A 56614-nucleotide genomic window follows, 5' to 3' on the forward strand; every position below is an offset into this window, starting at 1 on the left:
AACGCTCAATTGTTCCCGGTCCTGTATGCTTAAATATTGTACAAATCTTTGAACTTATTCTCCAGATAAGTTAGCAAAGGCGCCTCCGTCGGCGGCTTTCCGCAAGCCCGCGCGATCACCTCTCGCGGCTCGTAGAGCCCGCCGTGCTGCTGCACCTTCTCGCGCAGCCATGTGGTGGCCGTGCTTGTATCCCCCCTCGCCAAAGCCTCATCAAGGTCAGGTACCGCTTTCCGCAGTGCCTCATGAAGGCATCCCGCATAGACATTACCGAGGCTATAGGTAGGGAAATACCCCAATAGTCCGACGGACCAATGGACATCCTGCAAGACCCCGTTTGAGGGGCGGTCGATCGGGTAGCCGAAATCGGCCTCGAACCGATCGTTCCATGCGGCCTCCAACCCGTCGACCTGCAGATCGCCCGACATCAGCGCCCGTTCAAGGTCGAACCGCAGCAGGACGTGAAGGTTATATTGCAGCTCGTCAGCCTCGGTCCGGATGAAGCCATCCGAGACGCGATTGACGATTCTGTAAAATGTCTCGGCGTCCGGCACGCCAAAGTCGCCGTAGACAGCCGTCATCTCGCCGTAGAGCCATCCGGTGAAGGCGCGGCTGCGGCCGATTTGGTTCTCATAGATTCGGCTTTGGCTTTCATGCACCCCCATCGACACCCCGCGCCCCAGCGGGGTCAGCAGGTAGGCGCTGTCGATTCCCTGTTCATAGGCGGCGTGGCCAACCTCATGCACGGTGGAGTAAAAGCAGTTGAACGGGTCGAGCGCATTGGTCCTTGTAGTGATCCGGACGTCCAAACCCGAGCCCGAGGAGAAAGGATGCAACGCCTTGTCGATGCGCCCGGTGGCCAGATCATAGCCAAAGCGCCGCGCCAGTTTGGCGGTCAGGGTCATCTGCGCCGCTTCGTCGAAAACCCCTTCGAGCACCGGCGGCGCTTCGGCCTCCCGCACGGCGGCGCGCAACTCAGATAATTTCGGGCGCAGCGCGCCGAACATGGCTTCGAGGTCCGCCGCCGTGGTGCCGGGCTCATAGTCTTCTAGCATCGCGTCGTAAATACCGATATCGCGCCCCTGGGCCAGCGCAGCCCCCTCTTCCCGTTTGAGAGCAATCACTTCTTTCAGGGTCGGGGCGAAGGCCGCGAAATCGTCGGCGGCGCGGGCCTCGGCCCATGTGCCTTGGGCGACGGAGGTGACACGGGCGATCCGCGCCGCCAGATCGGCGGGGACACGGGTCGCACGGTCAAAATCGCGTTTGATGTGGCGCAGATTGGCCTGACCCACCGCGTCCAGTCCCGCCGTTTCGATACGGCCCAGCCAATCGGCGATACGCGGGTCGATCCGGCGGGCGTGCAGCACGCTTTCCATCGCCGCCATCTCCTCGCCCCGCTGGGGCGCGGCGCCGCGGGGCATGACCGTTTCTTGGTCCCAGCCGAGCCGCCCCGCGACCTGCGCCAGGGCTTCGGTCTCGCGCTGAAAGGCCATCAAATCGTCATATGCAGTCATGTCTCAGCCTCTCAGCGATGTAGCGACGGGATAGGCCGCAAGAAAACGCGCCCGCAGGATCAATACCCAGAGCAGAACGGCAAGCGCCTGATGCGCCAGCGCCAGATGCACCGGGGCGGCATAGAGCACCGTGGTGATGCCCAGAACCACCTGCAAGGCCAGCGCCGCCATCACCGCATTAAACGCAAAGCGCGTCCGCGCATGGGCCGAACGGCGACCGCGCAGCCAGACGACCACGCCGAATGCAAAGAGCAGATAGCCCGCCACCCGGTGCATGAATTGCACCAGCCCGGGGTTTTCAAAGAAATTGCGCCATGTCGGTGCGATATCGAAAGCCTCGGGCGGGAAGAACTGCCCTTGCATCAGCGGCCAATCGACGAAATAGCGCCCTGCATCAATGCCCGCGACCAAGGCACCCAGCAGGATTTGCAACGCTGCGAAATGCAACAAGCCGGTGGCCATGCCGAACTGCTTGGCCTCCTTGGCGCGGCGGGCCTGAATTAGGTCCCGTTCGCTGCGGCCCAGCAAGAGCACATACCATGTGATAAATCCGAGGATGACAAAGGCGAGGCCAAGATGGGTCGCCAAACGGTAAGAAGCCACATCCGTCACCCCCTGCCCGCTGGTCACCCCCGAAGCGACCATCCACCAGCCAATCGCCCCCTGCGCGCCGCCCAATGCACCGATGAAAAGCAGGCGCTTGTTCCAGCCGACAGGAATTTGACGCCGAAGCAGGAAGTAGAGAAAGCCCAAAACCCAGACGAGGCCAATCACCCGGCCAAGTTGCCGATGCCCCCACTCCCACCAGTAAATTCTTTTAAAATCAGAGAGTTCCATCCAAGAGTTCTGGACCTGAAACTCGTCGATCTGCTTGTATTTATCAAATTCAGACTGCCAGTCGGCCTCAGTCATCGGTGGCAGGGCACCGGTTACAGGGCGCCATTCCGTGATGCTGAGCCCAGAGTCGGTCAGCCGCGTCAGCCCGCCCACGGCGATCATTACAAAGACCAGCGCGAAGAGGATCATCAGCCAAATCCGGATCGGGCCGCGTGCGCCGCCACGGCCCTTGTCGATGCCGCCGGTTTGCACCGGGGCACGGCTGGGTTGGTCGGTGCCGACCTCTTCGAAAAGTTTGCGTTTTTCCGCCATGGCGCGCCTCATTTTCCGTTTGGATGCAGTGGTATGCCATGGGCGGGGAAAGGTCTAGCGGGGGGCGTTATGTTCGAAACGGTGCAGAGGCAGCCCAGCCCGGAGTCAAGCCGCAGCCGCCGGGCCATCGCCTGCCCGCCCCACGGGGAGGCGATTTGGCAAGGCTGGGTGCGCCTTTGCGACAAAGCGTTGACGCTGCACGATAAAGTGGCATGAACCACCCGACGCATTGCCACCCCACGGGCAGCCGCTGGCCCTCAGTCTTCCCTCAGCCCTTGTTCTTCCACCGGACCATTTGCCGCAGGACGCCATGCAGCATCTGCACATCCGCTCGGGTCAGCGGCATCCGCGACCACATGTTGCGCAGGTTCAGCTTCATTGACGCCGTTTTGTGCTCGGGGTAGAAGAACCCCGCCTCTTCCAACCGTTCCTCGTAATGCCGCGCCAGATGGTCGACCTCGGCCCCTTTGGCCCAGTCGGTGCCTGCCATCTCGGTCACTTCATGCGTCACTTCGCCCTGTGCGCGCATCCATTCATAGGACATCAAAAGCACACATTGCGCGAGGTTGAGCGAGGCGAATTTCGGGTTCACTGGGACCGAGACGATGGCGTTTGCCTGCGCGATATCCTCGTTCTCAAGCCCGGCCCGCTCCGGTCCGAAAAGCACCGCAACCCGTTGGCCTGCCGCGATCTTTTCCGCGGCTAGCCGCATCGCCGCTTCGGGGCTGTAGACCGGCTTGGTCAGGTCGCGGCCGCGCGCTGTGGTGGCGAAGGTGAAATCGCAATCGCTGAGCGCGCCCGGCAGATCGTCGCAATGCTGCGCCTCATCCAACAGCCGCCCCGCACCCGAGGCCATGGCCACGGCAGATTGGCTGGGCCAGCCGTCGCGCGGGGCCACGACGCGCATGTGATCAAGGCCAAAATTCCACATCGCGCGGGCCGCGGCGCCGATGTTCTCACCCATCTGTGGGCGGACAAGCACGATGGCCGGGATCGGCGCAGGCTGGACGGAGGAGGATGTTGTCTGGGTCATGCGCGCCTCATAGCCCCTGCGCCGCACCACCGCAAGAAAGCCCGCGCCACAGACGCATATCCGTTTTCTTTTGCAGCGCCTTGCGCTAGTCAGACCTCCAGACCCGAACAGGGCCCCAGACCCGATTAAGGACAGTGACCATGGACGCGCCAGAACAGCCGCAGATTTACCTTATCACCCCGCCCGAAGTTGAGCTGAGCCAATTCCCCGCGCAACTGGCCGCCGTGCTGGACGCGCATCCGGTCGCCTGTGTGCGGATGGCGCTATCAACCCGCGACGAAGACCGTCTGTCGCGCGCCGGTGACGCGCTGCGCGAAGTGACCCATGCGCGCGATGTGGCCTTGGTGATCTCGGATCACCTGCTGATGGTCGAAAAGCTCGGCCTTGACGGGGTGCACCTTAGCGATGCCGCGCGCACCGTGCGCCATGCCCGCAAAGAACTGGGCGAGGATGCGATCGTCGGTTCCTTCTGCGGCACATCGCGGCACGAGGGGATGGCCGCTGGCGAAGCCGGAGCCGATTACGTCAGCTTTGGCCCCACCCAAGCCAGCACGCTAGGCGACGGGAGCTTTGCCGAAGCCGAATTGTTTCAATGGTGGTCCGAAGTGATCGAAGTGCCCGTCGTCGCCGAGGGCGCGCTGGACATCAACATGATCCGCAATCTCGCCCCCCGGACCGACTTTTTCGGCATCGGGACCGAGATTTGGGACAAGGACAATCCGGTGGCCGAACTCGCCACCCTGATCGCCGCCATGCAGGGCTAAGCGACCCTTGGGGCAGCCCGGTTAAGGGCTGCCCGTGCGCTTACAGAAACACCCGTTCGATGAACCAATAGGCCCCGACCGCCGCGATGACGCAGGAGGCGGGAACCGCGATGGCCCGGCGATACCAATCGCGCTTCATCGCCCAGCCGACCAGCACGAAGGCGATGGCGATCACCGCAAGCTGGCCCAGTTCCACCCCGATATTAAAGCCAATAAGCGCCGGGACGAATTGCCCCGCAGGCAGGCCAAAGTCCCCCAGCACCGAGGCAAAGCCGAGCCCGTGCAGCAGGCCGAAGCCAAAGATCACCAAGGGCCGCCAACGGTTCAGCGCGGAGTGAAAGATATTCTCGACCGCGACATAGGTTATCGACGCGGCGATCAGCGGCTCCACAATGGCACCAGGCACGTTGACCCAGCCCAAAGCACCAAGCGCAAGTGTGACCGTATGAGCCAGCGTGAAGGCGGTAACCTGCCAGATCAATGGGCGCAGACGGGTCGACAGGAAGAACAGGCCCAGAACGAAAAGGATATGATCCAACCCTTTGGGCAGGATGTGGTCGAAACCGACCGGGATATAGCTGACGAAGGCTTGCCAACCGCTTTGCGCATCGCCGCCCGAGAGCGCGATCTCGGGGCTCGTCTCGCCGCCCGCCAGATAGCCGGTATAGGGGTCTTCCACCCCCTGCTGGCGCAGCACCAATGCCCCCGCGCCATCGGGCCAGGTCACCTGCACCTGCTCGGCTCCTGCGGGCACTGCCGCCTCCAGCCGCCAAAGACTGTCGCGCGGCAGTTCGGCGTCGATCCCCTCGGGCACCTCGATCATCACACTTTCCAAAGGCACGGCCGCGCCATTCACGCTGAGCAATGGCAGGCTGTTCCAGTCCGGCAAAAGCTCGGGCGCACGGGCCGCGATACGCGCGGCGGGCAGGCTGCGCAGCGCATCGTAATCGCCTGCATTCTCGGCATTGTCGGTGTCTTCGACAGTGTCGAGGTCGATCCCCGCCAGCAGAGCTTCGAGGTTAATCTCAAGCGCCAGCACAGCGCGCCCTTCGGCGACGGTCAGGTCCGCGATTGTCGGTTTGACCTCATGCGCCTGCACCGCAGCGCCTATGGAAAATACCAACGCGCTTGACATTAGCCCAAGCAATGCCAGCTTGGTTCTTAACAAAATGAAAGTTCGCTTCATGAAACTGTCCCAGTTGTCCGCTATTATTTTCAGTATCTTACCGGCATTACCTGCCGTTGCCCATGAATACTGGCTGTCGCCGCTGAACTATCAAGTGGAAAGCGGCGAAAAGATCGCAGCGCATTTCCGCAATGGCGAAGAGTTTGTCGGATCGACCTTTCCCTACCTCCCCAACCGGCTCAATCGTTTTGAGATCGTGGTAGAGGGACAGGCTTTTAACCTCTCTCCCCGTGCAGGCGACAACCCGGCACTACAAATCCCCGCGCCGGGCCGGGATGCGCTGGTGGTTGTGGTGGCCGAGACCACCCCCTCCAAGGTGACCTATGAGGAATGGGAGAAATTCCTCTCCTTCGTGGAACACAAAGATTTCCCGAAGGCTGAAGCAGATCACAGCGCCAACGACTGGTCACAGGAAAAAATCGTGGAGAGCTATACACGCCACGTCAAAACCCTGATCGCCACAGGTTCCGGCATTGGAGACGACGCCCCCACCGGCATGACCACCGAATTTGTCGCCCTGACGAATCCCTATGACGCGGATTTTGAGGGTCAGATGAAAGTCGCGCTTTTCTATCAGGATGAACCCCGCGCCGATGCCCAGGTTGAGGTTTTCGACCGCGCGCCGGATGACAGCGTGACCATCTCGCTCCACCGCACCGACGCGGCGGGAGAAGCGGTTATTCCCGTCACCGCAGGCCACGAGTACCTCTTTGACGCTGTAGTGCTGCGCCCGGCAGCAGCGGCTCAGACGGGTGCCGGATACGATCCCGATCAGCCGGTCTGGGAAACGCTCTGGGCCGCGCTGACATTTGCGGTGCCACAATAACGCCGCTTGCGCGTCGGCAGATTTGGCGGCTAGAAGCGCCGCATGACAAAGACAGCTGACATCCTGTGCATTGGCTCCGTCCTTTGGGACGTAATCGGCCGCTCTGAAAACGCCATGCGCCAAGGCTCTGACATGCCGGGGCGCATCACCCGTTTGCCGGGCGGCGTGGCGCTGAACATCGGCATGGCCCTTGCGCGCTTTGGGCTGACGCCCGCGCTGCTGTCCGCCGTGGGTCGTGACGCGGAGGGGGACGAGTTGATCGCCGCCTGCGCCCTGCGCGGGCTGATCACCGATCACGTTTACCGCTCAGACGACCTGCCGACCGACCGCTATATGGCCGTCGAAGGGTCCAACGGGTTGATTGCCGCGATTGCCGATGCCCATTCGCTGGAAGCTGCAGGCGACAAAATTCTGCGCCCGCTGGAGGATGGCAGCCTGCCCGCCCCCTACGAAGGCGCCGTGGCGCTGGATGGCAACCTCACCGTCGAATTGCTCGCCCGGATGGCGCAGAGCCCGCTGTTGGCAAAGGCCGATCTGCGCGTGGCCCCCGCCTCGCCCGGCAAGGCGCTGCGGCTGACGCCTTTCCTGAAGGCCGGGCGCGGCACGCTTTATGTAAACCTCGAAGAAGCCGGGCTGCTGTGTCAGGCCAGCTTTGACGATTCCCCCTCCGCCGCCCGCGCTCTGCTGGCCCGCGGCGCGCGTCGTGCCGTGGTGACAGACGGCGGCAACCCCGCCACCGTGGGTCAAGGCGATGATATCATCACCCTCACCCCGCCCTCGGTCCATGTGGCCCGCGTGACGGGCGCAGGCGACACATTCATGGCCGCCCATGTGGCTGCCGAACTTGGCGGAGCCGTCGCACAACCCGCCCTCAAGGCCGCACTCGACGCTGCCGCCCTTTACGTTTCCGGAGAGACCAAGATATGACCACCGCCCCTTCCGCCCTGCCCCTGACCTTCAGCGCCGAAGTGGCCAAGGCCCGCGAAAGCGGCGCACCGATCGTGGCATTGGAAAGCACCATCATTACGCACGGCATGCCCTATCCGCAGAACCTCGAAGTGGCGCGGCAGGTTGAGCAGGACATCCGCGATGCCGGGGCCGTGCCCGCCACCATCGCCGTGATCCGTGGCGCGTTGCACATCGGGTTGGACGACGACCAGCTCAGCGATCTGGCGCAGGCCAAAGATGTGGCGAAACTTTCGCGTGCCGATATGGCCGTCTGCATCGCGTCGGGCGGCACAGGCGCCACCACCGTCGCCGCCACCATGATCGCCGCCAACCTCGCGGGCATCGAAGTCTTCGCCACCGGCGGCATCGGCGGCGTGCACAAAGGCGCGGAGGAGAGCTTTGACATCTCCGCCGACCTGATGGAATTGGCACAGACCCCTGTCACCGTGATCGCCGCGGGTGCCAAAGCCATTCTGGACGTGCCAAAAACGCTGGAAGTACTTGAGACCCAAGGCGTGCCAGTCATCACCGTGGGCCAAGACAGCTTTCCCGCCTTCTGGAGTGCAGGCTCCGATCTGCAATCGCCGCTGCGTCTTGACGATGCCGCAGCCCTTGCCAAAGCCCACCGCACCCGCGCCGCCATGGGGCTGCCCGGCGGGCAGCTTGTGGCCAACCCGATCCCCGCGGATGAGGAAATTCCCGCCGCCGAACTGGCCCCGATCATCGCGCAGGCCCAGTCCGAGGCCGATGCACAGGGTGTTAACGGCAAGGGCGTGACCCCCTTCCTGCTGCAGCGTATTTTTGAGCTGACCGAAGGCCGTTCGCTCACCGCCAATATCGCATTGGTGCGCAACAATGCCCGGCTGGGGGCCAAGATCGCCGCAAACCTCGTCAACCTGCCGCGTTAAAGGCGAAAAACACCGTCGAGCCATTGCCGGGCCGGGGCATACGCCTTAGCTATGTTGCGATTAACTCTTCGGAAAACGGCGCAGATGAACACACCTTTTGATCCCGACCCAACACAGGTCCGGCGCAGCCTTGTCGCAAGGCTGCGGGCGTCTTTCCTGACCGGGTTGGTCGTGATTGCGCCCGTTGGGCTGACCATCTGGCTGATCTGGAGCGTGGTCGGCTGGATCGACGGTTTCGTGCTGCCATTGGTGCCCAAAGCCTACCATCCTGACCGCCTGCTCCAAGATTTCCTTGGCCTTGACCCGTCGATGCAATTCAACGTGCGCGGCCTTGGGGTGGTGATCTTTCTGATCTTCACCGTCATGGTTGGCTGGGCTGCGAAAGGGCTGATCGGGCGTTCGATGATCCGTTTTGCCGAAAGTCTGGTGGAACGCACCCCCGTGGTGCGGACGATCTATTCCGGCATCAAACAGATTTCCGAGACGATCTTTGCCCAGTCCGAGCGGAGCTTTGAGACCGCCTGCCTGATCGAATACCCCCGGCGCGGCATATGGGCGCTTGGCTTTATCTCGACCGAAGCCAAGGGAGAGGTCTTGGCCCGCACCAACGCAGGGGGCGAGATGCTCTCGGTCTTTCTACCGACCACACCAAACCCGACCTCAGGCTTTCTGCTCTTCCTGCCGCGCGAAGATGTGATCGAACTCGACATGAGTGTCGAAGACGCGGCGAAGCTGGTGATCTCTGCCGGACTGGTCTATCCGCCGCGCCCCGGTGCCGATCTGCCCGAGGCGCTGGCGCTGTCAGACCCCGAAAACTCAGCCGAACATCGCGGGTAGATCGACGCTGCTGCGTTGGTTCAGATCATCAAAGTGGTCCGTCAAGAACTGATCCGCCGCCGCCACACCCGCCTCATGCAGCGCCCTGATCACCGCTGGGTTCGGCATCAGCTTGGTGGCCACCGAAAGCTGCGCCATCAGCGCGTCATCGGCGATCATATGCATGTGGACCCGCTTCATCCGCCCATCTGGCAGAGTGCCATCCGCGATCAGGCGCTGGACGAAATCAATCGCCCGCATCTCTCGCAATAGGCTGGAATTAAAGCTGATCTCATTGATTCGGTTCTGGATTTGCTGGGGCGTTGTCGGCAGGTCTTCACGCTCTAGCGGGTTGATGTTCACCACCACGATGTCTTCGGGCAGGTCATCGCGGAACAGCGGGAACAGCGCCGGGTTGCCAGTGTAACCGCCATCCCAAAACGCTTCGCGTTGGCCGGTCTGAGCGTCATCAATCTCAACCGCCTTAAAGATCGTCGGCAGACAGGCCGAGGCCAGCAGCGCGTCGGGGCCGATCTCATCCCCTTCAAACACCCTGATCTTACCATTGCGCACCCGTGTGGCGCAGACAAAGAAGAACGGCGGCTTATGCGCGCCCACCTTGCCATAGTCAAACCGCGCCACGACATCTTCGAGCGGATTGCGATAGAACGGGCCGTAGGCATAGGGCGACACAACCCGCGTCAGCGAGTCTGAGATCGCCATGGGCAGTGAATATTCCATCGCCTGACTGAGTTTATCCAACCCAAAAGGCGCCAGCCAATGCGACAGCCGCAGGTCGGAAATGCCCGACACCTGCGTCCAAAGCCAATTAAGGTTTTCCCGCGCGCCCTCGCGCCCGCCCGAGATCATGCCCGATTTCAGCGCCGCGCCATTCAGCGCCCCGGCAGACGTGCCGGAGATGCCGCAGATCTCAAGATCGTCCTGTTGCAACAGCCGATCCAGCACCCCCCAAGTGAAAGCGCCATGCGCGCCGCCCCCTTGGAGGGCGAGGTTAATGCGTTTTTTGACCGCCACGGCACTTACAACGCTGTCCAGCCGCCATCAACGCTGATGGTCGTGCCGGTGATCTGGGCCGCCGCGTCAGAGCACAGGAACGTCGCCGTGCCGCCCATCTGCTCGACAGTGGCAAATTCACGCGAAGGCTGGCGCGTGAGCATGACCTGCTCGATCACCTCCTCGCGGCTCATGTCGTATTCCTTCATCGTGTCGGGGATCTGTTTTTCGACGATCGGGGTCAGCACATAGCCCGGGCAAATCGCGTTGCAGGTGATCGGCTCTTTCGCCGTTTCCAGCGCCGTGGTCTTGCTAAGGCCGACAATCCCATGTTTCGCGGCGATATAGGCCGATTTATAGGGCGAGGCCGTTAAGCCATGCGCCGAGGCGATGTTGATCACCCGGCCCCACCCCGCCTTGCGCATCATCGGCAGCGCTTCGGCGGTGGTGTGAAAGGCCGACGACAGGTTAATCGCGATGATCGCATCCCATTTCTCGGCCGGGAATTCAGGGATCGGAGCCACATGCTGGATGCCCGCATTGTTCACCAAGATGTCACAGGTCCCGGCTTCGGCGATCAAACGCCGACACTCCGCCCCCTTGGACATATCCGCCTTGATGTACCGGGCCGTTACGTTGCATTCCTCGGCCATCTGCTGCGCCAAAGCATGATCCGCTTCGTCATCGGTAAAAGAGTTCAACACGATATCGGCCCCGGCCCGCGCCAATTCCCAGGCGATGCCCAGTCCGATTCCAGAATTCGATCCGGTGATGACGGCTGTTTTGCCGGACAGGTCGATGGTGAAAGCCATGGCGCGTCTCCTTGTTCATGCTGCGACTGCATCATGTACTGCGGAGAGGGCAAAGGGAAAGGGTTTGCGCGCGAAACCGCCAAGGAAGGGAGGCGGCACGCAATAGGCCAAAAAAAACGCCCGCACGAGGCGGGCGTAAGTTATTGAGGCAGGTTTCATACAGGCAAGAAACCTATCGAGCAGTGACCTCTGTATACGCAATCTACGGCCACAATCCAAGCTAAAAGTTTGATAAGGCGGGAATCCGCGGGTATGGATTAACTCCAACAAAATAAGGGCAGATCGTGATTGTTTCAAAAATGAGCTGGGATTTTTTCTCGACAGGACGGGGCGTTGCGGCGCTTTCTTCACTGATTCTGCTCTCTGGCGCGGCTTGGGCGGCCCCTCAGCATGGAATCGCCATGTACGGCGACCCGGCCCTGCCCACCGATTTTGCCGCCCTGCCTTATGTAAACCCCGAGGCCCCCAAGGGGGGCGAGATCGTTCTGGGCAATACCGGGGGATTCGACAGCCTTAACCCCTTTGTGCGCAAGGGCACCGCGCCTTGGCAGCTGCCGCATTTCACCCATGAGACCTTGATGGGGCGCTCGTGGGACGAACCCTTCGCGCTTTATGGGCTGCTGGCCGAGACGATCGAAGTGCCCGATGACCGTTCGTGGGTTGAGTTCACCCTGCGCGAAGAGGCGCAGTTTTCCGATGGCAGCCCGGTCACGGTCGAGGATGTGATCTTTTCTTTCGATCTGCTGGGCACCGAGGGCCACCCCCGCTACCACGGGCTGCGCCAACAGATTGAAAGCATCGAACAGACCGGCCCGCGCAGCCTGCGGATGACCTTTGACAGCGACAACCGTGAGCTTGCCCTGCTCGCCGGAATGCGCCCCATCCTCAGCAAAGCGCAGTGGGAAGGGCAGGACTTTGCCAATGCCCCCTTGACCGAAATACCCTTAGGAACGGGGCCTTACGTCATCAGCGACTATCAGGCGGGGCGCCATGTCACGCTGACGCGCAACCCTGACTACTGGGGCGCCGATGTCCCCTTTCGGCAAGGCACGCATAACTATGATGAAGTGAAAATCGACTTCTACGGCGATGCCAGCGTGTTGTTCGAGGCATTCAAGGCCGGCCAAATCTCAGCCGTGCGCGAATTCAACGCCGAGACTTGGGCCACGCAATACGACTTCCCGGCGATCAGTCGGGGGGAGGTGGTGAAATCCAGCTTTCCGCACAGCAAACCCTCGGGCATGACGGGCTTTGTGATGAATTCCCGCCGCGCGCCCTTTGACGATTGGCGGGTGCGCGACGCGCTGATCTCGGCCTTTAACTTTGAGTATATCAACGAGACGCTGACCGGCGGTGCCCTGCCCCGGATCACCTCCTATTTCTCAAACTCCGACCTTGCCATGCGCGATGGCCCGGCGACGGGCCGCGTGTTTGACCTGCTGGCCGATTACGCTGACACGCTGCCGCCGGGTACGGTGGATGGCTATCGGCTGCCGGTTGCCGATGGCTCTGTCCGCAACCGCGCGGGCATTCGTGCCGCGATGCAGCAGCTTAATGCCGCAGGCTATCAGGCCGAAGGCGGCGTCATGCGCCGGGCGGATGGCACGCCGCTGACATTCACCATTCTTCTATCTAAGGGCAGCCGTGAAAACCTAGCGATTGCAGAGCTTTACACGCAGGCACTAAAGCGACTTGGGATCACGGCGCAGATTGAAACGGTTGATGACGCGCAATTCGTGGCGCGGCAGAACGAATATGACTTCGACATGACCACCTTCCGCCGGGCCCTGTCACTTAGCCCCGGCACAGAGCAACGGTTTTACTGGGGGTCGGAGGCCGCCGACCTGCCCGGCACGCGCAACCTGATGGGCGTGCGCTCTCCGGCCGTCGATGCGATGATCGACCAGATGCTGCAGGCGCGCGAGACGGCTGATTTCGTCGCCGCCACCCGCGCACTTGACCGTATCCTGACCGCCGGACGCTATGTCATTCCGTTCTGGCAGTTCGACGAGGGGCTGATCGCCCATGACGCGCGCATGGCTTACCCTGACACGATCCCGCTTTACGGCGACGGGCCGAACTTCATGCCCGAGGTCTGGTGGTGGCAACCGGCAGAGAATTCAGACCAGTGAGGTCACCCAGAGGATCGTCGCATCCTCATCGCTGAGCGAGACGACATTGTGCCCCATGGTGGCGTCGTAATAGGCGCTATCGCCCCGGCGCATATCGACGGGTTCGTAGAACTCGGTAAAGAGCCGCACCATGCCGGTCAGCACATAGAGGAATTCCTCGCCGTCATGACGCACCCAGCCGTCGAACTCCTCCATCCGGCGCGCGCGGATGCGGGCGCGGTAGGGCAGCATCTGTTTCTTGCGCAGGGCGTCTGCCAGCAGAACATGCTCATAGGTGCCGGTGGCCTTGGCCGCGCCCTCTTCGGCGCGGGTCACGGCCATGCGGCCAGTGATCTTTTCCCCCGCAGGCGGGGTGAACAACTGCGGCACCGTGATCTCCAACCCCACGGCGAGCTTTTTCAGCGCGTCATAGGTGGGCGACATCAGACCGTTTTCGATCTTGCTAAGGGTGGAGCGCGCCAACCCGGCCTGCCGCGCCGCCTGCTCCAACGTCCAGTTGCGCGCCTTGCGCAGCTCGCGCACCCGCGCACCAAGGTCGACCGGCGGGGCGGTCTCGCTCGCGCCGCTTTCGCGGGCGATCTGGATCATGGAACGGGGCGGCGTGTCTGTCATGGACCTGCTATAGCCGCGCCCAAAGGCGCTTGCAACGCTGCCCGCTTGCGATACCCGCCCGGGCCCGCTATGCCCGTTGCGCAGCAATAGATGGGGTTTACCATGGCCGAAGCGATCAAACTCGATATCATGTCAGACCCGATCTGCCCGTGGTGCTATATCGGCAAGGCGCATCTGGACCGCGCATTGCAGGATCATCCCAATCATCCCTTCGCCATTGAATGGCACCCGTTCCAGCTGAACCCCGAGATGCCACGTCAGGGCATGGACCGTCGCGCCTATCTAGAAGGCAAGTTCGGCGGCAAAGAGGGTGCCGTACGCGCCTATGCACCGGTCGTGGAACATGCCGAAAAGGCTGGTCTGAACATCAACTTCGAGGCCATGCAGCGCACGCCCAACACGCTGGACGCGCACCGTCTGATCCATTGGGCCGGGATCGAAGGCCGCCAAACCGCCGCCGTCTCCGCCCTTTTCAAAGCCTATTTCGTCGACGCCCGCGACATTGGCGATGCCGAAGTGCTGGCCGATATCGCCGATAGCATTGAGATGGACGCCGCCGTGGTCACCCGCCTGCTGAAATCCGATGTCGACGCGCAGGACATTCGCGACCGTGATGCCCATAGCCGCAAGATGGGGGTGAACTCCGTGCCGACGTTCATCATCGCGAATGCCCATGCGGTGCCGGGTGCACAGCCGCCCGAGCTATGGGCGCAGGTCATTGCCGATTTGACCAAGCAGCAGAGCTAAACAGGGCGGCAATCATTGCCAAGTTAAGCGCTCTCGACTATCGAGAGCGCAACCACAAGTTATTCCCTGAAGCCTGCCCAGACGGATCCGCCGTTCGGGACAATCGCCGGAGCGCGCGTTCGTGACCACCGAAAATCCAAAATTCTCCATGGGGCGGATCGAATTCGTTGCCCTCATCGCGATGATGACCGCCACCATCGCCTTTTCCATCGATGCGATGCTGCCCGCCCTGCCCGAGATCGCGGCAGAACTCTCGCCCGAGATCGCCCACCGCGCCCCGCTGATCCTCACGTCCTTCGTGCTGGGCATGGGGTTGGGCACCTTCTTTAGCGGGCCGTTGTCGGATGCATTCGGTCGCCGCAACGTGGTCTTTGGCGGCGCGGCACTTTATTCGGTGTCAGCCTTCGTGGCATGGATGAGCAACTCACTTGAAGTCATGCTCGTGGCCCGTATCTTTCAGGGGCTCGGCGCTTCTGGCCCCCGCGTGGTGGCCGTGGCGATCATCCGTGACCTCTATGCCGGGCGCGAGATGGCGCGGATCATGTCGGTGGTGATGATGGTCTTTGCGCTGGTGCCCGCCATGGCACCCATGCTGGGTGCGGGGATCATTCACACGGCGGGCTGGCGCGCGATCTTCATCGCTTTCATGGCGTTTTCGATCATCTCGGTGGTCTGGATGGGCCTGCGCCTGCCCGAAACACTGCCGCGGGAAAACCGTCGGCCCCTGCGTGCGCGGCTGATTATTGGCGCAGTACGCGAGTTGGTCGGACACCGCACGGTGCGCCTGTCGATCCTCGTACAATCGCTGGCCTTGGCGATGCTATTTTCGATGATCATGCTGGTGCAGCCGATCTATGACACCGTCTATGGCCGGGGCGAGAGCTTCCCGCTCTGGTTCGGCGGTATCGCCGTTGTGGCGGCCAGCGCCAGCCTGATCAATGCGCTGCTGGTCGTGCGCTATGGCATGCGCCGATTGGTGAGCATCGCCTTTGGCTTTCAAATCCTGCTGTCAGGGGCCATGTATTTCCTGAACCTTGGCGCCCTGCCCGACCCTTACGGCTTTGCCGCCTTTGTGTTTTTCCAGACCTGCCTGTTCTTCCAAGCGGGGCTGACGCTGGGCAACCTTAATGCCATCGCGATGGAGCCGATGGGCCATATCGCGGGCATGGCCGCCTCGGTCGTGGGGGCGATTTCAACTGTGCTGGCCGCGCTCATCGCCTCGCCCGTGGGGTTGATGTTCGACGGCACTACCAAGCCACTGGCGCTGGCGATGCTGCTCATGGCCATCGGGGCTTACGCTCTGATGCTCTATATGGGGCGGATGGAAAACCGACAGCCGGCGGCGGCGGAATAACCGCCGCCCGTTCGGGGCTTAGCCCTTTGCCTTGGCCTTTTTCGCAGTCTTTTCTTTGGCGATCACATGTTCGGCCAAGTCGCGTGCAATGGCGAAAGCGCCTTTGATCTTATCGGCATCTGTCTTCCAATCCCTGCGCACGACGATCTTGTTGTCCTTGACCTTGGCCAGCCCACGCTGGTCTTGGATGAACTGCACCAGCCCCTCGGGCGAGGCGAATTTGTCATTGTGGAACTGGATCGTCGCCCCCTTCGGCCCGCCATCGAGCTTGGCAATCCCGGCGCGTTTGCACATCGCCTTGATCCGCACCACCAGCATCAGGGTGTTCACCTCTTTCGGCAGCTTGCCAAAACGGTCGATCAATTCGGCGGCAAAGCCTTCGAGTTCCACCTTGGTTGAGAGCTCGCTGAGGCGGCGGTAGAGGCCAAGACGCACATCAAGGTCGGGCACGTAGTCCTCTGGAATGAGCACCGGCACGCCAAGGTTGATCTGCGGTGCCCATTGCTCGTCGGCCTCGCTGAGGCCCTCCATCTCGCCCGCCTTGATCTTGGCAATCGCCTCTTCCAGCATGGACTGGTAAAGCTCAAAGCCCACATCGCGCATCTGGCCGGATTGCTCTTCGCCGAGCAGGTTGCCCGCCCCGCGAATATCAAGGTCTTGGCTGGCCAAGGTGAAGCCCGCGCCGAGCGTATCGAGACTGCCCAACACCCGCAGACGTTTCTGCGCCGTATCCGTCAGCTTCGCGCGCGGCTTGGTGGTCAGATAGGCATAGGCGCGGGTTTTCGAGCGGCCCACCCGGCCCCTGATTTGATACAGTTGCGCAAGACCGAACATATCAGCGCGGTGCACGACCATGGTGTTGGCGGTCGGAATGTCGAGGCCGGATTCAACGATCGTTGTTGCCAGCAGAATGTCGAATTTGCCATCATAAAAGGCGTTCATCCGGTCATCCAACTCCCCCGGTGCCATCTGACCGTGGGCGACGACGTAGGAGAGTTCCGGCAGCTGCGCCTGAAGGAAATCTTCGATCTCACGCAGGTCACTCAAGCGAGGAACGACATAGAAGCTCTGCCCGCCCCGGTAATGCTCACGCAGCAGCGCCTCGCGGATGGTAACCGCGTCGAACTCGCTCACATAGGTGCGGATCGAGAGGCGGTCGACGGGTGGCGTCCCGATGATCGACAGATCGCGCACGCCCGTCAGCGACAGTTGCAACGTGCGGGGAATCGGTGTGGCGGTCAGGGTCAGCACGTGGATATCGGTGCGTAGGGACTTGAGCCGTTCCTTGTGGGTCACGCCGAAATGCTGCTCTTCGTCGATCACCAGCAGGCCGAGGTCTTTGAACCGGATGCCTTTGGCCAGCAGCGCATGGGTGCCAATAACGATATCGACCGTTCCCTTGGCCATGCCATCGCGCGTCGCCGCTGCCTCTTTGGCCGAGACAAAACGGCTGAGTTGGCGCACTTCGATCGGGAAGCCGCGAAAGCGTTCGGCAAAGCTTTTGTAGTGCTGCCGGGCGAGCAGTGTCGTCGGCGCGATCACCGCCACTTGAACACCCGACATCGCCGCGACAAAGGCCGCGCGCATGGCGACTTCGGTTTTACCAAAGCCCACATCGCCGCAAACCAGACGGTCCATCGGATTGCCGCTGGTCAGGTCATCCACCACGTCGGCAATGGCGCGCAGTTGGTCGTCGGTCTCCGTATAGGGAAAACGGGCTGAGAAGGCGTCCCACATGCCCGGCGGCGGGTCGAGCACCGGCGCTTTGCGCAGCGCGCGTTCGGCGGCAATGCGGATGAGCTTGTCCGCCATCTCGCGGATACGCTCTTTGAGCTTGGCTTTCTTGGATTGCCACGCCCCGCCGCCGAGCTTGTCCAGCAGCCCTTCGTCATGGCCGTAGCGCGACAGCAGTTCGATATTCTCTACCGGCAGGTAAAGCTTTGATTGTTCCGCATATTCCAGGACGAGACATTCATGGGCAGCGCCTGCGGCGGTGACCACTTCCATCCCATGATAGCGACCGATGCCGTGGTCGACATGAACCACCAGATCGCCGGGGCTGAGGCTCTGCGCTTCGGTCAGGAAATTCTCGGCCCGGCGTTTGCGTTTCGGCGCCCGGATCAACCGGTCCCCCAGCACGTCCTGCTCTGAGATCACCGTCATGCCCGGCGCCTCGAACCCGTGTTCAAGCGCCCAGACCGCCAGATGCAGTCCGCGTTTTCCAATGCGGGTTGCGTCCATCACCGGGATCGCCTCGGCCAGACCTTCGTCTTCGATCAGCCCAGTCAGGCGTTCGCGCGCGCCTTCGGAGTAGCTGGCGATCAACACCGGGCCAACTTCAAGCTTTGCTTTAATATGCGCAGCCAATGCCCCGAAAAGACTGACAGATTCCTGCTGGCGCTCGGGGGCGAAATTGCGCCCAAGCCGGGCGCCCGCGTCCAGCACCCCCGGCCCAGTGGGCTGTGGCAGCGGGTTGAATTGGATCACCCGATGATCCAACAGCGCTTGGGTCCATGCCTCATCGGTCAGGTACAGCCCCTCGGGCGGCGCGGGTTTATAGACGCTGTCCATTTTAGAGCGCGTCTTCATCGCCAGCTGCCGCGTCTCATATTGGTCGGCGATGGTCTCCCACCGGGCAAGGCGCATCGGCGTCAGTTGATCGTCCAGCGTGATCGTGGCTTTGGGCAGATAGTCAAAGAGCGTTTCCAAGTTGTCGTGGAAAAACGCCAGCCAATGTTCCGCGCCTTGATGTTTGCGGCCCGCGCTGATCGCCTCGTAGAGCGGATCATCGGTGCCCGCCGCGCCAAATTCGATGCGGTAGTTCTGCCGGAAACGGGTGATTGCCGCGTCGTCAAGAATGACCTCGCTGACCGGGGCAAGCTCCACCAGATCAAGCTTTTCCGTGGTGCGCTGCGTCGCCGGATCAAAGCGGCGTGCGCCGTCCAGCACATCCCCGAAAAGATCAAGCCGCACCGGGCCAAGGTCGCCGGGCGGGTAGATGTCGATGATCCCACCGCGCACGGCGTAGTCGCCCGGCTCCATCACCGTGGGGCTTTGCACAAAGCCCATGCGCACCAGAAAGGCGCGCAGGGCTTTTTCGTCGATCCGGCTGCCCACGCGCGCCGCAAAGGCCGCGTCGCGCAGGGTTTCGCGTGCGGGGATACGTTGGCTGGCCGCGTTCAGCGTCGTCAGCAGAACGAACTGCTGAGGCATCCCATGCACCAGCGCCGCCAGTGTCGCCATCCGCTGCGCCGAGATATCGGCGTTGGGCGACACCCGGTCATAGGGCAGGCAATCCCAGCTGGGGAAGGTGACGACCGGCATATCGGGCGCGTAAAACCGCAAAGCGGCCTGCATCGCCGCCATGCGTTTGTCATCGCGCGCCACATGGACCACCCGCTGGCCGCCCTTGGCGATTTCATCAAGAATGGCGCGGGCATCATAGCCTTCGGGAACGCCGGAGAGGGTGATATTACGCGGATCGTTCATCGGGTCTCAATTGGGCCTCACGAGGGGCCTGTCAACCCGCCAGCGGGCCAATGCTTAGATTTTGATACATTCCCCAAAGCGCGGTCACGAAGATCGAGAACATGCCGATGATCTGGGTATAAAGCCGGTGCCGCATCAGGCGCCGCTGCAACACGTCGCCGGTGGAGCCTTCGATGCGGATCAGCCGCGCGGTCGACAGGCTCAGCAGCCCGACCAGCGACATGGGGAACCCCAGCAGCAGCAGGGCTTGGGCGAATTCGATGGCATAGACGAACCCCAATAGCACCAGAGAGGTCAGTGCGAAAAACCCCAACCCCAAGAGCCAAAGGCCAGAGACCTGCGAGATATAGAGCAGCCGGTTCACGTTGATCCGCACAATGTCTTCGAGATCGGCCTGCGCCTCACCCCCATAACGCCGGGCGCGCAGCACCATGTCAAAGGGCACGCCCAGCACCCAATGGCTTGCGGTCGACCACATCACAGCCAGCGCGATCCAGAACCAAAGGTTCGAGAAAGAGCGCATGTCAATCATTTCGAAAAGGGTCTGGTACCAGTCCAAGGCGTGCTCGTCCGAAATTTAAGTTCGCATCTCTTAGCGGTCCGGCGCGACAATTCATAGGGTTGAGGCGTTCAAAAATACATGGCAAGCCCATGCCGAGCCATTCTGAGGTAATTTTGATGCAACCCGTCCACGCCCCCTTCCCCGCCACGCGCCTGCGCCGCACCCGTGCCAATGCCGGTATCCGCGCGTTGGTGCGCGAGAATGACCTGCAACTGGGCGATCTGATCTGGCCGGTTTTCGTGCGCGAAGGCGACGGCGTGGAAGAGCCGATCCCCTCCATGCCCGGTGTCATGCGCCGCTCGGTCGACACGCTGGTCGCGGCGGTGCGCGAGGCGGCGGAACTGGGCATCGGCACGGTCTGTGTCTTTCCCTATACCGGCCCCGAGGACCGGACCGAGGATTGCGCCCGCGCATGGGATCCGCAAAACGCCACCAACCGCGCCATCGCGGCGATCAAAGAGGCCATGCCGCAGATGGTCGTGATGACCGATGTCGCGCTAGACACCTATAACATCGACGGCCACGATGGTTTTGTCGAAGACGGCATCATCGTGAATGACCGCACGGTTGAGGCGCTGGTCAAGATGGCGTTGTCCCAAGCCGAAGCGGGTGCCGATATCATCGGACCGTCGGACATGATGGACGGGCGCATCGGCGCGATCCGCCACGCCCTAGAGCAGGCCGGGCATCATGACGTGATGATCCTGAGCTATGCCGCCAAATACGCCAGCGCTTTTTACGGCCCGTTCCGCGATGCGGTGGGTGCCTCTTCGGCCCTGACCGGCGACAAAAAGACCTATCAGATGGATCCCGCCAACAGCGACGAAGCCCTGCGGCTGGTGGCGCGCGATCTGTCCGAAGGCGCGGATATGGTCATGGTCAAACCCGGCATGCCGTACCTTGATATCTGCCGCCGCGTGAAAGACGCCTTTGGCGCGCCAACCTTCGCCTATCAGGTCTCGGGCGAATACAGCATGATGCGGGGCGCGGCGGACCAAGGGTGGATCGACGGTGAACGCGCAATGATGGAGAGCCTTTTGGCCTTTAAACGCGCAGGTTGTGATGGGGTGCTCACCTACTTTGCCCCCGATGTTGCCCGGCTTTTGGCCAAAAGCGCGTGACCTAAGGGCGTAAATCTGCGCAAAGGGTCCAACCGACATGACAAAGCGCGTGATTATGCGTAATCTCGCGCATAAGTCGGGAAAACCGGCAGCAGGCAACCGATCTTGAACATACAGGCAGAAAAGATGAGCAATCAGACATATAATCGGCGCTTTGTGACTTTGGGCGCCCTTACGGCCCTTGGCGCAACCGCGGCTTGCGGCAACGGCGTGGGCGGACGGGGCGGCGCCATGATCGACGCGCGCGTCGATGCGACCCTGGCCGAGATGTACCGCGGCTATCCCAACACCCGGCAGTTGGCCGAAAAAGCCAATGGCATGCTGGTCATGCCGCTGGTGACCGAAGCGGGCCTTGGCTTTGGCGGCGCTTACGGGCGCGGCGCGTTGCGCGTCAACGACGTGACGGTGGACTACTATTCGGTGACCAAAGCTTCGGGCGGCTTGCAGATTGGCGCGCAGCAATATGCGCATGTGCTGTTCTTCATGACCGAGCCCGCGCTGCGCGAATTCCGCAGCTCGCCGGGTTGGGCGGCTGGCGCCGGTCTGGAATACGTGATCTCCGACAAGGGCGACAGCGTGAGCGCCGACACGACCACTGTCATGGCGCCGGTTCTGGCAGCGGTCTTTGGCCGCGCGGGGCTGCGCATCGGCGCGACACTGGAAGGCACCAAATACACGCGGATCATCCCCTAACGCAGGGTCGACCGATGGTCTTTGAAGGGCAGCGCCAGTTTCATCCGGCGCTGCCCTTTTTTCTTCGCGATCGGTCTTAGCCCATGGCGCGCAGGCGTTTGATCAGGCTCGACGTATCCCAACGCCCGCCACCCTGCTTTTGCACATCTTTATAGAACTGATCGACCAGCGCCGTGACCGGCAGGCTGGCCCCCGTCTCATCCGCCGTATCCAGACAGATGCCCAGATCCTTGCGCATCCAATCCACCGCAAAGCCGTGCTCGAACTTGTCGTCGAGCATGGTTTCATAGCGGTTTGCCATCTGCCACGAGCCTGCCGCGCCTTGGCTGATCACCTCAACCACCGCCCGGCCATCAAGGCCCGCCTTCTCGGCGAAATGCAGCGCCTCAGAGAGGCCCTGCACCAGCCCGGCGATGGCGATCTGGTTGCACATCTTGGTCATTTGGCCCGCGCCGCTGTCACCGATGCGGCGGCAAATCTTGGAGTAGACCTCCATGATCGGCAGCGCCCGGTCAAAGGCCCCCTCATCTCCGCCACACATGATCGACAATTGGCCGTTTTCCGCTCCTGCCTGACCGCCCGATATCGGCGCGTCGACAAAGCTCACCTGCGCGTCATCGGCAGCGGCATAAAGTTCGCGCGTGACGGCCGCTGAAACGGTCGTGTGATCGACAAAGATCGCCCCCGCCGTCATGCCACCAAAAGCGCCCTCTTCCCCCAAACAGACCGAGCGCAGGTCATCGTCATTGCCCACGCAGGCAATGACGAAATCCGCATCCTTTGCCGCCGCGCGCGGGGTCTTGGCCATGGCGCCGCCATAGGTTTTCACCCAGTCTTCGGCCTTGGCTTCGGTACGGTTATAGACGGTCACTTCGTGGCCGGCCTTTTGCAGATGCCCCGCCATCGGAGCCCCCATGACCCCCAGTCCCAAAAACGCGAGCTTTGCCATGTGCTTTTCCTTATCATTCAGTTGCGTTATTCCCTGTCACAACACCTACCACCCTGCGCGCTCCGGTCAATCTGCGCGCCAGCCGAGGATCCCCCGATGGCATTGATGTTTCGCTGGCTTATCCGATTGGCGGTGTTTCTCGTCACGTTGAGCGTCGTGGTTTTGCTGCTGGTCTACTGGTTCGCCGCGCGGTCGTTGCCCGACTATGATGATCGGGTTGATGTCCAAGGCGTCAGCGCCCCGGTCGAGATCGTGCGCGACAACGCCAATGTGCCGCATATCTTTGGCGAAACCGACGAAGACGTATTTTATGGCCTTGGCTTCGCCCATGCCCAAGACCGGCTGTGGCAGTTGATCACCCTGCGGCGCACCGCGCAGGGGCGCCTGTCTGAGGTCTTTGGCACCGCCACCGTCACCACCGACAAGCTGATGCGGCGCTATGATATCTACCGTCTTGCCGTGGCGGCGGCAGGTGAGCTTGACCCCGAAACCGACGCGGCGCTTGAAGCCTATTCCGCCGGGATCAACGCCCGCCTAGATCAGATCAACACCGAAGCCTTGGGCCGTGGCGCGCCCGAGATGTGGCTTTTCAACGCACCCATGGCCCCGTGGCGGCCCGCCGACTCATTGGCCGTGACCAAGCTGATGGGCCTGCAGATGTCGGGCCACCTAGAGGCCGAAGTGCTGCGCGCACGGGTATCATTGGAGTTGAGCGACCAAGACCGCCTGCGCGACATCCTGCCGGACGCGCCGGGCAGCGGTGTCGCCGCCCTGCCCGAATATGCCGCACTCTTTCCTGACGTGACGACGCGCCACGCCGCCGCAGCACCGATGGACAGTCATCCGCTGTCGCCTTTCAAACGGCAGGCCTTCGCCGGTGCATCCAACGCTTGGGCCGCAGCGCCGTCGCGCTCTGCCGCGGGCGGCACGCTTTTGGCCAATGATCCGCACTTGGGGTTCACCGCCCCGGCGATCTGGTATCTGGCCCGTCTGGAGCTTGAGACCGGCGGCGTGATCGGCGGCACGATACCCGGCATGCCCGTGGTTCTGACAGGCCGCAGCGCCGATCTGGGCTGGGGGCTGACCACCGCCTATGTCGACGACCAAGACGTCTATATCGAAGAGCTGAACCCCGACAATACCGAGGAATACCGCACCCCCGACGGGTTCAAGAAATTCCGCAAACGCTCGTCGATCATCAATATCGCGGATGCCGACCCCATCACCGTTACCCTGCGTTGGACCGACAATGGCCCGGTGCTGCCGGGCAGCCATTACAACCTTGGCAGCATCACGCCGCCCGGGCATGTGGCCTCTGTCGCCTCGACCCTCTTTACCGAAGAAGACACCTCGCTTGCCGCCGCGATGAAGGTGATGCGCGCGAAATCGGTGCAGCAGGCGATCAATGCCGCGACCGATTATGTGGCCCCGGCGCAGAACCTCACACTGGTGGACCGTGACACCATCGCCATGAAGACCATCGGCGCTATGCCACGCCGCGACGCCAATCACCAAAGCGAAGGGCGCATGCCCAGCCCCGGCTGGATCGCCGCGAACCGTTGGGACGGAATGCTGCCCTATACCGCCAACCCTGAGTTCATCGCCCCCGCGGGCGGCATCCTTGGCAATACCAACAACAAGACCGTCGATCGCCCCTTTCCCAACCACGTCTCCTTTGTCTGGGGCGACACGCAGCGGGTGCAACGCTGGCAGCGGCTGATGCAGAACCGTGAGGTGCATACCCGCGACAGTTTCATCGAAGCGCAGCTTGATACGGTCAGCCCCACGGCCCGCGCGCTCTTGCCGCTGATCGGCGCTGAGCTGTGGTTCACCGGAGAGGCCGCGCCCGATGGCACGCCCGAACGCCAGCGCCAGCGCGCATTGGATCTGCTGGCAGGCTGGTCGGGTGAAATGAACGAACACCTGCCCGAGCCGCTGATCTATGCCGCATGGATCCGCGCCCTGCAGGACCGTCTGATCCGGGATGAACTGGGGCCACTGGCCGAAGAATTCACCCATATTCAACCGCTCTTCATCGAACGCGCCTTTCGCGATGTGCAAGGCGCTGCGAAATGGTGCGACGTGCGCCAATCCGCGCCGGTAGAGACGTGCCATGACATGGCGCGACTGGCATTGGACGACGCCCTGCTCTGGATCAAAGAGACTTGGGGCACGCAGTTGGAATCCCTCCGCTGGGGCGACGCGCATCAGGCGACCCATGATCACCCCGTCTTGGGCGACGTGCCGCTGCTGCGCTATTTCGTGAACATCCGCCAGTCGACCTCTGGCGGGGACAATACCCTGCAACGGGGGCTGACCCGCGGCACCGGCAAAGACCCGTTCTATAATGTGCATGGTGCAGGCTACCGCGGGGTCTATGACTTTGCCGATCCCGACAGTTCGGTCTTTGTCACTTCCACCGGGCAATCGGGGCATTTCCTGTCGCGGCATTACGACGACATGGCGCAGCTCTGGCGGCGGGGCGAATATATTCCGATGTCACTCGACGCCGAACTGGCCCGCGCCGCCGCCGTGGGCGTGACCCGATTGGAGCCGGCCCAATGACCGCCCGCGTGATCTTGCTGAATAAACCCTACGGCGTGCTGTCGCAATTCACCGACAAAGGCACCGAGGGCAGCACGCGGCCCACACTCTCGGCCTATATCGACGAAAAGGGGTTTTATCCCGCAGGGCGGCTTGATCGCGACAGCGAAGGGCTCTTGGTGCTGACCGACCACGGCCCCCTGCAAGCCCGCATCGCGCATCCCAAGTACAAGCGGCCCAAAACCTATCTGGTACAGGTCGAAGGCACGCCCGATGCCGCGGCCCTTGAGGCGCTGCGCAAGGGGGTGGAACTGAAAGACGGCGTTACGAAACCGGCCCAAGTGGATCTGATCGACGCGCCCGAGGCGCTTTGGCCGCGCGACCCGCCCGTGCGTTTTCGCAAGACGGTGCCGGACGCTTGGCTGCGCATCACCATCCGCGAGGGGCGCAACCGACAGGTGCGGCGCATGACGGCCCATGTGGGGCTGCCCACCCTGCGGCTGATCCGCGAAAGCGTGGGCGATTGGGAACTGGCCGGTCTGCAACCCGGCGCTTGGCGCTGGTCGACCGAGAATGGCCGCTAGGTCAGCGCGCGGGTGATCGCCACGCCTGCTGTCGCCGCCGTCCCGGTCAGGACCGCCCCCCAAGTGAAATCCCGCGCCACCATGGCCCATGTCCAATCTTTGAGCGTGGCCAGATTGGTGAACTCATAGGTGCCATAGCCCATCGCTCCGATCAGCAGCGCATTGCCGAAGACCCAGAGCAAAGAATGGTCCTGCATCATCGCGGGCCAAGACACGAACCAGAGCACCACTGCGACGAAGAAAGCGTAAAAGATCAGCGCCGGGGCGACGCGGAATTCATCCAGCAGCCAGTCCCCGATATCACGCTCAAACACGGGTTTGATGAGATAGGTCAACCCAAGGTAGTCCAGCCCGAGGAAGATCACAGCGGTTGAGATATAAAGGATGGCGAGGGTCATGGAAGCGCTCCGCAAAAGGTCTTTTCACCATATGCGACGCGGCGGGCGAAATTCGAGTGGTTTGCGATTAATATTGGCCGATCGTGCCCGCGGCGTTGCTTAGGAGCGCGACCGCCGCATTAAAACCTCATCATAGTAAGCGCCGTCCACCAAAAGCGCTTCGGTATCCACGGCCCATTGGGTGAACCCCATCCGCTTATAGAGACGCAGTGCGGCTTGGTTCGTGGAAACGACCGACAGGCGGATCGAGATGCAGCGGCCATCAGCCTCTGCCATGGCTGCCTCCATCAATGCCTGCGCCAACCCGCCTCCACGCGCTTCTGGACGCACATACATGCCCCAGATTGTCGCGATATGCCGGGTCTTAGGCGCTTGAGACTGTGCAAGGCCGACGACGCCCTCAAGGCGACCGCTCTCGCTGAAGCCACCGAAGACGCAGCCTGCCTCCAACCGCTTTGCCACATCGGCAAGCGGCAGGTTGGCTTCCCCCTCAAAGGACGCGCCAAAAGCCTCGGGGTGCGCGTGCAGCCCTTCAAGCCTAAGCGCATGAAACACGGCGGCATCCTCGGCGTGGAGTTTGCGAATTTGCATCTTTACCAATCCACCCGGTCCCGCGCCGCCTGCATGTTAAATCTGCTGGAATTCAGCCTCTTGTCGCGCGGACCAACGCACGGTGATCTCAAACCCGTCTTCGGTCTGACGCTCACCTTCCACCACGTCCTGCGCAAACAGCCACGCGCGTTTCTTGCCTTCGGCAAAGCCGAGGGTCAATTCGGCCTCGCGCACCGCCCCCTGCAGCGCTTCGGCGATGGTTTCCTGAAACGCCTCAAGCCCTTCACCGGTGATGGCCGAGATTGCCAGCACATCATCGTTGCGCGCCGCCCGCGCGCGCATGGCGTCAGCGCGGTCGTCGGGCAGCAGGTCCAGCTTGTTCCAAACCTCGAAACTGCGGGTCTCTTTCGGGACGCCCAGTGAGGCGAGGATATCGCGCACATTCTGCGCCTGCTCTTCGGTCTCAGTGTGGGACACATCGCGCACGTGGCAGATGATGTCGGCGGCCAACACCTCTTCCAGCGTGGCGCGGAAGGCGGCGACAAGTTCGGTGGGCAGATCGCTGATGAACCCGACCGTGTCGCTGAGAATGATCTCTGGCCCGTCGGGCAGAACAAGGCTGCGCATGGTCGGGTCGAGCGTGGCAAAGAGCATGTCTTTGGCCATAACCTCGGCCCCGGTCAGGCGGTTGAAAAGCGTGGATTTTCCGGCGTTGGTATAGCCCACAAGCGCGACGATCGGAAACGGCACTTTGGCCCGTGCGGCACGGTGCAAGGCGCGGGTTTTCACGACCTTTTCCAACTGCCGGCGCAGGCGCACCAATTGGTCGTCGATGGCGCGGCGGTCCGCCTCGATCTGAGTCTCACCTGGACCACCGACAAAGCCCAAACCGCCGCGCTGCCGCTCAAGGTGGGTCCACGCGCGCACAAGCCGCGTGCGCTGGTAGTTTAGCGCGGCCATCTCAACCTGCAGCACCCCCTCGCGGGTCGCCGCGCGGTCGCTGAAAATCTCAAGAATCAGCCCGGTGCGGTCGAGCAGTTTCACGCCCCAAGCCTTCTCAAGGTTGCGCTGCTGCACGGGCGTCACGGGGCCGTCGACCAGCACAAGGTCAACCTCCGCCGCCTTCATGCGCTGCTCAAGCTCGTCGATCTTGCCCTTGCCGAAAAGCATACCGGCATGGACCGTGCGCAGCGGCACCACTTCGGCCCCCACCACCTCAAGCTCTGGCAACGCTTCGGCCAATGCAACGGCTTCGGCCAGCGCGGGCTCAGGCGCGCGCCGGTCGTTGTCGGTCTTGATATCAGGATGCAGCACCCAAGCGCGCGTTACGCGGGGTCCATCGCTGTTGTCGATCTGAAATGCTGGACGGCTCAAGAAGCGTCTTCGCCCTCATAAAGGCTGATCGGCTGGCTTGGCATGATGGTCGAAATCGCGTGCTTGTAGACAAGTTGCGATTGACCGTCGCGGCGCAGCAGAACGCAGAAGTTGTCAAACCAGGTAATCACACCCTGCAATTTGACGCCATTGATCAGGAAAATTGTCACCGGGACCTTGGTCTTGCGGACGTGGTTTAGGAACGCATCCTGAAGGTTCTGTCTGTCTGACGCCATGGTAGTCTCGCCTTTTGTTCTTGCTGGCGTCCGCGTACCGGACCCCCCCATTGCCTCAAGTATGGAGTGCGAAAGCGTGAGTTTCCAGCCCCAATATCAGCGGACTAGGGCGGTTCTAGCGCTAAACGTGTCAGGCGCGCCACAAATTCGGGGTCATCAGCGCAATAATCGCCAAGGTTTCCAGCCGACCCAGCACCATTGCGCCGCTGAGGATGATTTTCGCGGCCACGCCCAGTTCGATCAAATGGATGGGTTTGTCGGCAGCATGTTCGATCAGCGGCCCGGTCGTGGAGAGCGTGGCCACCGACATGACCACCGCCGCATCAAAGGACGCGCCAGTCAGGGTAAGCAGCAGGGTCACTCCGGCGAGCGACATGGCAAAAAGCATGAAGAAAATCCACGCGATAAAGGCCCCGTTGCTTTGCAAGCGACGCCCGGCGGCCCCCGCGCCGCTGACGGAATTGGGATAGACCAGCCGGTCCATCTCCCGCACGCCGTTTTGATAGAGCGCGAAGACCCGCAAAAGCTTGACCCCGCCCGCCGTGGTGGCCACCCCGCCCCCGATCAGCGCAAGCCCCATGAGCACCAGCCCCGGCGTGCGCAGCCCCGACCAATTCTGCGCCTCGGCCCAATGTTCAGAGACGAAACCGGTCGTCGACAGGAAGGACAGCACGGTAAACAGCCCGCCCCAAAGCGCGTGCAAAGCGCGGGTGCCGTCGACCTCGACCTCAACCTCGAAGGCGCCGATCCAGTGGCGTGCGAACAGCAGCAACGGCACGCCGATCACCACCAAAAGGCCGATGCGGAACTCTGGGTCGGTCATCAGCCCGCCTTGGGTCGCGGTCACGGTATCTTTGGAAAAAGTCAGTCGCGACAGGGCGAAGAGCATAAACAGCATCATCACCGCCTCGCCGGTGACGCCGACCTGCGCTTCGGCCACGCCCCCGATGGGCGAAATGCCCGAGGTCGCCATGACCGACATGGCATGACAAAGCGCCACCAAGGCCGTCTCTCCGCCGATCACCAGCAAGAGCCAAAGCAGCAGCGTCAGCCCGAAATAGATCGGCAGCAATGCCTGCGTGGTGCGCAGCAGACGTTGGCGCGGGGTGATCCGGCCCATGCGGGCGCCGATCCGGTCATCGGGCCGCCCCGGTTCGGCCTGCGCCGTCACCTCAAAGCCGCCCAAATGCAGCGGGGCCAGAATGGCCGAGGCCGTGACCCACATGAGCAGCCCGCCCATCCAACCGACCTGCGCGCGCCACAGATGCAGGGTGTCGCTCAACCGTTCTGGGTTGAACATGGTGGCCCCGGTGGTGGTCAGGGCGCTGACCATCTCGAAATAGACGTTCATAAACCGCGTGGTCGGCAACGCCTCAAGGAAGGGCACCGCGAAAAAGACCGGCAAGAACACAAAGGCCGACAGCAGCGACAAGAGCGGCCCAAGCGCGCCATCCAAGGGTTTGCGCCCGGCATGGGCGATGGCGATAAGCGTGAAGGCCACAAGCCCCAGCAGACCGGCATAGAGAAAGGCGCGGCTGGCCAGATGGTCATTCATCACCAGCCCGTGGATCGACGGCAGGATCATCGACAGGGCAGAGACGCCGAACAATTGCAAGAACAGCGGCAGCTGCACGATCTCCCGGCGGATGCCGGTCGGCCCTATGCTGGTCGGTTGCGTCACAAAGGCGCTCCTGCGCTTAGAAAAAGTCGATCGAGACCTGCAAAAGCTGCTCAACCCGCGGCACATCTTCGGCCAGAGCGAAGAGGGCGACAACATCCCCTTCGTCGATCCGGGTGCTGCCCATGGGGCGGATCACCTTGCCTTCTTTGCGCAGCATGCCGATCAACACGCCCTCGGGGAAGTCAATTTCCGAGACTTTCTTGCCCGCGAGGGGCGATGTCGACAGCACTTCGGCCTCGATCACCTCGGCCTCGGCATCGCCGATGGAATAGACCGCCCGCACCCGCCCATGGCGGATGTGGCGCAGGATCGAACTGACCGTCGTGGCGCGCGGATTGATATAGGCGTCGATGCCAAGGTGGGTCATCAGCGGCACCAGCGTCGGGTCGTTGATCAGCGCGATGACATAGGGGCAGCCCTCGGCCTTGGCGCGCACACAAGACAACATGTTGGTTTTGTCGTCATCCGTCACCGCCAGCATCGCATCGGCGCGGCTGATGCCCGCCTCGGCCAGCAGCGCGGCATCGAGCCCGTCGCCGTTCAACACGATCGTCCGCTCAAGCCCTTCGGCGGCGCGTTCGGCGCATTTGCGGTTTTTCTCAATCATCTTGGTGCGCACGCGCAGCGGCCCGGCCTCTAGGTGTTGCGCCACGGTCAACCCGACATTGCCGCCCCCCACAAGAACAACACGCTCTTGCTTGGTGGTCTGTTTGCCGAAAATCTCCATCGTGCGGGCGATGTCGTCGTGATGCGAAAAGACATAGCAGTCATCGCCGACGAAAAGCTGATCCTTCGCCTCGGGCGCGAACAGCGTGCCATCGCGGCGCACGCCCACGACGACCGCGCGCAGGGTCGAGAAGAGATCGGTGAGCTGCCGCAGCGGCGTGTTCACCACCGGGCAATCGCTGTCGATGGTAATCCCGAGAAGCTGTGCCTGCCCTTCCATGAAAATCTCGGTGTCAAAGGCGGCGGGCGCGCTGAGACGCTGAAGGGCTGCAGTGGCGACCTCTTTCTCAGGGGAAATCACCACGTCGATCGGCATGTGATCGCGGCGGTAAAGGTCGGAATAAATCGCATCCAGATAGGACTGGCTGCGCAGACGGGCGATCTTGCGGTTGATGCCAAAGACCGAATGCGCCACCTGACAGGTCACCATATTGACCTCGTCCGAGTGGGTCGCGGCGATGATCATCTCGGCGTCCCGCGCGCCCGCACGGTCCAGCACATCGGGGTAGCTGGCGAAACCGGCGATGCCCTGCACATCCAACGTGTCGGTGGCGCGGCGGATCAATTCGGCATTGCTGTCGACCACGGTCACATCGTTGCGCTCTCCGCTGAGGTGACGGGCAATCTGCCAACCCACCTGCCCTGCGCCGCAAATGATGATTTTCATGAAGGCTTCCTTACCCTAAGCAAAGATCGTGTGAGGGTTGTCTTGGGTCGGTTAGAGGGCATGACAGATGGGTTGGCAAGGGTCAAATCAATTGTCTTTACCATCCAACAGCGGCATCATGGGGTCATGAAACCGATATCCCCACGCGCATCGCGCAGCGCCTTTGCCCTAACGTTTGTCGCCCTGATGGCTGCGGCCTGCGCGCCGCTGAACACCTATTACAAACCGGGCGCGACCGTTGCGCAGGTCAACCGGGCCACCACCTCTTGCGAGGTGCAGGCCCTGCGCGACGTGCCGATCTCAACGCAAATTCGCCGCGAACCGCCGCGCTATGTGCCCGAGCGTCGCCAATGCGATGCCAATAACAACTGCACCACGCGGGGCGGCTTTTACGTGCCGGGTGAATTGGTGACCTTTGACCCCAACCAAGACCTGCGCAACCGGGTTGAGGGGCAATGTATGGCCGACAGAGGTTTCGCGCCGGTGTCGATCCCCGCCTGCCCCAGCAATGTGGCCCGCGCCGCACCTGCGCGCGCCACCACCACGCTGCCCGCACTCAACCCCAAGTCCTGCGTGATCCGCAACAGCGATGGGTCGTTCCAGATCGTCACCCAAGGGTGAGGCGCTGCGCGAGGGGGCACGCCCCCTCGCAGTTCTGCGGCGGGGGTCAGCCTGCCGCTTCGATTTCCTCGTCCACATGGGCCACGCGCACACCCGCCTTGGCCGAGGTCACAACGCCGAGGGATTTCAGCTTGCGGTGCAGGGCGCTGCGCTCCATCCCGACGAAATTTGCGGTCCGGCTGATGTTGCCGCCAAAGCGGTTGATCTGGGTCAGCAGATACTCCCGCTCGAAAGCCTCGCGCGCTTCGCGCAACGGCAGCGTTGCCAGCGCGCCGGAAAGCACCACGCGCCCCTCATCGCCGCCGTTTTCCTCTTCGCCCGGCAGTTCACGGGCCTCGATCGGGCCGGTGCCATCCCCGAGGATCAGCACCCGCTCAACAAGGTTCTTAAGCTGGCGCACATTGCCGGGCCAGACCATCGTCTGCATCAGAGCAACGGCATCTTCGGTCAACGCACGCTGCGGCAGACCTTGGGAGGTGTTGAACTCGGCGATGAAATGTTCGGCCAGCAGCGGAATATCTTCGCGCCGCTCCTCCAAGGACGGCACGGCAATCGGCACGACGTTCAGACGGTGATAGAGTTCCTGCCGGAAGGTATCTGCCTTGATCGCCTGATCCAGATCGCGGTTCGTTGAGGAAATCACCCGCAGATCGACGCGGACCTTGTCGGTCCCGCCTACGCGGGTGAACTGTTGATCGACCAAGACCCGCAGGATCTTGGACTGGGTGCCAAGCGGCATGTCGGCGACCTCATCGAAATAGATCACCCCGCCGTGGGCCTGTTCCAGCAACCCCGGCTCGACCCCGCGGTCCGGCGTCTCCCGGCCAAAGAGCACCTCTTCCATCCGATCAGGCGCCACCCCGGCGCAGTTGACGGTGACAAAGGGCGCCGAGGCGCGGGCGGAATGGGCGTGGATATAGCGCGCGGCCACTTCCTTGCCCGACCCCGCGGGGCCAGTCAGCATCACGCGGCCATTGGATTTGGTCACCTTGTCAAGCTGCCCCAACAGGGCGCGATAGGGCGCGGAGGTGCCAATCATCTCGGAGGTCGCCACGTCGCGGCGCTTGAGGTTCTGGTTCTCCCGGCGCAGGCGCGAGGTTTCCATTGCGCGGCGGATCACCACCAGCAATTGATCGATGTTGAACGGCTTTTCGATGAAATCGTAAGCCCCTTGTTTGATCGCCGCTACGGCAATTTCAATATTGCCGTGGCCCGAGATGATCACCACCGGCACATCGGGATTGTCCCGTTTGACGGTCTTTAGAATATCGATCCCGTCCATCCGGCTGTCTTTCAACCAGATGTCGAGGATGATCAGCGCGGGCGCCTCGGTGTTGATCTCGGCCATCGTCTCATCAGAATTGCTGGCCAAGCGCGTGGCAAAGCCTTCATCCTCAAGGATGTCCGAGATCAACTCACGGATGTCGCGTTCGTCGTCTACAATCAGAATGTCACTCATCTGCCTTATCCCCTTGGTCTGTCGTTGCGTCGATGGCCAAGGGCAGTGAAATGACTGCCATGGCACCGTGATGATCTTGCCCGTCGAATGCGGGCGCGGTTTCGAGCGTCAGGCTGCCGCCGTGTTCCTCGATAATCTTTTTGACGATGGGCAGGCCCAGTCCGGTGCCCTCGCTGCGCGTGGTCACATAGGGCTCGAACAGCCGCGCGCGGTCTTCGGGCAGGCCGATGCCATTGTCGGCAATGGTCAGCCGCAAAAGCCTGTTCTCGGGCGTCAGGAGCACGCGAATTTGCGGCTCATGCCCCTCGGTCGTGCCTTTTTTCTTCAGGCTTTCGATGGCTTCGCCCGCGTTCTTGATCAGATTGGTCAGCGCCTGCGAAATCATCGTGCCGTCGATATTGGCCATGACCGGCTGCGTGGGCAGGTCAAGCTTGATCGCCACCTCTTCCTGCCTGCTTTGCTGAAGTAACACCGCATCGCGCAGCAATTGCCGGATGTCCTGACGGCTGGTTTCCGGCTCTGGCATCCGCGCGAATTTCGAGAATTCGTCGACGATGCGCCGCAGGTCGCCGGTTTGGCGGATGATCACCCCGGTCATCTGCTCCAGCGCGTCATCATCGCCCTCGGCCATCTTGGGGCCAAACTTGCGGCGGATGCGCTCGGCACTCAACTGAATGGGCGTCAGCGGGTTCTTGATCTCATGGGCAATCCGGCGCGCCACGTCGCCCCAAGCGGCCATGCGCTGCGCGCTGACCAGATCGGTCACATCGTCAAAGGCCACGACATAACCCTCAAGATCGCCATCCTTAGAACGCCGGGTCGCCATACGCACCAGCAGGTTCTCCATCGCCCCTTGGCGCGAGACTTTGATCTCCGCCTGCGCCACTTCGTCAGACGCGGCCTTCACTGTCTCAAACAGCGGCCCGAACTCCGGCACGGCAAGGGTCAGCGGCAGGCTTTGCTGATCTTCCGACCAGTCCAGCAGCCGCATGGCAGAGCGGTTCACGAAGGTGACGCGCCCCTCCGGGTCTAGCCCCACAACGCCCGAGGTCACCGAGCTTAGCACGGAATCGAACAACCGGCGACGGCGCTCGATCTGGTCGGTATTCTCCAACAGGGTCTCGCGCTGGCCCTTCAGTTGCCGGGTCATCTGGTTGAAGTAACGCCCCAGCATGGCGATTTCGTCATCGCCCTCTTCTTCGCGGACCTGCACGTTCAAATCACCCGCACCCACCTGCTGCGCGGCGCCGGTCAAGCGCCCAACCGGGCCGGAAAGCCGTTCGGCAAACCACAGGCCCAGCCAAACGGCGGCCAGAATGAGGATCACCGCAAAGCCCAGATAAACAAGGGCAAATTCGAACAGCAGCCGCCCGCGTTCGGATTCAAGCTGTTGGTACAGGCGCACCGTTTCTTTGGTCTCATCCAGCAGCGCCAGAATCTCACCATCCACCGCGCGAGAGACATAGAGAAAACGATCGACATAGGCGTCCATCGGCACCAGCGCGCGGAATTCATTGTTGGGCCAGTCCTCGATGACCAAAAGGCCCTCGTCACTGGCGGTCTCAAGCTGCGCCTCTGTGGGTGCTTCGAAATCAAAGAGATAGGACCGATCCCCTCGCGCCCGGATCTGCGCGGTGCTGTCGATCAGAAACGCCTCGCGCAGGCCGCGCTGAATTTGCCGCTGGCCCTCGCCCAAAAGCTCACTGTCGCTCAGGTTAATGCCCTGTGCCCGGGCGCTGTCGATGCTGCGGGCAAGGGTCTGCGCGTCCAAGATCAGCGCCTCGCGCTGCTCGGCCTCATAGGCCTCCGCCGCCGCGAGCGACGAGCCGACCACGCCGCTGACCCGGTCAGAAAACCAGCCTTCGAGCCCGACGTTCACCGTAAGCCCGGCAAAAATCGCCACCGTGACGGTCGGGATCAGCGCCATCAGGGCAAAGACGCCTGTCAACCGCAGGTGCAACCGAGAGCCCGCTGATTTGGCGCGGCGTGCTGAGATCAGCCGGCCGACCTGAATGAGAACCAGCGCCGCCACCAGCAGCACATAGACCAGATCGGACAACAGAATGAGCCGCAGGTTAAGCGTATCCGCCCCCTGCCCCAAAGGCCCGAGTGCCAGATAGGTCGCAAGCGCCAAAACCGGCCCCAGCACCACCAGCCCAAAGGTGGACCAATTGCGCAGCCGCTTGACTCGCCTGAGACGCCCCAACCGTTCGAGCTTGAACCTGCGTGACCGGGTTGCCACCCGCATACCTCACCGATGTTGTGATGCATTGCTGCATCAACCGCCATATTATGTGGTCCTGAACGGGAGAGTACCCCGATGGCCACTGTTATGTGGCTCTTTTACATCATCTTGCGGCCCCGTGTCACCTCAATATCGAGGTCGGTGATCTTCTTACGCAAAGTATTTCGGTTAATTCCCAGCAAAGCGGCACATTTAGCTTGGTTCCCTGCCGTCGCGGCAAGCGCGATTTCGATCATCGGCAGTTCGACTTCGCGCAGAATCCGCGCGTAAAGCCCCGGAGGCGGCAGCATGGAGCCGTGCAGGTCGAAATAACGCTGCAAATGACGTTCGACCGAGGCCCCCAGCCGTTCGGTATCAGCCTCGGTCTGCATCGGTGCCGGACCGCTTTGCGCGCCCAGCAACTGCTCGGCCTCGCTCGCCGTGATCTCGGCCGCTTGGCTGGCCAGTGCGAGTTGCCGCATGGCATGTTCCAATTGGCGCACATTGCCCGGCCATGGGAACTTCAGCAAGATTTGCGCGGCCTTGTCCGACAGTTTGCGCGGTGACGCAGGCCCGGGGTTGGCACGTGCCAAGAAGTGATCGGCCAAAAGCGGGATGTCCTCCACCCGGTCCCGCAGTGCAGGCACTTCGAGGGTCGCCCCCGACAGGCGGTAATAGAGATCGCGGCGCAGCTTGCCTTCTTGCATCGCCGCATCCAGATCGCTTTGGCTGGTGGCCATGAATCGCGGCGCGTCTTCGCCCGGCGCATCCATCATCCGCACCAGACGGGCTTGAATATCTTGGGGGAAATCCGCGATTTCGTCGATCATCAAGGTGCCACCACCGACCCGCGCCAACACCCGCGAGGGGCCTTCGATATCGGCAAGATCGGCATCCGTCACGGTCACGAACGGCAGGCTGCGCCGGTCGGAGAAGTCGTGAATCGCCCGCGCGATCAGCGATTTGCCCGAGCCGCTTTCGCCCCAGATCAGCACCGGCAGATCGGTGTTCATCACCCGCGCCACGGTGCGGTAGAGCGCCTGCATCACCGGGGTGCGGCCAATCATAGGCAGGTCATCACGTTCGGCGTCGATCTCGGCACCGTCGTCGGCAGCGGCCTTGCGGTTGAGCGTCGTGCGTTGCTCCAACGCGCGAGCGGTGCGCTTCATCAGATCTGGCAAGTCGAAGGGTTTGGGCAGATAGTCAAAGGCTTCGGCCTCTGCCGCCTTGATCGCGGTCATGATGGTGTTCTGCGCCGAGATAACGATCACCGGCAAGCCGGGTCGGTCCTGCGCGATTTTCGGGAGCATTTCCAACCCGTTGCCATCGGGCATGACCACGTCAGAGATCACCGCGTCGCCCTTGCCCTCGCTGACCCATCGCATCAGGGTGGTCAGGCTTGAAGTGGCATGAACCTTGCAGCCCGCGCGGGTCAGCGCTTGGGTCAGAACGGTGCGGATCGTGCGGTCGTCATCGGCGACGAGGATGGTGCCATCCATGTCAATTCTCCTTGAGGGCAGCAGCGCCTGCGCGCGGCAGCGAAATGCGGAATGCGGTTCGACCGGGGGCGGAACTGACTGAAATCCAGCCTCCGTGGTCTGAAATAATTTTACTCACCAAGGCGAGGCCCAGCCCCGTGCCATTCTCCCGGCCCGAGACGAAAGGATCGAAAACATCGGCACGGATATGGTCCGGCAGGCCGGGGCCATCGTCAATCACCTCGATCTGTAGGGGCAATGGCTGGCCATCCCCATCGGCGCGGCGCAACTGGAACCCGTGTTCATAGAAACTGCGCAGCCGGATCGTGCCCCCCGCCGCGCCCGCAGCCTCAGCCGCGTTGCGGATGAGGTTCAGCAAGACCTGCAAAAGCTGGTCCTTATCACCAAGCGCGGGCGGCAGAGAGGGGTCGTAATCCTCGGTGATTTTCATCTTTGAGCCGAAGCCCAACAGCGCCGACCGGCGGGCGCGGTCCAGCACATCATGCAGGTTCACCGGCTTGCGCTCGGGCGCCATGAGGTTGCCAAATTGCTCGACCTGTTCCAGCAGTTTCACAATGCGCCGGCTTTCGGCGACGATGAGATCGGTCAGTTCCAGATCACTTTTGGATAGATTCATCGACAAAAGCTGCGCCGCGCCGGTGATCCCGGCCAAAGGGTTCTTGATCTCATGGGCCAGCATCTCGGCCATGCCGATGGCGGATTTGGCGGCGGATTTTACGCTGTGATCTTGGGTGATGCGCCCGGCCAATTCGCGCGGGGTGATCATCAGAACCATCTCCCCCGCCCCGCCCACCAGCGGCGCAATCTGCAAGCCGCATTGCAAAGGCGCGCGCTGCATCGCGCCCACATCCACGTCATTCACGAACAGCGGCGTGCCCTGCAGCCGCGCACGGGCAAAGGCAGCCTCAAGCGGGTGATCCACCGCGATCAACTTCCAGATCGACTGGCCGATGGTGGCGCGGGCGGAGGCATTGAGGAAGCCTTCGGCTGAGGGGTTCAGATCGACGACCCGGTCATCGGCACCGACGATGAAGGCAGGCACCGGCAAAGAGGTCCAAACCTGCCGTTCCGGGGTCTCGCTTCTCATGCTGCGGCCCGGGGTTGGGCGGTGGCGGCGTCATATTGCATGGCCTCCGCGATGAGATCGAAAGTGGTTTTCACCTCGCGCGCCGTGAGCAGCGCGCGGCGCAGATCGGCAGGGGTGGCGCAGTGATCCATATACCAGCCTAGATGTTTGCGCGCGACCTTGGCACCCAGTTCGGCCCCGTAGAAACGCAGCATCTCGTCGTAATGTTCGGCCACCATCTCGGCCATCGCCTGCCCTTGCGGGATCATCGGCTTGGGCCGTCCGTGCAGATCATGGGCGATCTGCGCCAGCAGCCACGGCCTTCCTTGCGCACCGCGGCCCACCATCACGCCGTCCGCCCCCGACAGCCGCAGCGCCGTGCGCGCCGTGTCACTGCCGATGATGTCGCCATTGGCGATGACGGGAACATTCACGGCCTCTTTCACCGCCCGGATCGCGGCCCAATCGGCGCGGCCCTTGTAGAACTGACAGCGCGTGCGCCCGTGGATGGTAATCATCTGCACGCCCACCTCTTCGGCCCGCTTGGCGATCGGGGCGGCGTTGAGCATATTGTCGTCCCAGCCCAGCCGGGTTTTCAGCGTCACCGGCACCTTGACCGCGCCGACCACCGCCTCGATGAGCCGCAGCGCGTGATCGGGTGTCTTCATCAGTGCCGAGCCGGAGGCGCCCTGCGTCACCTTCTTGGCCGGGCAGCCCATGTTAATGTCGATGATCCGCGCGCCCATCGCCTCAACCATGCGGGCGGCTTCGGCCATCGGTTCGGCCTCGCGCCCGGCAAGCTGAACGGAGGTGCCGACAACATCCAGCCCAAGCTCCGCTTTCTCCCGCGTGCCGGGGCGGCGGCTGAGCAACTCTTGGCTGGCGACCATCTCCGACACGACCAATCCGGCCCCGAATCGCGCCACGAGGTTGCGATAGGGCAGATCGGTGATCCCGGCCATCGGGGCGAGGAATACCGGAGGGTCGAATGTCAGGGGGTCGGCGGTCACATGCTTAATCCTTGTGCGGTCCCTTGCTGTGTAGCTCTGCCACGGGGTGACCTCAATGAAACTAGCCTGAAAAGCAGCTATGCGCCAAGCAACTGCTTATTTTTTAGGCAGCCACCCCAGATTGCACCCCGCCGCCGCATTGCCTAGACAGGGCCATGTTCACCACGTTTTCCAGATTGCCCTCATGAGTATCGCAGCTCTGATCGTTGCCGCAGGACGCGGCAGCCGCGCCGGCGGTCCGCAGCCGAAGCAATGGCAGGCGCTGGCGGGGGCGCGTGTGATCGATCACACCCTCGCCGTGTTTCGCGCCCTGCCCCAGATCGCCGAAATCGTGCTGGTGCTGCACAAAGACGACATGGATCAGGCCGAGGCTTTTGCGGCCCAAGGCGTTACCGTCACCACCGGCGGGGCGGAGCGTGCGGCCTCGGTCCAACGGGGGCTTGGGGCCATTCGGCAGGCGGAGAAGGTGTTGATCCATGACGCCGCGCGGCCCTGCGTTTCGGCCGAGATCATTGCTGGCGTGATTGATGCGCTGGACCAGTATCAAGCCGCCGCCCCCGGACTGCCTATCACAGATGCGCTTTGGCAGGGCAGCGAAGGCCGCGTCACCGGCACGCAAGACCGCAGCGCCCTTTTCGCCGCGCAGACGCCGCAGGGCTTTGACCTTGCCGCGATCCGCGCGGCCCATGCCGCTCATGACGGCCAAGCGGCGGATGATGTCGAAGTCGCCCGCGCCGCGGGCCTGACCGTTGCCATCACCCAAGGCAGCGCCGATAACCTGAAAATCACCCGGCCCGAGGATTTCGCCCGCGCCGCCCGCATATTGGAGACCCGCATGGACATTCGCACCGGCAACGGATTTGACGTGCACGCCTTTGGCCCCGGAGATCACGTGACCCTCTGCGGCATCGACATCCCGCATACCCACGGGCTGGTCGGCCATTCCGACGCCGATGTGGCGCTGCACACGGTGACCGATGCCATCTACGGCGCGCTGGCACGCGGCGACATCGGCCAGCATTTCCCGCCGAGCGATCCAAAGTGGAAAGGCGCGCGCAGCGAAATCTTCCTGCGTCATGCCGCAGAACTGGCGCGCGACATGGGCTTCACCCTCACCCATGTCGATTGCACGCTCATTTGCGAGAGCCCTAAGATCGGCCCTCATGTGCAGCCGATGCGCGCCGCGATGGCCGAGATGCTGGGGATTGAGATCGACCGCGTATCAGTCAAAGCCACTACGAGCGAGCGCCTCGGCTTTACCGGGCGGGGCGAAGGCATCGCCTGTATGGCCACGGCAACATTGGTGAAATCATGACCGCAGCACATCTGATCGCGACGCTTCTGGGCGTCGGCCACATCCGCCCCGCGCCGGGCACTTGGGGGTCGCTCATCGCCCTGCCCTATGCCTGGCTTTTGCATGTGTTGGGGGGCTTTCCGCTGCTGGTGATCGGGCTTTTGGTGGCCATTCCATTGGGCTGGTGGGCCACCGGACGCTACACCGCGGGCGGGCCGGATCATGACCCCGGAGAGGTGGTGGTCGATGAATTGGTCGGCCAGTGGATCGCGCTTTTGCCGCTGTCCTATGCCGCTTGGTCGATGCAAATCCCGATCCTTGCCATGTGGCCCGGTTGGATCGCAGCCTTCGCGCTGTTCCGGCTGTTCGACATCACCAAACCGCTGATCATCGGCTGGGCCGACCGTTTGGGCGGGCCTTGGGGGGTGATGCTCGACGATATCTTTGCCGGGGTTTTCGCGGCGCTCGGCGTCATGGCGCTGGCCGCACTTTATCACGGGGTGCTATAAATGAGCCTTGCCGCGCAACTGTTGGAAAAGGCCCGCGAAACTGGCGCGATGGTCGCCTGTGCGGAAAGCTGCACCGGCGGCATGCTCGCAGCCGCGCTGACCGATCTGCCGGGCTCCTCGGCGCTGCTTGACCGGGGTTCCGTCACCTATACCAATGCGGCGAAGATGGCGATGCTGGGGGTGTCAGAGGAGACGCTGGCGGCTTGGGGTGCGGTCTCGGAACAGGTCGCCGCAGAAATGGCGGCGGGCGCTCTGGCGCGGTCCGAGGCGCGGATCGCCGTCTCCATCACCGGCATCGCAGGCCCCGGCGGATCAGAGCACAAGCCCGAGGGCCGCGTCTGTTTCGGCCTTGCCACGGCAGCCGGGGTTCAGACCGAAACGGTGGAGTTCGGCGCCGAGGGCCGTGATGCCGTGCGCTTGGCCGCCCGCGACCATGCGCTCGGCCTTTTGCTGCGAGGCTTCGCGGCGCTTTAACCCTTGGGGCCGTAAAGCTCTTTCGCGCGGTTCTCAAAGGCGCGCACGATGCGCTGCATCGCCTCGTTGAAAACCACGCCGATGACCTTTTGCAGGATGGCGTTGCGGAATTCGAAATCGACGAAGAAATGCACCTGACAGCCTTCGAGGTTATCCTCGAAATGCCAGTTTGATTTCATATACTTGAAGGGCCCGTCGAGGTATTCCGTATCGATCTTCTTGGCCTCGGGCCAGAGCACGACGCGGCTGGTGAACCGCTCTCGAAACACTTTGAAAGAGATCACAAGATCGGCTTCCATCACCCGGTGATCGCCCCGGTCTTCGTCACTGCGAATGCGCGCAGCAGCGGTCCAAGGCAGGAATTCGGGATAGCGGGCCACATCGGCGACAAGATCATACATCTGTTGCGCGCTATAGGGCAGTTGGCGGGTCTCTGAATGGGTGGGCATTGCGTTCCGTTGCGTTGCAGGTTACCCCCTATTTCACGTCTCAACCCCGCAGATTCAAGGGCAAAACCATGGCACACGGGCCTTATGTCATCGACGAAATGATCTCGGCCAAGGCCATCGCGGCGCGGATCGAAGATCTCTGCCGTGAGATTCACGGTGAATTTGACGGCACCGACAAATTGGTCGTGGTCGGCCTGCTGCGCGGTTCTTTCGTCTTTATCGCCGATCTGGTGCGTGAGTTGGACCTGCCGATCGAAGTCGATTTCCTCGAAGCCTCCAGCTATGGCGACGGCATGGAGAGCAGCCGAGAGGTGCGTATCCTCAAAGACTTGCGCGGTGCCATCGAAGGGCGCGACGTGTTGGTCGTTGAAGATATCGTCGACACTGGCCACACGCTGCACCACGTCACCAACCTGCTGCGCTCGCGTGAGCCTGCGCGGTTGAAATCCATCGCCCTGCTCGACAAACCCACCCGGCGTGAGGTCGACCTCAAGGCGGATTGGACCGGCTTTGAAATTCCCGATGAATTCGTTGTCGGCTATGGCATCGACTTTGCCCAACGCGACCGCAACCTGCCCTTCATCGGGAAAGTCCGCTTTACGTGATGGACCCGCGGTGGCTGCTGCGCATGTCCCAATGGGCGCGCAATCCACCTTCGGGCAAACGCGTGATCTTGGTCCTCGCGATCATCGCCGCCGCCCTTGCCGTGGGGCTTGTCGAATGGCTGGGCTATTGGCCTGACTGGGCCACGGCCGAACGTATCCCCCGCCGGTTCTGACCCTGCCCGCAGTCTTATCCCGCTGATCACATTTTTGTTTTTTGCGACCTGCCCCTGCCATGTTACGCTGCGGCAAGAAAAGGGAGATGACCATGCATTTGACCAAAAGCATTACCGCCATTGGTATCAGCGCCGCCTTGATTGCCACCGCAGGCTTCGCCGCCAGCCATAGTGAGAAAGCCGCCAGTGCGGCGGTGAACGCGCGCCATGCGCAGATGCAGTTGATTGCCTATCATACTGGCATTCTGGGCGGCATGGCCAAGGGCGAGACAGAGTATAACGCCGAGATGGCCACCGCTGCCGCGACCAATCTGAACGCCGCTGCCGGTTTCGCGCCGGGCACCCTCTGGCTTGAAGGGACCGAGCAAGGCGCTGTAGAAGGTTCCCGCGCCAAGGCCGAAATCTGGAGCGATGCCGAAGGGTTCAACGAAGCGCTCATGGCGCTGGAAACCGCCAGCGCGGATATGATCGAGGCCGCGGGCACCGATCTGGACGCGCTGAGGGCGGGCATGGGCGCAATCGGCAAGGCTTGCGGCGCTTGCCATGACGATTACCGCGGTCCCAAGAACTGATCCTTGCGCCCTATTGTCCCTGTACTGCTGGGCTGTGCCGTTCTCGGCGCGGCCCTTGGTTGGGTCGCAACCCGGCCCGATCCGCTTGAGCCGTCTTATGGCGCAGGTCTGACGCCTGACCCGGAAGCGGGGGCACTGGTCTTTGCTGCCGGGGGCTGCGTTTCCTGCCATGCCGCCCCCGAGAGTGAGGGGGAGGAGATGCTGGTTCTGGCCGGTGGCCTGCCCTTCCCCAGCGATTTCGGCACCTTCCACGCGCCCAATATTTCGCCCGATTCAGACCATGGCATCGGCGATTGGACCTTGCCAGAGTTCGCTCGCGCCGTGACGCGCGGCGTCTCGCCCGAAGGCCAACACTACTATCCCGCCTTCCCCTATTCCGCCTACCAGCATCTCGCCCCGCAGGACGTGGTGAACCTGTTTGCCTATATGCAAACCCTGCCCGCCGCAGATGTCCCAAGCCTGCCGCATGAGGTGGGTTTTCCCTTCAACATCCGTCGGGGGCTTGGCGCGTGGAAAGTTATGTTCTTTAACGAAGATTTCGTGCTGGCCGATGCGTCAGACGCACAGGTCGAACGTGGGCGCTACCTTGTCGAAGGGCTGGCCCATTGCGGCGAATGCCACACGCCGCGCAATGCCTTGGGCGGGTTGGAGCAGGACGCTTGGCTGACCGGCGCGCCGAACCCTTCGGGCAGAGGGCGCATCCCTGGTATCACGCCTGCACATCTTGAGTGGTCCAAGGCCGATCTGGTGGAATATTTCACCTCCGGCTTCACGCCGGAATGGGATAGCGCGGGCGGAGAGATGGCCGAGGTGGTCAGCAACCTTGCCCAACTCCCCGAAAGCGACCGCGAAGCGATTGCGGCCTACCTCAAAGCCCTGCCCGGCGGTTAACGCCGGGCGCGTCTTCTTGGGATTACGCGATACCCAGCTTGCGGTTCCGCGCCTCGCGCAGACGCGCGAAATCGTCGCCCGCATGATAGCTCGACCGGGTCAGCGGCGTGGCGGAAACCATGAGGAAGCCCTTGCCGTAGGCCGCCTTTTCGTAGGAGGTGAATTCCTCCGGCGTGACAAAACGGTCCAGCGCGTGGTGTTTCGGCGTCGGCTGTAGGTACTGGCCAATGGTCAGGAAATCGATGTCGGCGGCGCGCATGTCTTCCATCACCTGAATGACCGCTTGGCGGTCTTCGCCCAAGCCCACCATGATGCCCGATTTGGTGAACATCGAAGGGTCCAGCTCCTTTACCCGCTGAAGCAGGCGGAGGGAGTGGAAGTAGCGTGCGCCGGGGCGCACTTCGGGGTAGAGGCCCGGTACGGTTTCAAGGTTGTGGTTAAACACATCCGGCCGCGCTTCGACAACCTTTTCAAGGGCTTCGGGACCACAGCGGATGAAATCCGGTGTTAGAATTTCGATCGTCGTGTCGGGGCTGCGGTGGCGCACGGCGCGGATGGTCTGGGCAAAGTGCTCGGCCCCGCCATCTTCGATGTCGTCGCGGTCGACCGACGTAATAACGACGTGGTTCAGCCCCAGTTTGGCGACCGCATCGGCCACACGGCCCGGCTCGAACACATCCAGATCCTCTGGTGGCTTACCCGTAGCGATGTTGCAGAAGGTACAGGCGCGGGTGCAGACCTCGCCCATGATCATCATGGTGGCGTGCCCCTGAGACCAGCATTCGCCCACATTGGGGCAACCCGCCTCTTCGCAGACCGTGGTCAGCTTGTTGTCGCGCATGATGCGCGCGGTCTCGGCATAGCCCTTGCCGCCGGGCGCTTTAACCCTGATCCAGCTTGGCTTTTTCGGCTGGGCGTTGTCGGGCTTGCGCGCCTTTTCGGGGTGGCGCTGTTCGGGAATCTTCAGATCGCGCATCGGGGGCCTCTGATCATTGTGTCGCTGCCTGTTTATCATAGTGCGTGACCGGATGACCACCTACAGCATGCGCCCCCAAGACAAGGCTGCCATGCATCAGCGGCATCACCCCTTACCATTGATTTAGCGCCTTGTTTTTTCACCGGAAAATTACAATGCAGTTGCAGCATTGCGAGAGTTGATCAGGCTGCCTATATGGGCTACGAACCGACAAAGATTCCAATCCGAGAAAGAGAGACGCGATGAAACCCGGTATTCAAGTTCCCAACGTCACCTTCAAAACGCGCGTGCGCGACGAAAGCGTCGAAGGCAACAACCCCTTCCGCTGGGAAGACAAAACCAGCGAAGATTTCTTCAAGGGCAAGCGCGTTGTCCTGTTCTCCCTCCCCGGTGCCTTCACGCCAACATGCAGCACCTACCAGCTGCCCGGCTTTGAGAACAACTTCGCCGCGTTCCAAGAGCATGGCATCGACGGCATCTACTGCCTGTCGGTCAACGACAGCTTTGTCATGAACAAATGGAAAGAGATGCAGGGCGTCCAGAACATCGACGTGATCCCTGATGGGTCGGGTGAATTCACCCGCCGCATGGGCATGTTGGTTGCCAAAGACAACCTCGGCTTTGGTGCGCGCAGCTGGCGCTATGCGGCGATCGTCAACGACGGCCAGATCGAAGCATGGTTCGAAGAGCCCGGCATCAGCGACAACCACGGCGATGACCCCTACGGTGTTTCCAGCCCCGAGACCCTGCTGGAATACCTCGAAAACCAGAAGCAGACCGAAGCGGCCTAAGCGCCCTTTGAGTGACCGGATCGGGCCATTTGGCCCGGTCCCTTTGACCCCGCTGCCCCGCCCGCGCCTAGTATGTCGCGCGTAGCTGCCCGGTCAGCCCTTCCCCCACATCTTTCAGCGTCTGGGCCAATTGCGCCGCCCAACCGCTGCCCGGCGTGCCCGCTCGGCGCACGAGCCCGATTTGCCGCGCAGGCTCCGGCGTGCCGAAACGGTGCAACCGTAGGCCCGGCGCGGCATCAAGCTCGGTTTTGGCGGCGATCTCGGGCATCAAGGTCATGCCAAACCCCGCCTCCACCAGCCGCGATAGGGTCGCGAGAGACGAAGCGCCCGTGTGGATGCCCGCCTGCGTCCGGTCCCGCTGACAAACCTCTAGCGCTTGATCGGTCAGGCAGTGACCGTCTTCCAGCAGCATCAGCGGCGTGCGGGCCAGATCGGTCGGACGGACAACCGCCGCCCCCGCCATCCGGTCGACAGAGCCCGCCAGCAAAAAGCGATCTTCGAACAGGGGCATTTCGGCCAGACCGGTTTCGCCTGTCGGCACCGCCATCACCGCCGCGTCCAGCGCCCCGGCCCGCAAATCGGCCAACAGCTGATCGGTCTGCGCCTCGCGCACCTCAACCCGCAAGGAAATATCCTGCGCGCGCAGCGCGGCCAGCACACCGGGCAAAAGATAGGGCGCCACGGTCGGGATCAGCCCAAGGTTCAACGTGCCCGCCAGCCCAACCTGCTCGCGCGCGGTGGCCTCCAACAATTTTGCGCGGCGCAGAATATCCTCGGCGCGAGTCAGCACCTCGCGGCCCAAGGGCGTCAGGACCGAGGCGCGGCTCTGCCGTTCGATCAACCGCCCGCCCAGCGACTCCTCCAAGGTGCGGATTTGCACGGAAAGCGCAGGCTGAGAAATATTGCTGGCCTCCGCCGCCCGGCCGAAGTTGCCCAAAGTCGCCAGCGCGCAGAAGTATTCAAGTTGCTTTAGAGTAAAGTTCATAACTTTTACCTATCTAAATTTTAAAAAACTGCAATTGGAAATTATGGTCGAAATGGATCATCTTCCCCTCAGACAATAACCAAGGGGAACCCAAGATGAGCAAGCGTCTCACCACCACCGCCGGCGCGCCGATGCCGACCAATGAAACCAGCAAAACCGCCGGCAGCCGCGGCCCGGTGCTGTTGGATGACTATCAACTGATCGAAAAACTGGCCCATCAGAACCGCGAGCGTATCCCCGAGCGTGCTGTGCACGCCAAGGGCTGGGGCGCCGAAGGCACCTTTACCGTGACGCATGACATCAGCGAATACAGCTGTGCGGCGATCTTCTCTCAGGTGGGCAAGACTTGCGAAATCCTGTCGCGTTGGTCCACCGTGGCGGGCGAATTGGGCGCGGCCGACAGTGAGCGTGACGTGCGCGGCTTCTCGGTGAAATTCTACACCGAAGAAGGCAACTGGGACGTCGTGGGCAACAACACCCCGATCTTCTTTGTGCGCGATGCCTATAAATTCCCGGACTTCATCCGCACCCAAAAGCGCCATCCGCGCACCAACCTCCGCTCGCCCGAGGCGATGTTCGATTTCTGGGCGGCACAGCCTGAATCGGTGCACCAGGTCACCATCCTGATGTCGGACCGCGGCATTCCGGTGAACCCTATGCACATGCACGGCTACGGCAGCCACACCTATTCGATGTGGAACGCCAAGGGCGAGCGGCACTGGGTGAAGTTCCACTTCCGCTGCCAGCAGGAAATCCGCAACCGCACCAATGAGGACGCGGAAAAGCTGATCGGCTCGACCCGCGAGAACTTCCAAGAGGATCTCTTCAACGCGATCGAAGGCGGCGAATTCCCGAAATGGGAGCTGAACATCCAAGTCATGCCCGAGGCAGAGGCCGAGACCTGCGGCTTTAACCCCTTTGATCTGACCAAAGTCTGGCCGCATGCGGATTACCCGCTGATCCCGGTTGGTATGCTGGAGTTCAACCGCAACCCAGACAACTACTTCCAAAGCATCGAGAACGCCGCCTATTCGCCCTCGAACAAGGTGCCGGGCATCGGTTTCTCGCCCGATAAGATGTTGCAAGCGCGGGTCTTTTCCTATGCAGATGCGCACCGCTACCGTCTTGGCACGCATTACGAGGCCCTGCCCGCCAACGCGCCCAAGGCCGCGCCGATGCACCACTACCACAAGGACGGCTCCATGCGGTTCTTCCCGCAGCAGACCGGCCACCCGGATGCCTATTACGAGCCGAACCAATACGAAGAATCGGCCCGCCCTGACCCGTCGGTTCAGGAACCGCCGCTGCGCATCTCGGGCGATGCGGATCGCTATGTCCAAGAGGAGACGGACGCCGATTACGTCCAGCCGCGCAAGCTCTACACCGAGGTGTTCGATCAGGCGCAGCGTGACCGTCTGCATGAGAACATGGCCGGCGCCATGGCACCTTGTTCGCAGCCGGTAAAAGAACGCTGGTATGCGGTGCTTGAGAAAGTGCACCCCGACTATGCCGCCGGTGTGCGTGCCGCCTGCGAGAAAGACGAAGTGGCGATTTCGGTGACCGATGAGACGCCGACGAAGGTCGCAGACTAAAACAACCGGGGCGGCAGGATCATCACCCTGCCGCCCTTTCTTTATCCAATCATCGGGCCGCCCGGGCCTACGGTTTCGTCGTAATGCCGTTTCAGCCGCATCAGCGCGATCCGCAGCACGATCTTGCCTGACCGCGCCGACCACCCCAGCCGCTTTTCAGTGGTCTCTAGCCCTTCCAGATAGCAGCAACAGCGCAGCACCACATCCGACAGGCCGGGGCCGAGGTCGGCCATGGCATCTGCCACCCGCTTGCGCGCCTCTGCCGCGGCCATGCTGCCCGAGCCCTCACGCCGCCCGCTGGTTTTTGCGCCCGGCGTCAGGAAATGATCCCAATTTTGGGTCACCTCACCGCCCATCTGGGCCAGTTCGAAATCCTCACGCAGCCTTTCACCGGCATGGACCAGCCCCTCGTTCAGAAAGGGCGCACCGGATTTGTCGCGCCGCCGAGCAAGCGCAGAGAGTGGGCTTTCCGACAGGCAATAGCGGCCTCGGCGCGGGGCCGCATCGGCATCCGCGCCCTCTTCTGCCTCGGGGCCGCTGGCCATGCCCAGAAACGCAGTTTGATCTTCGGCAAAGCCATGGGCGCCCGCGCCTTGGTCTTCTATCATCCGCCGCAGCGCAGCCCGCCCGGCGCTGGTGATGTGGTAGCGCGTTACCCGGCCTGTGCTGCCGGGGGCGATCCAATCTTTCAGGGCCATCGCCTGCGCCACGGCGCTGTCTACCACTGCGGTGCGTGCGCCGGGGCCGGTGTCCGTCTCGCGCAGGACGACGGCCTTCTCCATGCCCTCGGCCACGGCGAGGATCGCGCCCGTCTCATGCAGGCGCCGAAGGACGCGCAGCGCCTCGGCGGCGAAAGTGTCTTCGTCAAGAAGGGGGGTGGCGGGTTTGGTCATTGTCACTGTCTTTCCTGCTGGGGGGCCAGCAGTACAATCCAAAGCGCGCCGCACCGCCCCGAGCCTGCGCAGGGCGGCATCCACCAGCGGATCGTCGCGCCTTGTCTCGATACGGCGGATTTGGCGCATGATGGTCGAGGCATGGCAGCCAGCTTGGCGTGCCAAGGCCCGGATCGGTGCGCCGGTCTCCGTATGTGCGAGGTAATGCAGGGCTCCGTGCGGCACCCATCCCGGCAGGACGGTCTGTTGGATTTGGTGATGCGCCTTCAATTGACTGCCACTTCCATTTTGGCGGGTCCCCAAGCCGGAGAGTTATCCCCAGAGCTATTCACAACCTATGGATGTTTTGGTTACCCGTTGGTTAAAATCGTCGCATTTGGCAATGATTGTTTCCAAAAGGTAAACAGCACCGGTATGCGCCGTTCGCCGCGAAGCCATGACGCGCAACACCCGGAAAGGTTGTGCCATGCTTCGATGATTCGGGGTGATTCACCCCCCGTTCACCGGAGAGTTGTGATGCAAGATCTACTGACCATGCTGCAAAGACTTCACCGCCCGCGCCTGTTGATGCGCGCCGCCCGTATCGGAGCCGAGGATTACCGGCGCGGCACCCATCTGCCCCGCATATTGGGCTTTGGGATGCTGCCACGCCACGGCACGGCGCTGATCAAACTGATCGAGATCGAGGCCGAGTTGGACACCCAGCGCAAGACGGCAGATGCAAGCTATAGCCTGATCCGGCATGTGGATGTGCTGATCGCCATGGTCGGCGAAGCGCGTTTTCTGAGAGCCGCGCAGAGCCCCAGCGCGTAAAGGCCGCAGCGGGGGTTCGCCCCCCGCAGTCCCATTTTAGGTAAAGCTATCCGGCTCCGCTGCCTTGCGGGTCGCAACAAAGGCATCAAGCGCCTCGCGAATGGCCGGATCAAGCGCGGGTTGCTGATAATCGGCGAGCATCTTTTCGACCCGTGCGGTGGCAAGGGTCTGTGTATCGCGCGCCCCCTCATCCGACCATGTCTCGAAAGGTTTGTAATCCAGCAGGTCGGATTTCCAAAACGCCTCGCGGAAGTTGTTCTGTGTATGGGCGCAACCGAGGTAATGCCCCCCCGGCCCGACTTCGCGGATTGCGTCCATGGCCTGCGCGTTCTCGTCCATCTCCACCCCGCGGGCGAGGTGATGCAGCGTGCCCAGTTGATCGGCATCCATGACGAATTTCTCGAAAGAAGACACAAGCCCCCCTTCCAGCCAGCCACAGGCGTGCAGCATGAAGTTCACCCCAGCCAGAAGCCCCATGTTCAGACTGTTGGAGGTCTCATAGGCCGCCTGCGCATCGGGCAGTTTCGAGCCGTTAAATGACCCGGCGCTCCGGTAAGGCAGGTTCAACCTGCGGGCCAGTTGCCCAGCGCCATAGGTGATATGCGCAGCCTCAGGCGTGCCGAATGTGGGCGCACCGCTGTTCATGTCGATGGAGGTCACGAAAGCCCCCATGATTACAGGCGCACCCGGACGAACGAGTTGGCTATAGGCGATCCCTGCCAAAGTCTCGGCCAAGACCTGCGTCAGCGTGCCTGCGACACTCACCGGGGCCATGGCACCGCCTACGATAAACGGCGAAATGATGCAGGCCTGATTGTTCTCGGCATAGACCTTGAGCGCCCCCATCATCACATCGTCGAATGTCATCGGCGAGTTGATGTTGATGAGCGAGGTCATCACCGTGTTTTCCTGCACGAAGTCCTTACCAAAAAGGATGCCGCACATATCCACACTGTCCTGCGCGCGCGACGGCTCGGTCACCGACCCCATGAAGGGTTTGTCGCTGAGCGTCATATGGGCATGCAGCATATCGAGGTGGCGTTTGTTCACCGGGATGTCGGTCGGCTCACATACCGTCCCCCCCGAGTGATGCAGCCATTTGGACATATAGCCCAGCTTTACGAACTTCTGGAAATCCGCCAGCGTGGCATAGCGGCGCCCCCCTGCGGCATCGCGCACGAAGGGCGGGCCATAGACCGGGGCGAGGACAAGGCTCTTGCCTCCAATCACCACATCCCGCTCGCGGTTGCGGGCCACTTGGGTGATCGTCGAGGGGGCGGTAGAGCACAGCTTGCGCGCCAGCCCCCGTGGGATACGCACCCGTTCGCCCTGCACATCGGCACCGGCGTCCCGCCACAGTGCCAGCGCATCGGGGTTGTCGGGGAAGTTCACGCCGATCTCTTCGAGCACCGTGTCGGCGTTATGCTCGATAATCTCCAGCGCTTCTTCGGTCAGCACTTCGAAGTTCGGGATGTTCCGCTCGATATAGCGCGCTGTCTCGAATGAGACGGCCGTGCGTGCCGCGCGCCGTGCCGCACCTCCGCCGCCGCGTGCCCGTCGTGCTGATTCCGCCATTGCTTTATCCTTCCCGCAACTCTTGGCCTGTGCCTACCCCATTCCCAAGTGCCCCTTCGCGCGGATAACGCCCTCTAGCGGCAAAAAGCGACATCGCGTGCCGTCCTCGCGCCACTTGCGCGAATTAAACGCGACAGGGCTGCGTCTTCGGCCCGCTAGAGACTTGCCAGAGCGCGCCCACGGGCCTAATCACGGCCCCATGACAGATATCACCCATGACCGCCTTCTCATCATCGACTTCGGCAGCCAGGTCACGCAGCTTATCGCGCGTCGCCTGCGGGAGCTGAACGTCTTTTGCGAAATCCACCCGTTCAACACGGTGGACGAAGCCTTCCTCAAGGAATTCGCGCCTAAGGCGGTGATCCTGTCGGGCGGCCCGTCCTCTGTGTTTGCCGAAGGCGCACCGCGTCCGCCGCAGGCTGTGTTTGAACTGGGCGTGCCGATCCTTGGCATCTGCTATGGCCAACAGGTCATGATGCATTGCCTTGGCGGCCATGTGGAGCGCGGTCACGGCACCGCCGAATTTGGACGGGCCTTCGTGACCCCCACGGGCCAACAGCTTGATCTGCTGGAGGGTTGGTTTGCCACGGACCGCGAACAGGTCTGGATGAGCCACGGCGACCACGTCAGCAAGATCGCTCCGGGGTTTGAGGTCTACGGCACCTCCCCCAACGCGCCTTTCGCCATTACTGCGGATGTTGAACGTCACTTCTACGCGGTGCAGTTCCACCCCGAGGTGCACCACACGCCCAACGGCCCGCGCCTTTATGAGAACTTCGTGCGTCTGGCAGGGTTCAAAGGCGACTGGACCATGAGCGCCTACCGTGAGGAAGCCATCGCCGCGATCCGCGAGCAGGTCGGCGACCAGAAGGTTATCTGCGGTCTGTCGGGTGGCGTGGACTCCTCCGTCGCCGCCGTGCTGATCCACGAAGCCATTGGTGACCAACTGACCTGCGTCTTCGTTGACCACGGGTTGCTGCGCAAGGGTGAGGCCGAAGAGGTCGTCACCATGTTCCGCGACCACTACAACATGCCCCTGATCCACGCTGACGAGCAGGAGTTGTTCTTGGGCGAGCTCGACGGCGTCTCTGACCCCGAGACCAAGCGCAAGATCATCGGCAAGCTCTTTATCGACGTGTTCCAGAAACACGCGAAAGAAGTGGGCGATGCCACTTTCTTGGCCCAAGGCACGCTCTACCCCGATGTCATCGAAAGCGTCAGTTTCTCCGGTGGCCCCTCGGTCACCATCAAGAGCCACCACAATGTCGGTGGCCTGCCCGAAAAGATGGGCCTCAAACTGGTCGAGCCGCTGCGCGAGTTGTTCAAAGACGAAGTGCGCGAGCTGGGCCGTGAACTCGGGCTGCCGCCGTCGTTCATTGGCCGCCACCCCTTCCCCGGGCCGGGCCTTGCGATCCGCTGCCCCGGTGAGATCACCCGCGAGAAGCTCGACATCCTGCGCGAGGCCGATGCCGTCTATATCGATCAGATCCGCCGCCATGGGCTTTATGACGATATCTGGCAGGCCTTCGTGGCGATCTTGCCGGTGCGCACCGTAGGCGTGATGGGCGATGGCCGCACCTATGACTTCGCCTGCGCCCTGCGTGCGGTGACCTCGGTGGATGGGATGACGGCGGATTACTACCCCTTCTCGCATGATTTCCTTGGCGAAACCGCCACACGGATCATCAACGAGGTACCGGGCATCAACCGCGTCACCTATGACATCACCTCGAAACCTCCGGGCACCATCGAGTGGGAATAAACATGAGAGTGGCCCTAACCGGCCACCTTCGCTGCGCCACCCGGACCCAAGCGGACCGGCTGCGCGCGGGGCTTGACGCGCATCTGCGCCTCACCCGCGCCGAGCCGGGATGCTTGCGGTTCGACGTGACGCCAACCGACGATCCCCTACTGTGGCAGGTATCGGAACTTTTCACCGACCGCGCAGCCTTTGCGGCGCATCAGACCCGCACGGCGGCGTCAGACTGGGCAAGGCTCACCGCAGGGATCACACGCGACTACAAGATCACCGACACACCGAACACCGACCGCCAAATCATCGGCGACGAGGCCAAGGGCGATGACCAATTGACCAACCCCACATGACCCCCACCGTCCGCGCTGCACTCTGGATGATCGGCTCCATCGGCTCTTTCTCGACCATGGCTGTGGCGGGGCGTGAACTCTCGGCGCGTTTCGATACCTTTGAGGTGATGCTCTACCGCAGTGTGATCGGCGTGATCATCGTTCTGTCGCTCGCTTGGGCCACCGGGGCGTGGCGGCAGATCAACACCCGCAACTTTGGCCTACAACTTATCCGCAACCTCGCGCATTTCACCGGGCAGAACCTATGGTTCCTCGCCGTATCTCTGATTCCGCTGGCGCAGGTCTTCGCGCTAGAGTTCACTTCACCGCTTTGGGTCATCGTTCTGTCGATCTTTCTGCTGGGCGAACGGTTGACCGCCACGCGGGCGCTGGCCGCCGTCATGGGGTTCATCGGCATTCTGATCGTCGCACGGCCTGATATTGGCAACCTCAACACCGGCATTCTGGCGGCGGCGGGCTGTGCGGTCTTCTTTGCCCTGACCAATGTGCTGACCAAGCGGCTGACGCGGACCCAAGGGATCACCACGATCCTATTCTACCTCACAACGCTGCAATTGATCTTTGGCCTGATCTCGGCGGGCTACGACGGCGATATCGCCGGACCTACTGTTGAGACGATGCCATTTCTGCTGCTCGTCGGCGCCTGTGGGTTGCTTGCGCATTACTGTCTGACCAACGCGCTGAGCCTTGCCCCCGCGACCGTGGTGGTGCCGATTGATTTCGTCCGCCTTCCGGCGATCGCGGTCGTCGGGATGCTCCTCTATGCCGAAGCGCTCGATGTCTGGGTCTTCGTCGGGGCCGCGATCATTTTTGCGGGCAATTACCTCAACATCTGGTTTGAGACCCGCAAAGCACACCCCAAGTAATGTTTGGCCAGATTTCAACCTGACCCAAGGTCAGTGATTGACGCAAACGGCAGCTATCCGCTTAGATCGTTTCTAACCTGTGCCGGGGAGGAACCGCACAGAAGTCTTGGGAGGAAAGCAAATGAAAACCTATTTCTTGGCAATTCCGGCACTGTTGGCATCTACGGCACTCGTTCACGCTGGCGGTATCGATCGGTCGGGCCAATCCATCAACGCCCTGTTTGAAAACGGGCGCTATGCCGAATTCAGCTTCGGGCATATCTCGCCCGACACCTCGGGCACGTCGGTTGCGGCCCTCGGCAGCCGCGATTCAGGCAATGCCACAGAAAGCTACATGCAGTTTGGCGCCGCCTATAAGGCAGACATCAACGACAAGCTGTCCTATGCGATCATTTATGACCAGCCCTTTGGCGCTGACATCGATTACCCCACGGGCACCGGCTACTACGCCGCAGGCGCGCAGGCTGACCTTGACGCCCACGCTCTGACCGGTGTGCTGCGCTACCGGATGAACGAGAACTTCAGCGTTCACGGCGGTCTGCGTGTGCAAACCATCGAAGCCACAGCGGCTGTCCCCTTCGTCGGCGGCTATACGGTTGATGGGGATCGCGACACGGGCGTCGGTTATGTCGCTGGTGTCGCCTACGAACGTCCCGACATCGCCATGCGGGTGGCGCTGACCTATAATTCCAGCATCGACCATGACGTTGACACCACCGAGTTCGGCGCAGTCATGAGCACGACCGAAATCGAAACACCCCAGTCGGTGAACCTCGACTTCCAGACCGGCATCGCGGCTGACACGCTTCTGTTCGGTGGCATCCGCTGGGTTGATTGGTCGTCCTTCGATATTTCTCCGGCTGCCTATGCTGGCGCCACGGGCGGGGCCTCCCTCGTGAGCTATGAGAACGATGTTTTCACCTACTCGCTGGGTGTGGGCCGTCGTCTGAATGACAACTGGTCGGTCTCTGCTTCCGTTGGCTATGAGAAGTCCGAAGGCGGCTTTGCCTCGAACCTCGGGCCGACCGATGGCAACAAAAGCCTCGCTCTGGCCGCCGTCTATACCCGCGACAATATGAGAATCACCACCGGCGTGCGCTACGTCAACATCGGTGACGCAGAGACGGCCATTCCGGGCTTTGCCCCGGCAGCGGAATTCGAAGACAACGATGCCGTGGCCTTTGGTGTCAAAGTGGGTTTCACCTTCTAATCCACACCAGAACCGTTGAGATCACGCCGCCCGATCCCCTCGGGCGGCGTTTTTTTATGCATGCGCATCTTTCGGGTCGTGCCGATCAATGGAACGGCCTAAACCCGCCCCATGATCACACAAAAAACCATCCCCCCGCGCGCTTGGATCGAAATGGGCTTTCTTGCCCTCCTCTGGGGCGCGTCTTTTGTCGCCGTGCGGGTGGCACTGGATGAGATCGGACCGCTGACCTCGGTCGCGCATCGGGTGTTCTGGGCGATGCTGGTGCTTTGGGGCGCGGTGATCCTCATGCGCCTGCCGCTGCCACGCGACCCGCGCATCTGGGCCGCTTTCCTCCTTATGGGACTTTTGAACAATGTGATCCCCTTCTCGCTCATGGCATGGGGGCAGTTGCATATTCCCTCTGGCCTCACGTCAATCCTCAACGCCGCCACGGCGATCTTTGGCGTCTTGGCCGCCGCGATCTTTCTGGCGGATGAGCGCATCACCCCGCGCAAAGCGATTGGCGTCTGCCTCGGCTTTGCCGGGGTCAGCACCGCCATAGGATTGGAAAACCTCACGAATTTCGATCTC

General features: G+C 62.2%; 54 protein-coding genes (1 of these 54 cut by a window edge). 28 read left to right on the forward strand and 26 right to left on the reverse strand.

Annotated features, from left to right (window positions below; all coding sequences use genetic code 11):
* Positions 1-29: 29 nt before the first annotated feature.
* The 3 genes from K3758_RS10100 to K3758_RS10110 all read right to left on the reverse strand — a co-directional run bounded on the left by K3758_RS10100 (position 30) and on the right by K3758_RS10110 (position 3693).
* Positions 30-1511: a carboxypeptidase M32 gene (locus tag K3758_RS10100; protein WP_259944439.1), complete on the reverse strand. Its 1482-nt coding sequence runs from the start codon at positions 1509-1511 to the stop codon at positions 30-32.
* 3 nt (positions 1512-1514) lie between these two features.
* The gene (gene ctaA, locus K3758_RS10105) at positions 1515-2660 is read right to left on the reverse strand and encodes a heme A synthase (protein ID WP_259944441.1); all 1146 of its coding nucleotides are present in this window, start codon (positions 2658-2660) and stop codon (positions 1515-1517) included.
* 268 nt (positions 2661-2928) lie between these two features.
* Positions 2929-3693, reverse strand: coding sequence for an RNA methyltransferase (locus K3758_RS10110; RefSeq protein ID WP_259944444.1), 765 nt, complete (start codon positions 3691-3693; stop codon positions 2929-2931).
* Between the two features lie 140 nt (positions 3694-3833).
* Between K3758_RS10110 and K3758_RS10115 the strand changes: the two genes are divergently transcribed.
* Positions 3834-4457 (forward strand): thiamine phosphate synthase, encoded by a 624-nt coding sequence (locus tag K3758_RS10115; protein WP_259944446.1) that lies wholly within the window; start codon positions 3834-3836, stop codon positions 4455-4457.
* Positions 4458-4497: 40 nt separating this feature from the next.
* Here K3758_RS10115 and K3758_RS10120 read toward each other — a convergent pair whose 3' ends face one another.
* On the reverse strand, positions 4498-5643 hold the full coding sequence (locus K3758_RS10120) for a HupE/UreJ family protein (RefSeq protein WP_259944448.1): 1146 nt from the start codon (positions 5641-5643) through the stop codon (positions 4498-4500).
* Between K3758_RS10120 and K3758_RS10125 the strand changes: the two genes are divergently transcribed.
* The 4 genes from K3758_RS10125 to K3758_RS10140 all read left to right on the forward strand — a co-directional run bounded on the left by K3758_RS10125 (position 5567) and on the right by K3758_RS10140 (position 9162).
* A complete protein-coding gene (locus K3758_RS10125; RefSeq protein WP_259944450.1) occupies positions 5567-6469 on the forward strand; it encodes a DUF4198 domain-containing protein in 903 nt (300 codons plus the stop codon). The two genes, K3758_RS10120 and K3758_RS10125, sit on opposite strands and share 77 nt — an antisense overlap.
* A gap of 42 nt (positions 6470-6511) precedes the next feature.
* The gene (locus K3758_RS10130; RefSeq protein WP_067623801.1) at positions 6512-7396 is read left to right on the forward strand and encodes a PfkB family carbohydrate kinase; all 885 of its coding nucleotides are present in this window, start codon (positions 6512-6514) and stop codon (positions 7394-7396) included.
* The gene (locus K3758_RS10135) at positions 7393-8325 is read left to right on the forward strand and encodes a pseudouridine-5'-phosphate glycosidase (RefSeq protein ID WP_259944453.1); all 933 of its coding nucleotides are present in this window, start codon (positions 7393-7395) and stop codon (positions 8323-8325) included. Before K3758_RS10130 ends, K3758_RS10135 begins: the two co-directional genes overlap by 4 nt.
* A gap of 84 nt (positions 8326-8409) precedes the next feature.
* Positions 8410-9162 carry a DUF502 domain-containing protein gene (locus K3758_RS10140; protein WP_067262054.1) on the forward strand — a complete coding sequence of 251 codons (753 nt, stop codon included), beginning with the start codon at positions 8410-8412 and terminating at the stop codon, positions 9160-9162.
* On the opposite strand, the gene K3758_RS10145 is transcribed toward K3758_RS10140, so the two are convergent.
* Both K3758_RS10145 and K3758_RS10150 read right to left on the reverse strand, forming a co-directional pair.
* The gene (locus tag K3758_RS10145) at positions 9142-10176 is read right to left on the reverse strand and encodes a patatin-like phospholipase family protein (RefSeq protein ID WP_259944455.1); all 1035 of its coding nucleotides are present in this window, start codon (positions 10174-10176) and stop codon (positions 9142-9144) included. The two genes, K3758_RS10140 and K3758_RS10145, sit on opposite strands and share 21 nt — an antisense overlap.
* Positions 10177-10181: 5 nt before the next feature.
* Positions 10182-10967, reverse strand: coding sequence for a 3-hydroxybutyrate dehydrogenase (locus K3758_RS10150; protein WP_120351163.1), 786 nt, complete (start codon positions 10965-10967; stop codon positions 10182-10184).
* Between the two features lie 401 nt (positions 10968-11368).
* Here K3758_RS10150 and K3758_RS10155 point away from each other — a divergent pair, with 401 nt between their 5' ends.
* Positions 11369-13099, forward strand: coding sequence for an extracellular solute-binding protein (locus K3758_RS10155; protein ID WP_311201509.1), 1731 nt, complete (start codon positions 11369-11371; stop codon positions 13097-13099).
* Here the strand turns inward: K3758_RS10155 and K3758_RS10160 are convergent.
* Complete coding sequence (locus K3758_RS10160) at positions 13088-13711, reverse strand: helix-turn-helix domain-containing protein (protein WP_007119543.1); 624 nt, start codon at positions 13709-13711, stop codon at positions 13088-13090. The two genes, K3758_RS10155 and K3758_RS10160, sit on opposite strands and share 12 nt — an antisense overlap.
* Positions 13712-13813: 102 nt before the next feature.
* Between K3758_RS10160 and K3758_RS10165 the strand changes: the two genes are divergently transcribed.
* Positions 13814-14458 (forward strand): DsbA family protein, encoded by a 645-nt coding sequence (locus K3758_RS10165; protein ID WP_259944461.1) that lies wholly within the window; start codon positions 13814-13816, stop codon positions 14456-14458.
* A gap of 148 nt (positions 14459-14606) precedes the next feature.
* Complete coding sequence (locus K3758_RS10170; protein ID WP_206054265.1) at positions 14607-15812, forward strand: multidrug effflux MFS transporter; 1206 nt, start codon at positions 14607-14609, stop codon at positions 15810-15812.
* 18 nt (positions 15813-15830) lie between these two features.
* Here K3758_RS10170 and mfd read toward each other — a convergent pair whose 3' ends face one another.
* Together mfd and K3758_RS10180 are read right to left on the reverse strand one after the other, a co-directional pair.
* Positions 15831-19301: a transcription-repair coupling factor gene (gene mfd / locus K3758_RS10175; protein ID WP_259944463.1), complete on the reverse strand. Its 3471-nt coding sequence runs from the start codon at positions 19299-19301 to the stop codon at positions 15831-15833.
* Positions 19302-19332: 31 nt separating this feature from the next.
* Complete coding sequence (locus K3758_RS10180; protein ID WP_120351165.1) at positions 19333-19860, reverse strand: component of SufBCD complex; 528 nt, start codon at positions 19858-19860, stop codon at positions 19333-19335.
* Between the two features lie 119 nt (positions 19861-19979).
* Here K3758_RS10180 and hemB point away from each other — a divergent pair, with 119 nt between their 5' ends.
* The gene (gene hemB / locus K3758_RS10185; protein WP_259944466.1) at positions 19980-20984 is read left to right on the forward strand and encodes a porphobilinogen synthase; all 1005 of its coding nucleotides are present in this window, start codon (positions 19980-19982) and stop codon (positions 20982-20984) included.
* Positions 20985-21110: 126 nt separating this feature from the next.
* Positions 21111-21677 (forward strand): YSC84-related protein, encoded by a 567-nt coding sequence (locus K3758_RS10190; RefSeq protein WP_067628155.1) that lies wholly within the window; start codon positions 21111-21113, stop codon positions 21675-21677.
* 76 nt (positions 21678-21753) lie between these two features.
* On the opposite strand, the gene K3758_RS10195 is transcribed toward K3758_RS10190, so the two are convergent.
* Entirely contained in the window at positions 21754-22626 is an 873-nt protein-coding gene (locus K3758_RS10195; RefSeq protein WP_259944468.1) for an NAD(P)-dependent oxidoreductase, read from the reverse strand.
* A gap of 96 nt (positions 22627-22722) precedes the next feature.
* Between K3758_RS10195 and K3758_RS10200 the strand changes: the two genes are divergently transcribed.
* Both K3758_RS10200 and K3758_RS10205 read left to right on the forward strand, forming a co-directional pair.
* Positions 22723-25191 (forward strand): penicillin acylase family protein, encoded by a 2469-nt coding sequence (locus K3758_RS10200; RefSeq protein ID WP_259944471.1) that lies wholly within the window; start codon positions 22723-22725, stop codon positions 25189-25191.
* Entirely contained in the window at positions 25188-25754 is a 567-nt protein-coding gene (locus tag K3758_RS10205; protein WP_259944472.1) for a pseudouridine synthase, read from the forward strand. Before K3758_RS10200 ends, K3758_RS10205 begins: the two co-directional genes overlap by 4 nt.
* Here the strand turns inward: K3758_RS10205 and K3758_RS10210 are convergent.
* From K3758_RS10210 to trkA, 6 genes are all read right to left on the reverse strand, one after another.
* A complete protein-coding gene (locus K3758_RS10210) occupies positions 25751-26152 on the reverse strand; it encodes a DUF2177 family protein (RefSeq protein ID WP_259944474.1) in 402 nt (133 codons plus the stop codon). The genes K3758_RS10205 and K3758_RS10210 overlap by 4 nt on opposite strands.
* 99 nt (positions 26153-26251) lie before the next feature.
* Positions 26252-26743 carry a GNAT family N-acetyltransferase gene (locus K3758_RS10215; protein WP_259944476.1) on the reverse strand — a complete coding sequence of 164 codons (492 nt, stop codon included), beginning with the start codon at positions 26741-26743 and terminating at the stop codon, positions 26252-26254.
* A 36-nt stretch (positions 26744-26779) separates the two neighbouring features.
* Positions 26780-28078: a GTPase HflX gene (gene hflX / locus K3758_RS10220; RefSeq protein WP_259944477.1), complete on the reverse strand. Its 1299-nt coding sequence runs from the start codon at positions 28076-28078 to the stop codon at positions 26780-26782.
* The gene (gene hfq, locus K3758_RS10225; RefSeq protein ID WP_007119530.1) at positions 28075-28314 is read right to left on the reverse strand and encodes an RNA chaperone Hfq; all 240 of its coding nucleotides are present in this window, start codon (positions 28312-28314) and stop codon (positions 28075-28077) included. Before hfq ends, hflX begins: the two co-directional genes overlap by 4 nt.
* Positions 28315-28444: 130 nt before the next feature.
* Positions 28445-29995 (reverse strand): TrkH family potassium uptake protein, encoded by a 1551-nt coding sequence (locus K3758_RS10230; protein ID WP_259944478.1) that lies wholly within the window; start codon positions 29993-29995, stop codon positions 28445-28447.
* Positions 29996-30011: 16 nt separating this feature from the next.
* Entirely contained in the window at positions 30012-31388 is a 1377-nt protein-coding gene (gene trkA / locus K3758_RS10235) for a Trk system potassium transporter TrkA (protein ID WP_259944481.1), read from the reverse strand.
* Between the two features lie 126 nt (positions 31389-31514).
* Between trkA and K3758_RS10240 the strand changes: the two genes are divergently transcribed.
* Complete coding sequence (locus K3758_RS10240; RefSeq protein ID WP_259944482.1) at positions 31515-32009, forward strand: hypothetical protein; 495 nt, start codon at positions 31515-31517, stop codon at positions 32007-32009.
* A gap of 46 nt (positions 32010-32055) precedes the next feature.
* Here K3758_RS10240 and K3758_RS10245 read toward each other — a convergent pair whose 3' ends face one another.
* The 5 genes from K3758_RS10245 to dusB form a co-directional block, all read right to left on the reverse strand.
* Complete coding sequence (locus K3758_RS10245) at positions 32056-33468, reverse strand: sigma-54 dependent transcriptional regulator (RefSeq protein WP_259944484.1); 1413 nt, start codon at positions 33466-33468, stop codon at positions 32056-32058.
* On the reverse strand, positions 33461-35716 hold the full coding sequence (locus K3758_RS10250; protein ID WP_259944486.1) for a PAS domain-containing sensor histidine kinase: 2256 nt from the start codon (positions 35714-35716) through the stop codon (positions 33461-33463). Before K3758_RS10250 ends, K3758_RS10245 begins: the two co-directional genes overlap by 8 nt.
* 95 nt (positions 35717-35811) lie before the next feature.
* On the reverse strand, positions 35812-37191 hold the full coding sequence (locus K3758_RS10255; protein ID WP_259944487.1) for a sigma-54 dependent transcriptional regulator: 1380 nt from the start codon (positions 37189-37191) through the stop codon (positions 35812-35814).
* A gap of 1 nt (position 37192) precedes the next feature.
* Complete coding sequence (locus tag K3758_RS10260) at positions 37193-38278, reverse strand: nitrogen regulation protein NR(II) (RefSeq protein ID WP_259944490.1); 1086 nt, start codon at positions 38276-38278, stop codon at positions 37193-37195.
* Positions 38275-39267, reverse strand: coding sequence for a tRNA dihydrouridine synthase DusB (gene dusB, locus K3758_RS10265; RefSeq protein ID WP_259944492.1), 993 nt, complete (start codon positions 39265-39267; stop codon positions 38275-38277). Before dusB ends, K3758_RS10260 begins: the two co-directional genes overlap by 4 nt.
* Positions 39268-39451: 184 nt before the next feature.
* Between dusB and K3758_RS10270 the strand changes: the two genes are divergently transcribed.
* Genes K3758_RS10270 through K3758_RS10280 form a run of 3 tightly spaced genes read left to right on the forward strand, consistent with a single transcriptional unit; the run spans position 39452 to position 41544 of the window.
* Entirely contained in the window at positions 39452-40582 is a 1131-nt protein-coding gene (locus tag K3758_RS10270) for a bifunctional 2-C-methyl-D-erythritol 4-phosphate cytidylyltransferase/2-C-methyl-D-erythritol 2,4-cyclodiphosphate synthase (protein WP_259944494.1), read from the forward strand.
* Complete coding sequence (locus tag K3758_RS10275) at positions 40579-41070, forward strand: phosphatidylglycerophosphatase A (RefSeq protein ID WP_067264054.1); 492 nt, start codon at positions 40579-40581, stop codon at positions 41068-41070. Before K3758_RS10270 ends, K3758_RS10275 begins: the two co-directional genes overlap by 4 nt.
* Positions 41071-41544 carry a CinA family protein gene (locus K3758_RS10280; protein ID WP_259944497.1) on the forward strand — a complete coding sequence of 158 codons (474 nt, stop codon included), beginning with the start codon at positions 41071-41073 and terminating at the stop codon, positions 41542-41544.
* Here K3758_RS10280 and K3758_RS10285 read toward each other — a convergent pair.
* On the reverse strand, positions 41541-41993 hold the full coding sequence (locus K3758_RS10285; protein WP_259944498.1) for a type II toxin-antitoxin system RatA family toxin: 453 nt from the start codon (positions 41991-41993) through the stop codon (positions 41541-41543). The two genes, K3758_RS10280 and K3758_RS10285, sit on opposite strands and share 4 nt — an antisense overlap.
* Before the next feature lie 68 nt (positions 41994-42061).
* Here K3758_RS10285 and hpt point away from each other — a divergent pair, with 68 nt between their 5' ends.
* The 4 genes from hpt (at position 42062) to K3758_RS10305 (ending at position 44234) form a co-directional block, all read left to right on the forward strand.
* On the forward strand, positions 42062-42598 hold the full coding sequence (hpt, locus tag K3758_RS10290; RefSeq protein ID WP_259944499.1) for a hypoxanthine phosphoribosyltransferase: 537 nt from the start codon (positions 42062-42064) through the stop codon (positions 42596-42598).
* Complete coding sequence (locus K3758_RS10295) at positions 42595-42771, forward strand: hypothetical protein (protein ID WP_259950144.1); 177 nt, start codon at positions 42595-42597, stop codon at positions 42769-42771. The genes hpt and K3758_RS10295 overlap by 4 nt, the downstream gene beginning before the upstream one ends.
* 92 nt (positions 42772-42863) lie before the next feature.
* Positions 42864-43343: a cytochrome c gene (locus K3758_RS10300; protein WP_082852041.1), complete on the forward strand. Its 480-nt coding sequence runs from the start codon at positions 42864-42866 to the stop codon at positions 43341-43343.
* 3 nt (positions 43344-43346) lie between these two features.
* Entirely contained in the window at positions 43347-44234 is an 888-nt protein-coding gene (locus K3758_RS10305; RefSeq protein WP_259944502.1) for a cytochrome c, read from the forward strand.
* 22 nt (positions 44235-44256) lie between these two features.
* Here the strand turns inward: K3758_RS10305 and lipA are convergent, their stop codons facing one another.
* The gene (lipA, locus tag K3758_RS10310) at positions 44257-45210 is read right to left on the reverse strand and encodes a lipoyl synthase (RefSeq protein ID WP_259944504.1); all 954 of its coding nucleotides are present in this window, start codon (positions 45208-45210) and stop codon (positions 44257-44259) included.
* Between the two features lie 242 nt (positions 45211-45452).
* On the opposite strand from lipA, the gene K3758_RS10315 reads away from it, so the two are divergent.
* The gene (locus tag K3758_RS10315; protein ID WP_259944506.1) at positions 45453-46001 is read left to right on the forward strand and encodes a peroxiredoxin; all 549 of its coding nucleotides are present in this window, start codon (positions 45453-45455) and stop codon (positions 45999-46001) included.
* A 67-nt stretch (positions 46002-46068) separates the two neighbouring features.
* On the opposite strand, the gene K3758_RS10320 is transcribed toward K3758_RS10315, so the two are convergent.
* Positions 46069-46986, reverse strand: a complete 918-nt coding sequence (locus K3758_RS10320; RefSeq protein WP_259944507.1) for a hydrogen peroxide-inducible genes activator — start codon at positions 46984-46986, stop codon at positions 46069-46071.
* A 95-nt stretch (positions 46987-47081) separates the two neighbouring features.
* Between K3758_RS10320 and K3758_RS10325 the strand changes: the two genes are divergently transcribed.
* Positions 47082-48578, forward strand: a complete 1497-nt coding sequence (locus K3758_RS10325) for a catalase (protein ID WP_259944508.1) — start codon at positions 47082-47084, stop codon at positions 48576-48578.
* Positions 48579-48619: 41 nt separating this feature from the next.
* On the opposite strand, the gene K3758_RS10330 is transcribed toward K3758_RS10325, so the two are convergent.
* Positions 48620-49708, reverse strand: coding sequence for a DUF6456 domain-containing protein (locus K3758_RS10330; protein WP_259950059.1), 1089 nt, complete (start codon positions 49706-49708; stop codon positions 48620-48622).
* 279 nt (positions 49709-49987) lie between these two features.
* Between K3758_RS10330 and K3758_RS10335 the strand changes: the two genes are divergently transcribed.
* The gene (locus K3758_RS10335) at positions 49988-50284 is read left to right on the forward strand and encodes a DUF6477 family protein (RefSeq protein ID WP_120351185.1); all 297 of its coding nucleotides are present in this window, start codon (positions 49988-49990) and stop codon (positions 50282-50284) included.
* Positions 50285-50320: 36 nt separating this feature from the next.
* Here the strand turns inward: K3758_RS10335 and K3758_RS10340 are convergent, their stop codons facing one another.
* Positions 50321-51859 carry a trimethylamine methyltransferase family protein gene (locus K3758_RS10340; RefSeq protein WP_132443306.1) on the reverse strand — a complete coding sequence of 513 codons (1539 nt, stop codon included), beginning with the start codon at positions 51857-51859 and terminating at the stop codon, positions 50321-50323.
* 199 nt (positions 51860-52058) lie between these two features.
* Here K3758_RS10340 and guaA point away from each other — a divergent pair, with 199 nt between their 5' ends.
* The 5 genes from guaA to K3758_RS10365 all read left to right on the forward strand — a co-directional run.
* The gene (guaA, locus tag K3758_RS10345) at positions 52059-53621 is read left to right on the forward strand and encodes a glutamine-hydrolyzing GMP synthase (protein WP_067266859.1); all 1563 of its coding nucleotides are present in this window, start codon (positions 52059-52061) and stop codon (positions 53619-53621) included.
* A gap of 2 nt (positions 53622-53623) precedes the next feature.
* On the forward strand, positions 53624-53965 hold the full coding sequence (locus K3758_RS10350; protein WP_311201510.1) for a putative quinol monooxygenase: 342 nt from the start codon (positions 53624-53626) through the stop codon (positions 53963-53965).
* Positions 53962-54831 (forward strand): DMT family transporter, encoded by an 870-nt coding sequence (locus K3758_RS10355; protein WP_132443305.1) that lies wholly within the window; start codon positions 53962-53964, stop codon positions 54829-54831. The genes K3758_RS10350 and K3758_RS10355 overlap by 4 nt, the downstream gene beginning before the upstream one ends.
* A gap of 121 nt (positions 54832-54952) precedes the next feature.
* Positions 54953-56041, forward strand: coding sequence for an OmpP1/FadL family transporter (locus K3758_RS10360; protein ID WP_259944511.1), 1089 nt, complete (start codon positions 54953-54955; stop codon positions 56039-56041).
* Positions 56042-56152: 111 nt separating this feature from the next.
* On the forward strand, positions 56153-56614 hold the 5' portion of the coding sequence (locus tag K3758_RS10365) for a DMT family transporter (protein WP_259944512.1). The gene runs 471 nt beyond the window's last position; 462 of the gene's 933 nt are visible here — the first part of the coding sequence; the start codon lies at positions 56153-56155; the stop codon falls past the right edge of the window.

Source organism: Sulfitobacter sp. W002 (assembly GCF_025142135.1).
GTDB classification, from domain to species: Bacteria; Pseudomonadota; Alphaproteobacteria; order Rhodobacterales; family Rhodobacteraceae; genus Sulfitobacter; species Sulfitobacter profundi.

Coding starts and splice junctions, on each gene's coding strand:
- K3758_RS10100 (WP_259944439.1), bottom strand. CDS start 1,511: ATGACTGCATATGACGATTTGATGGCCTTTCAGCGCGAGACCGAAGCC.
- ctaA (WP_259944441.1), bottom strand. CDS start 2,660: ATGGCGGAAAAACGCAAACTTTTCGAAGAGGTCGGCACCGACCAACCC.
- K3758_RS10110 (WP_259944444.1), bottom strand. CDS start 3,693: ATGACCCAGACAACATCCTCCTCCGTCCAGCCTGCGCCGATCCCGGCC.
- K3758_RS10115 (WP_259944446.1), top strand. CDS start 3,834: ATGGACGCGCCAGAACAGCCGCAGATTTACCTTATCACCCCGCCCGAA.
- K3758_RS10125 (WP_259944450.1), top strand. CDS start 5,567: ATGGAAAATACCAACGCGCTTGACATTAGCCCAAGCAATGCCAGCTTG.
- K3758_RS10120 (WP_259944448.1), bottom strand. CDS start 5,643: ATGAAGCGAACTTTCATTTTGTTAAGAACCAAGCTGGCATTGCTTGGG.
- K3758_RS10130 (WP_067623801.1), top strand. CDS start 6,512: ATGACAAAGACAGCTGACATCCTGTGCATTGGCTCCGTCCTTTGGGAC.
- K3758_RS10135 (WP_259944453.1), top strand. CDS start 7,393: ATGACCACCGCCCCTTCCGCCCTGCCCCTGACCTTCAGCGCCGAAGTG.
- K3758_RS10140 (WP_067262054.1), top strand. CDS start 8,410: ATGAACACACCTTTTGATCCCGACCCAACACAGGTCCGGCGCAGCCTT.
- K3758_RS10150 (WP_120351163.1), bottom strand. CDS start 10,967: ATGGCTTTCACCATCGACCTGTCCGGCAAAACAGCCGTCATCACCGGA.
- K3758_RS10155 (WP_311201509.1), top strand. CDS start 11,369: ATGTACGGCGACCCGGCCCTGCCCACCGATTTTGCCGCCCTGCCTTAT.
- K3758_RS10160 (WP_007119543.1), bottom strand. CDS start 13,711: ATGACAGACACGCCGCCCCGTTCCATGATCCAGATCGCCCGCGAAAGC.
- K3758_RS10165 (WP_259944461.1), top strand. CDS start 13,814: ATGGCCGAAGCGATCAAACTCGATATCATGTCAGACCCGATCTGCCCG.
- K3758_RS10170 (WP_206054265.1), top strand. CDS start 14,607: ATGGGGCGGATCGAATTCGTTGCCCTCATCGCGATGATGACCGCCACC.
- mfd (WP_259944463.1), bottom strand. CDS start 19,301: ATGAACGATCCGCGTAATATCACCCTCTCCGGCGTTCCCGAAGGCTAT.
- hemB (WP_259944466.1), top strand. CDS start 19,980: ATGCAACCCGTCCACGCCCCCTTCCCCGCCACGCGCCTGCGCCGCACC.
- K3758_RS10190 (WP_067628155.1), top strand. CDS start 21,111: ATGAGCAATCAGACATATAATCGGCGCTTTGTGACTTTGGGCGCCCTT.
- K3758_RS10195 (WP_259944468.1), bottom strand. CDS start 22,626: ATGGCAAAGCTCGCGTTTTTGGGACTGGGGGTCATGGGGGCTCCGATG.
- K3758_RS10200 (WP_259944471.1), top strand. CDS start 22,723: ATGGCATTGATGTTTCGCTGGCTTATCCGATTGGCGGTGTTTCTCGTC.
- K3758_RS10205 (WP_259944472.1), top strand. CDS start 25,188: ATGACCGCCCGCGTGATCTTGCTGAATAAACCCTACGGCGTGCTGTCG.
- K3758_RS10210 (WP_259944474.1), bottom strand. CDS start 26,152: ATGACCCTCGCCATCCTTTATATCTCAACCGCTGTGATCTTCCTCGGG.
- K3758_RS10215 (WP_259944476.1), bottom strand. CDS start 26,743: ATGCAAATTCGCAAACTCCACGCCGAGGATGCCGCCGTGTTTCATGCG.
- hfq (WP_007119530.1), bottom strand. CDS start 28,314: ATGGCGTCAGACAGACAGAACCTTCAGGATGCGTTCCTAAACCACGTC.
- trkA (WP_259944481.1), bottom strand. CDS start 31,388: ATGAAAATCATCATTTGCGGCGCAGGGCAGGTGGGTTGGCAGATTGCC.
- K3758_RS10240 (WP_259944482.1), top strand. CDS start 31,515: ATGAAACCGATATCCCCACGCGCATCGCGCAGCGCCTTTGCCCTAACG.
- K3758_RS10245 (WP_259944484.1), bottom strand. CDS start 33,468: ATGAGTGACATTCTGATTGTAGACGACGAACGCGACATCCGTGAGTTG.
- K3758_RS10250 (WP_259944486.1), bottom strand. CDS start 35,716: ATGCGGGTGGCAACCCGGTCACGCAGGTTCAAGCTCGAACGGTTGGGG.
- K3758_RS10255 (WP_259944487.1), bottom strand. CDS start 37,191: ATGGATGGCACCATCCTCGTCGCCGATGACGACCGCACGATCCGCACC.
- K3758_RS10260 (WP_259944490.1), bottom strand. CDS start 38,278: ATGAGAAGCGAGACCCCGGAACGGCAGGTTTGGACCTCTTTGCCGGTG.
- K3758_RS10270 (WP_259944494.1), top strand. CDS start 39,452: ATGAGTATCGCAGCTCTGATCGTTGCCGCAGGACGCGGCAGCCGCGCC.
- K3758_RS10275 (WP_067264054.1), top strand. CDS start 40,579: ATGACCGCAGCACATCTGATCGCGACGCTTCTGGGCGTCGGCCACATC.
- K3758_RS10280 (WP_259944497.1), top strand. CDS start 41,071: ATGAGCCTTGCCGCGCAACTGTTGGAAAAGGCCCGCGAAACTGGCGCG.
- K3758_RS10285 (WP_259944498.1), bottom strand. CDS start 41,993: ATGCCCACCCATTCAGAGACCCGCCAACTGCCCTATAGCGCGCAACAG.
- hpt (WP_259944499.1), top strand. CDS start 42,062: ATGGCACACGGGCCTTATGTCATCGACGAAATGATCTCGGCCAAGGCC.
- K3758_RS10300 (WP_082852041.1), top strand. CDS start 42,864: ATGCATTTGACCAAAAGCATTACCGCCATTGGTATCAGCGCCGCCTTG.
- lipA (WP_259944504.1), bottom strand. CDS start 45,210: ATGCGCGATCTGAAGATTCCCGAACAGCGCCACCCCGAAAAGGCGCGC.
- K3758_RS10315 (WP_259944506.1), top strand. CDS start 45,453: ATGAAACCCGGTATTCAAGTTCCCAACGTCACCTTCAAAACGCGCGTG.
- K3758_RS10320 (WP_259944507.1), bottom strand. CDS start 46,986: ATGAACTTTACTCTAAAGCAACTTGAATACTTCTGCGCGCTGGCGACT.
- K3758_RS10325 (WP_259944508.1), top strand. CDS start 47,082: ATGAGCAAGCGTCTCACCACCACCGCCGGCGCGCCGATGCCGACCAAT.
- K3758_RS10335 (WP_120351185.1), top strand. CDS start 49,988: ATGCAAGATCTACTGACCATGCTGCAAAGACTTCACCGCCCGCGCCTG.
- K3758_RS10340 (WP_132443306.1), bottom strand. CDS start 51,859: ATGGCGGAATCAGCACGACGGGCACGCGGCGGCGGAGGTGCGGCACGG.
- guaA (WP_067266859.1), top strand. CDS start 52,059: ATGACAGATATCACCCATGACCGCCTTCTCATCATCGACTTCGGCAGC.
- K3758_RS10350 (WP_311201510.1), top strand. CDS start 53,624: ATGAGAGTGGCCCTAACCGGCCACCTTCGCTGCGCCACCCGGACCCAA.
- K3758_RS10355 (WP_132443305.1), top strand. CDS start 53,962: ATGACCCCCACCGTCCGCGCTGCACTCTGGATGATCGGCTCCATCGGC.
- K3758_RS10360 (WP_259944511.1), top strand. CDS start 54,953: ATGAAAACCTATTTCTTGGCAATTCCGGCACTGTTGGCATCTACGGCA.